The 56,591-nt window shown below is 70.0% G+C and carries 49 protein-coding genes, 1 tRNA gene and 6 pseudogenes (2 of these 56 cut by a window edge); 23 read left to right on the top strand and 33 right to left on the bottom strand.

Annotated features, from left to right (window positions below):
• The 3 genes from StrepF001_RS22525 to StrepF001_RS22510 form a co-directional block, all read right to left on the bottom strand.
• On the bottom strand, positions 1-185 hold the beginning of the coding sequence (locus StrepF001_RS22525; RefSeq protein ID WP_129800009.1) for an SLATT domain-containing protein. It extends 337 nt beyond the left edge of the window; only the first 185 of its 522 coding nucleotides appear in the window; the start codon lies at positions 183-185; its stop codon lies off the left edge, out of view.
• Positions 186-523: 338 nt separating this feature from the next.
• Positions 524-1,054, bottom strand: a complete 531-nt coding sequence (locus StrepF001_RS22515; RefSeq protein ID WP_129800007.1) for a GNAT family N-acetyltransferase — start codon at positions 1,052-1,054, stop codon at positions 524-526.
• Positions 1,039-2,292, bottom strand: a complete 1,254-nt coding sequence (locus StrepF001_RS22510; protein WP_129800006.1) for a helix-turn-helix transcriptional regulator — start codon at positions 2,290-2,292, stop codon at positions 1,039-1,041. The genes StrepF001_RS22515 and StrepF001_RS22510 overlap by 16 nt, the downstream gene beginning before the upstream one ends.
• A gap of 249 nt (positions 2,293-2,541) precedes the next feature.
• Here StrepF001_RS22510 and StrepF001_RS22505 point away from each other — a divergent pair, with 249 nt between their 5' ends.
• The 5 genes from StrepF001_RS22505 to tgmC all read left to right on the top strand — a co-directional run bounded on the left by StrepF001_RS22505 (position 2,542) and on the right by tgmC (position 5,895).
• On the top strand, positions 2,542-2,958 hold the full coding sequence (locus tag StrepF001_RS22505) for an ATP-binding protein (RefSeq protein ID WP_206306906.1): 417 nt from the start codon (positions 2,542-2,544) through the stop codon (positions 2,956-2,958).
• A gap of 23 nt (positions 2,959-2,981) precedes the next feature.
• The gene (locus tag StrepF001_RS22500; RefSeq protein WP_240797611.1) at positions 2,982-3,317 is read left to right on the top strand and encodes a hypothetical protein; all 336 of its coding nucleotides are present in this window, start codon (positions 2,982-2,984) and stop codon (positions 3,315-3,317) included.
• Between the two features lie 118 nt (positions 3,318-3,435).
• Positions 3,436-3,738 (top strand): putative ATP-grasp-modified RiPP, encoded by a 303-nt coding sequence (gene tgmA, locus StrepF001_RS22495; RefSeq protein WP_129800003.1) that lies wholly within the window; start codon positions 3,436-3,438, stop codon positions 3,736-3,738.
• 14 nt (positions 3,739-3,752) lie between these two features.
• A complete protein-coding gene (gene tgmB / locus StrepF001_RS22490) occupies positions 3,753-4,715 on the top strand; it encodes an ATP-grasp ribosomal peptide maturase (protein WP_129800002.1) in 963 nt (320 codons plus the stop codon).
• Complete coding sequence (gene tgmC / locus StrepF001_RS22485; protein ID WP_129800001.1) at positions 4,705-5,895, top strand: ATP-grasp peptide maturase system methyltransferase; 1,191 nt, start codon at positions 4,705-4,707, stop codon at positions 5,893-5,895. The genes tgmB and tgmC overlap by 11 nt, the downstream gene beginning before the upstream one ends.
• On the opposite strand, the gene StrepF001_RS22480 is transcribed toward tgmC, so the two are convergent.
• The 4 genes from StrepF001_RS22480 to StrepF001_RS22465 all read right to left on the bottom strand — a co-directional run bounded on the left by StrepF001_RS22480 (position 5,896) and on the right by StrepF001_RS22465 (position 10,478).
• Positions 5,896-7,572 carry a relaxase/mobilization nuclease domain-containing protein gene (locus tag StrepF001_RS22480; RefSeq protein WP_129800000.1) on the bottom strand — a complete coding sequence of 559 codons (1,677 nt, stop codon included), beginning with the start codon at positions 7,570-7,572 and terminating at the stop codon, positions 5,896-5,898.
• A 4-nt stretch (positions 7,573-7,576) separates the two neighbouring features.
• A complete protein-coding gene (gene mobC, locus StrepF001_RS22475; RefSeq protein ID WP_240797641.1) occupies positions 7,577-7,948 on the bottom strand; it encodes a plasmid mobilization relaxosome protein MobC in 372 nt (123 codons plus the stop codon).
• Between the two features lie 425 nt (positions 7,949-8,373).
• Positions 8,374-9,534: a DUF3631 domain-containing protein gene (locus tag StrepF001_RS22470; RefSeq protein ID WP_129799999.1), complete on the bottom strand. Its 1,161-nt coding sequence runs from the start codon at positions 9,532-9,534 to the stop codon at positions 8,374-8,376.
• A 701-nt stretch (positions 9,535-10,235) separates the two neighbouring features.
• Positions 10,236-10,478, bottom strand: a complete 243-nt coding sequence (locus tag StrepF001_RS22465; protein WP_129799998.1) for a helix-turn-helix domain-containing protein — start codon at positions 10,476-10,478, stop codon at positions 10,236-10,238.
• A gap of 466 nt (positions 10,479-10,944) precedes the next feature.
• On the opposite strand from StrepF001_RS22465, the gene StrepF001_RS22460 reads away from it, so the two are divergent.
• Positions 10,945-11,226 (top strand): helix-turn-helix transcriptional regulator, encoded by a 282-nt coding sequence (locus tag StrepF001_RS22460; protein WP_129799997.1) that lies wholly within the window; start codon positions 10,945-10,947, stop codon positions 11,224-11,226.
• Positions 11,227-11,253: 27 nt separating this feature from the next.
• Positions 11,254-12,465: a site-specific integrase gene (locus tag StrepF001_RS22455; protein WP_240797609.1), complete on the top strand. Its 1,212-nt coding sequence runs from the start codon at positions 11,254-11,256 to the stop codon at positions 12,463-12,465.
• A gap of 95 nt (positions 12,466-12,560) precedes the next feature.
• Here StrepF001_RS22455 and StrepF001_RS22450 read toward each other — a convergent pair whose 3' ends face one another.
• The 6 genes and pseudogenes from StrepF001_RS22450 to StrepF001_RS22425 all read right to left on the bottom strand — a co-directional run bounded on the left by StrepF001_RS22450 (position 12,561) and on the right by StrepF001_RS22425 (position 17,916).
• The gene (locus tag StrepF001_RS22450; protein WP_129799996.1) at positions 12,561-12,902 is read right to left on the bottom strand and encodes a hypothetical protein; all 342 of its coding nucleotides are present in this window, start codon (positions 12,900-12,902) and stop codon (positions 12,561-12,563) included.
• Positions 12,903-13,015: 113 nt separating this feature from the next.
• A tRNA-Arg gene (locus StrepF001_RS22445) sits at positions 13,016-13,088 on the bottom strand.
• A gap of 130 nt (positions 13,089-13,218) precedes the next feature.
• Positions 13,219-14,442 (bottom strand): beta-ketoacyl-[acyl-carrier-protein] synthase family protein, encoded by a 1,224-nt coding sequence (locus tag StrepF001_RS22440; protein ID WP_129799995.1) that lies wholly within the window; start codon positions 14,440-14,442, stop codon positions 13,219-13,221.
• Positions 14,432-14,728, bottom strand: coding sequence for an acyl carrier protein (locus StrepF001_RS22435; RefSeq protein WP_129799994.1), 297 nt, complete (start codon positions 14,726-14,728; stop codon positions 14,432-14,434). Before StrepF001_RS22435 ends, StrepF001_RS22440 begins: the two co-directional genes overlap by 11 nt.
• Before the next feature lie 119 nt (positions 14,729-14,847).
• Complete coding sequence (locus tag StrepF001_RS22430) at positions 14,848-16,527, bottom strand: IclR family transcriptional regulator C-terminal domain-containing protein (protein WP_129799993.1); 1,680 nt, start codon at positions 16,525-16,527, stop codon at positions 14,848-14,850.
• 100 nt (positions 16,528-16,627) lie between these two features.
• Positions 16,628-17,916 (bottom strand): annotated as a pseudogene (locus StrepF001_RS22425) (M6 family metalloprotease domain-containing protein).
• 311 nt (positions 17,917-18,227) lie between these two features.
• On the opposite strand from StrepF001_RS22425, the gene StrepF001_RS22420 reads away from it, so the two are divergent.
• The 3 genes from StrepF001_RS22420 (at position 18,228) to StrepF001_RS46470 (ending at position 22,423) form a co-directional block, all read left to right on the top strand.
• Positions 18,228-18,872 (top strand): TetR/AcrR family transcriptional regulator, encoded by a 645-nt coding sequence (locus StrepF001_RS22420; protein WP_129799992.1) that lies wholly within the window; start codon positions 18,228-18,230, stop codon positions 18,870-18,872.
• A gap of 146 nt (positions 18,873-19,018) precedes the next feature.
• The gene (locus tag StrepF001_RS22415; RefSeq protein WP_129799991.1) at positions 19,019-20,566 is read left to right on the top strand and encodes an MFS transporter; all 1,548 of its coding nucleotides are present in this window, start codon (positions 19,019-19,021) and stop codon (positions 20,564-20,566) included.
• A 237-nt stretch (positions 20,567-20,803) separates the two neighbouring features.
• Positions 20,804-22,423, top strand: a complete 1,620-nt coding sequence (locus StrepF001_RS46470) for an IS1634 family transposase (RefSeq protein ID WP_206306827.1) — start codon at positions 20,804-20,806, stop codon at positions 22,421-22,423.
• A gap of 24 nt (positions 22,424-22,447) precedes the next feature.
• Here StrepF001_RS46470 and StrepF001_RS22405 read toward each other — a convergent pair whose 3' ends face one another.
• Positions 22,448-22,957: a MarR family transcriptional regulator gene (locus StrepF001_RS22405; protein ID WP_129799990.1), complete on the bottom strand. Its 510-nt coding sequence runs from the start codon at positions 22,955-22,957 to the stop codon at positions 22,448-22,450.
• Between the two features lie 103 nt (positions 22,958-23,060).
• Here StrepF001_RS22405 and StrepF001_RS22400 point away from each other — a divergent pair, with 103 nt between their 5' ends.
• Positions 23,061-23,855 (top strand): dioxygenase, encoded by a 795-nt coding sequence (locus StrepF001_RS22400; protein WP_240797608.1) that lies wholly within the window; start codon positions 23,061-23,063, stop codon positions 23,853-23,855.
• A gap of 16 nt (positions 23,856-23,871) precedes the next feature.
• On the opposite strand, the gene StrepF001_RS22395 is transcribed toward StrepF001_RS22400, so the two are convergent.
• Positions 23,872-24,390 (bottom strand): GNAT family N-acetyltransferase, encoded by a 519-nt coding sequence (locus tag StrepF001_RS22395; RefSeq protein WP_129799989.1) that lies wholly within the window; start codon positions 24,388-24,390, stop codon positions 23,872-23,874.
• Between the two features lie 188 nt (positions 24,391-24,578).
• Here StrepF001_RS22395 and StrepF001_RS22390 point away from each other — a divergent pair, with 188 nt between their 5' ends.
• Both StrepF001_RS22390 and StrepF001_RS22385 read left to right on the top strand, forming a co-directional pair.
• Complete coding sequence (locus StrepF001_RS22390) at positions 24,579-25,577, top strand: sigma-70 family RNA polymerase sigma factor (protein WP_129799988.1); 999 nt, start codon at positions 24,579-24,581, stop codon at positions 25,575-25,577.
• 490 nt (positions 25,578-26,067) lie between these two features.
• The gene (locus tag StrepF001_RS22385) at positions 26,068-26,694 is read left to right on the top strand and encodes a TetR family transcriptional regulator (protein WP_129800100.1); all 627 of its coding nucleotides are present in this window, start codon (positions 26,068-26,070) and stop codon (positions 26,692-26,694) included.
• Here StrepF001_RS22385 and StrepF001_RS48155 read toward each other — a convergent pair.
• A complete protein-coding gene (locus StrepF001_RS48155; RefSeq protein ID WP_240797607.1) occupies positions 26,688-27,083 on the bottom strand; it encodes a transposase family protein in 396 nt (131 codons plus the stop codon). The genes StrepF001_RS22385 and StrepF001_RS48155 overlap by 7 nt on opposite strands.
• 5 nt (positions 27,084-27,088) lie before the next feature.
• Positions 27,089-27,511 (bottom strand): annotated as a pseudogene (locus StrepF001_RS48150) (ISAzo13 family transposase); the annotation flags it as partial.
• A 711-nt stretch (positions 27,512-28,222) separates the two neighbouring features.
• Between StrepF001_RS48150 and StrepF001_RS22375 the strand changes: the two are divergent.
• The 4 genes from StrepF001_RS22375 to StrepF001_RS22360 all read left to right on the top strand — a co-directional run bounded on the left by StrepF001_RS22375 (position 28,223) and on the right by StrepF001_RS22360 (position 32,654).
• Positions 28,223-29,449 carry a hypothetical protein gene (locus StrepF001_RS22375; protein ID WP_129799987.1) on the top strand — a complete coding sequence of 409 codons (1,227 nt, stop codon included), beginning with the start codon at positions 28,223-28,225 and terminating at the stop codon, positions 29,447-29,449.
• Positions 29,450-29,693: 244 nt separating this feature from the next.
• A complete protein-coding gene (locus StrepF001_RS22370; protein WP_165396328.1) occupies positions 29,694-31,733 on the top strand; it encodes a tetratricopeptide repeat protein in 2,040 nt (679 codons plus the stop codon).
• A gap of 20 nt (positions 31,734-31,753) precedes the next feature.
• Entirely contained in the window at positions 31,754-32,359 is a 606-nt protein-coding gene (locus StrepF001_RS22365) for a flavin reductase family protein (protein WP_129799985.1), read from the top strand.
• 64 nt (positions 32,360-32,423) lie between these two features.
• The gene (locus tag StrepF001_RS22360; RefSeq protein WP_129799984.1) at positions 32,424-32,654 is read left to right on the top strand and encodes a hypothetical protein; all 231 of its coding nucleotides are present in this window, start codon (positions 32,424-32,426) and stop codon (positions 32,652-32,654) included.
• A 91-nt stretch (positions 32,655-32,745) separates the two neighbouring features.
• Here StrepF001_RS22360 and StrepF001_RS22355 read toward each other — a convergent pair.
• Positions 32,746-33,709 (bottom strand): annotated as a pseudogene (locus StrepF001_RS22355) (YafY family protein).
• 63 nt (positions 33,710-33,772) lie between these two features.
• On the opposite strand from StrepF001_RS22355, the gene StrepF001_RS22350 reads away from it, so the two are divergent.
• On the top strand, positions 33,773-35,293 hold the full coding sequence (locus StrepF001_RS22350) for an MFS transporter (protein ID WP_129799983.1): 1,521 nt from the start codon (positions 33,773-33,775) through the stop codon (positions 35,291-35,293).
• Between the two features lie 392 nt (positions 35,294-35,685).
• Positions 35,686-37,476 carry an HEXXH motif domain-containing protein gene (locus StrepF001_RS22345; protein ID WP_129799982.1) on the top strand — a complete coding sequence of 597 codons (1,791 nt, stop codon included), beginning with the start codon at positions 35,686-35,688 and terminating at the stop codon, positions 37,474-37,476.
• Between the two features lie 66 nt (positions 37,477-37,542).
• On the opposite strand, the gene fxsT is transcribed toward StrepF001_RS22345, so the two are convergent.
• The 7 genes and pseudogenes from fxsT to StrepF001_RS49555 form a co-directional block, all read right to left on the bottom strand.
• A complete protein-coding gene (fxsT, locus tag StrepF001_RS22340) occupies positions 37,543-41,286 on the bottom strand; it encodes an FxSxx-COOH system tetratricopeptide repeat protein (protein ID WP_240797606.1) in 3,744 nt (1,247 codons plus the stop codon).
• 191 nt (positions 41,287-41,477) lie between these two features.
• Positions 41,478-41,996, bottom strand: a complete 519-nt coding sequence (locus StrepF001_RS22335) for a hypothetical protein (RefSeq protein ID WP_129799981.1) — start codon at positions 41,994-41,996, stop codon at positions 41,478-41,480.
• A complete protein-coding gene (locus StrepF001_RS22330) occupies positions 41,987-42,445 on the bottom strand; it encodes a hypothetical protein (RefSeq protein ID WP_129799980.1) in 459 nt (152 codons plus the stop codon). Before StrepF001_RS22330 ends, StrepF001_RS22335 begins: the two co-directional genes overlap by 10 nt.
• Before the next feature lie 73 nt (positions 42,446-42,518).
• Positions 42,519-44,027, bottom strand: coding sequence for a hypothetical protein (locus StrepF001_RS22325; protein WP_129799979.1), 1,509 nt, complete (start codon positions 44,025-44,027; stop codon positions 42,519-42,521).
• Positions 44,024-44,440, bottom strand: a pseudogene (locus StrepF001_RS48145) (toll/interleukin-1 receptor domain-containing protein); the annotation flags it as partial. The gene StrepF001_RS22325 and the pseudogene StrepF001_RS48145, both read right to left, overlap by 4 nt.
• 30 nt (positions 44,441-44,470) lie before the next feature.
• Positions 44,471-44,599 (bottom strand): annotated as a pseudogene (locus tag StrepF001_RS48140) (DUF2510 domain-containing protein); the annotation flags it as partial.
• A gap of 54 nt (positions 44,600-44,653) precedes the next feature.
• A pseudogene (locus StrepF001_RS49555) lies at positions 44,654-44,893 on the bottom strand (hypothetical protein); the annotation flags it as partial.
• Positions 44,894-45,169: 276 nt separating this feature from the next.
• Here StrepF001_RS49555 and StrepF001_RS22315 point away from each other — a divergent pair.
• The 3 genes from StrepF001_RS22315 (at position 45,170) to StrepF001_RS22305 (ending at position 49,169) form a co-directional block, all read left to right on the top strand.
• Entirely contained in the window at positions 45,170-45,931 is a 762-nt protein-coding gene (locus tag StrepF001_RS22315; protein WP_129799978.1) for a DeoR/GlpR family DNA-binding transcription regulator, read from the top strand.
• Complete coding sequence (pfkB, locus tag StrepF001_RS22310) at positions 45,928-46,875, top strand: 1-phosphofructokinase (protein ID WP_129799977.1); 948 nt, start codon at positions 45,928-45,930, stop codon at positions 46,873-46,875. Before StrepF001_RS22315 ends, pfkB begins: the two co-directional genes overlap by 4 nt.
• Positions 46,876-47,102: 227 nt before the next feature.
• Positions 47,103-49,169 (top strand): fructose-specific PTS transporter subunit EIIC, encoded by a 2,067-nt coding sequence (locus StrepF001_RS22305; RefSeq protein WP_129799976.1) that lies wholly within the window; start codon positions 47,103-47,105, stop codon positions 49,167-49,169.
• A 75-nt stretch (positions 49,170-49,244) separates the two neighbouring features.
• Here StrepF001_RS22305 and StrepF001_RS22300 read toward each other — a convergent pair whose 3' ends face one another.
• The 4 genes from StrepF001_RS22300 to StrepF001_RS22285 all read right to left on the bottom strand — a co-directional run bounded on the left by StrepF001_RS22300 (position 49,245) and on the right by StrepF001_RS22285 (position 53,913).
• On the bottom strand, positions 49,245-49,991 hold the full coding sequence (locus tag StrepF001_RS22300; RefSeq protein WP_129799975.1) for a DUF6227 family protein: 747 nt from the start codon (positions 49,989-49,991) through the stop codon (positions 49,245-49,247).
• A gap of 194 nt (positions 49,992-50,185) precedes the next feature.
• Positions 50,186-51,412, bottom strand: coding sequence for an Ig-like domain-containing protein (locus tag StrepF001_RS22295; RefSeq protein WP_129799974.1), 1,227 nt, complete (start codon positions 51,410-51,412; stop codon positions 50,186-50,188).
• 151 nt (positions 51,413-51,563) lie between these two features.
• Positions 51,564-52,604 carry a P1 family peptidase gene (locus StrepF001_RS22290; protein WP_129799973.1) on the bottom strand — a complete coding sequence of 347 codons (1,041 nt, stop codon included), beginning with the start codon at positions 52,602-52,604 and terminating at the stop codon, positions 51,564-51,566.
• A 67-nt stretch (positions 52,605-52,671) separates the two neighbouring features.
• Positions 52,672-53,913, bottom strand: a complete 1,242-nt coding sequence (locus StrepF001_RS22285) for a low temperature requirement protein A (RefSeq protein WP_129799972.1) — start codon at positions 53,911-53,913, stop codon at positions 52,672-52,674.
• A gap of 82 nt (positions 53,914-53,995) precedes the next feature.
• Between StrepF001_RS22285 and StrepF001_RS22280 the strand changes: the two genes are divergently transcribed.
• Complete coding sequence (locus tag StrepF001_RS22280; RefSeq protein WP_129799971.1) at positions 53,996-54,178, top strand: hypothetical protein; 183 nt, start codon at positions 53,996-53,998, stop codon at positions 54,176-54,178.
• Positions 54,179-54,227: 49 nt separating this feature from the next.
• Here StrepF001_RS22280 and mscL read toward each other — a convergent pair whose 3' ends face one another.
• The 4 genes from mscL to StrepF001_RS22260 form a co-directional block, all read right to left on the bottom strand.
• Positions 54,228-54,704 (bottom strand): large conductance mechanosensitive channel protein MscL, encoded by a 477-nt coding sequence (gene mscL / locus StrepF001_RS22275; protein ID WP_129799970.1) that lies wholly within the window; start codon positions 54,702-54,704, stop codon positions 54,228-54,230.
• 141 nt (positions 54,705-54,845) lie between these two features.
• Complete coding sequence (locus StrepF001_RS22270) at positions 54,846-55,346, bottom strand: hypothetical protein (protein ID WP_129799969.1); 501 nt, start codon at positions 55,344-55,346, stop codon at positions 54,846-54,848.
• Positions 55,347-55,634: 288 nt separating this feature from the next.
• Positions 55,635-56,468 carry an S-methyl-5'-thioadenosine phosphorylase gene (locus tag StrepF001_RS22265; RefSeq protein WP_129799968.1) on the bottom strand — a complete coding sequence of 278 codons (834 nt, stop codon included), beginning with the start codon at positions 56,466-56,468 and terminating at the stop codon, positions 55,635-55,637.
• A gap of 99 nt (positions 56,469-56,567) precedes the next feature.
• Positions 56,568-56,591, bottom strand: partial view of an FmdB family zinc ribbon protein gene (locus StrepF001_RS22260; RefSeq protein ID WP_129799967.1) — the end only. Its footprint extends 279 nt past the window's final position; 24 of the gene's 303 nt are visible here — the last part of the coding sequence; its start codon lies beyond the right edge, outside the window; the stop codon is at positions 56,568-56,570.

Raw genomic sequence — 56,591 nt, 5'->3', positions numbered from 1 at the left:
GCAGTGCCGCCGGACACAGCAGCCAAGGCGGCAGCTGGAACGCCGAGAATCAAGTTGATGAGGCGCCACAACTTGGCTTGCTCGAATTGGCCTTGTGCGCTCCAGAGGGCGCTCTCATGGATGCGGTCGGCTTCTTGGGCGATGGATCGATGCGCCTCAGGGAGACCGTCAGGGATCAGAGACAAGCGCACCTCATCTACCGCAGTCGGGTATGTAGGACGGACCGTGACAGGTGGGGGACAAGTAGCGTAGACGGGTTACCCCTCTTACCGCCATCCGCTTGCAGTAGCGCAGCACGGTGGTCACATGCTCGCTCGGTACGAGAGGCACGCGAACTGGATGAGCGGGCTCCTGTCGGCACCGTGCGCATTCCCACAGACGGATGGTCGGTTCAGGACATCGCCGTGGATTGCTGCAGGCAGCCGCTTGGTAGACGCGTATCCGTGATCACGCAGCCGCACGTCGCGTGACGCTGGGCCTGGAGTGCCTTGAGTGGGCCGACTCGCCGCTCTCTGATGGCGGTTCAGTCTCGAAGGTCTTGGACCATCACTGCGTACACCGGTGAGTCGGCGAACGGTTGCTGCTCGCCGACTTTGGCGTACCCCCACGACTCATAGAGTTCCTGCACCTTGGGGTGGGTGACGTCGACCAGGAGCACGGCGAGGTCTTCCGTACGTTCCTTGAGGAGCGCCTCGTGCAATCGTTCGGAGATGCCCTGCTTGCGCCAGCCAGGGCGCACCATCACCTCGGACACGGCATACGTAGAGGTGTAGCCACTCTTCGGCTCGTAGCCTGTGGAGCGCCACCATTCGCGGCCGGGAGCGAGCGGGGCGCCGTAGGCGAAGCCGGCGGGCTCCTCTCCGTCGTAAGCCACGACGCAGGAGAAGCCCTCCATACCGGTCCAGTGATCGACGAACCAGGCGAAGCGCTGGTGGAAGGGGTCGTCCATCTGGTCGGCGTAGGCGTCGGCGTGTACGTCGATGAGCATCTGCCGGAAGCCCCCGGGGAGGTTCCCGTGCTGGAAGTGACGTAGGTCGGTCACGCTCGACTCCATTCGGTGCGCATGCGGTCTGCCCAGTCTCGTGCGTAGGAGGCTGAGGGGGACAGGGCGAACAGGCCCCGGTGGAAGTCGCCGATGAGCGTGCGCATACGGCCGGGCAGGGGATCGCCGTCCATGATTGTGAAGACATCGGCGGCTGTCACTGTGGCTTGTTCGGCGTCGCCCTGGTGCAGTTGCGCGAGGGCGAGCTGGGCCGTTGCGAGGGCCCTGTTGCGCCGGAAGGGCTCCGGGATCTTGGCCAGGGCCCGGTGTGCCATGGCTTCGGCGTGGGTGTGGTGTCCGCTGTTGTAGTGGACGATGGCGGCGAGGTGATCGAGTTCGGCCTGGCCGTAGAAGGCTGTCCAGCGTGGGCGCTCGCGTTCCGGAGTCTTGGTGAAGGCGTCCTGAGCCGATCCGAGGGACCGCCCGGCGATGCGGCCATCACCGAGTGCCGCGTAGGCGAGGGCGGCGCGGACGCGACCCAGGGAGTCGAAGAACGGGTCACGTCGTGCGGCCGGAGAGGCTTGTGCGGCCTGCGCTGCCGCGAGCGCTTCCGGCCAGTTCTGGCGCTGGTAGGCGAGCATGGACAGGTTGACCCACACCCGCATTTCGGTGGGGCCGTCCTGGGAGAGGCCGGCGTACGTCGCGGATTCGTTCAGGTGCCGTTGCGCCTGATCGAGGTTGCGGGCGTCGATGCAGGACCAGGCCGCGATGGTGGAGTACTCGGCGGCCAGCGCGTACAGGGCTCGGCGGACGCGTTCGCTGGCGTTGCGCTGCTGCAACTCCAGTACGCCGTCACGGCCCTTCGTCGCCGCCTTCTCCAACTCCAGGTGTCCACCCTGGCGGTCGTCGGCTTCTACGAGCGCGTTCATCCCGGCGGCGGCCCGAGCCACATCTGACATGCCGACCGTGCGGCGCTGGGCGACCAGTGGAACCGCGGCGGCTGCGGTCCCGGTGGCCGAGGCGATGAAGGTGCGACGCCGCACAGGGTCCTCCTGCGGGTGGTGCATGGTGCGTGGTGCGCTGAACCCTAAGTCCTCGACGGGGCAGCCGAACACCCGCTCCAGCGCCGCGCATGTACGGCCGATGGGGCGGCGGGAGGTTCCGTTCAGCAGGTTGCGGACGGTGCGTGCGGAGACGTCGCCGGGCCTGCCGGTGATCTCTGCCAGCGCAGTGTTCATCCGACCAGCCAATTCATCCTGGGTGAGCCCGAGTTCATCCATCCGGCTCTTGAGGATGGCGTTCGCTCCCATGCCACTGACCGTAGACCGGCGGTCACCGACCGATCCAGACCCCAGGTCACGGGAACGCAAAGTCTTCCGGGTCGGGGCGGCCAGCGCGGGCACGACTTTCCTGTTCCTCACGGGCCACAGGCCGTTGACTCGGTAGCAGCCCGTCGAGGTCCTGATTCCCCTTTCCTCGACGGCATGGAGGAGAGCCCGCCCCGGCGCCACCCCGTCGCGGGGGCGGGCGTCCACCCCCGGAGGGATGTTCCTGTGACCATGACCGCAGCCCGACCTACTGCGACCGGCACCCCCGGTTACACCGAGACGATGCCGCGCGAGCCGGAATCCGCTCGCCGGGCCCGCATGCTCGTCTCCGCCGCACTGAGCACTTGGGGCATAGGCGAGTTGGCTGAGGCCGGGGTGCAGATCGTGGCTGAGCTGGTCAACAACGCAATCGACCACACCCGGTGCCGGAACGTTCGTGTCCTGGTCACGCGTCCCAGCCAGGGCGTGGTGCGTATCGGCGTCGCCGACACCTGCAGGGAAGGCCCCGAGCTGGGCAGCCCCGACGATCATGCGGAGGAGGGGCGTGGCCTGCTCCTGGTCGAGGCCCTTAGCTGGAGATGGGGATACGACCGGAAGCGCTGGGGCAAGGTCGTGTGGGCCGAGCTGGAAGTGCCGGCCAAGTGCTGAGACCTCGCGTGCTGTTACGGCTGATGCCTGCTGACGAGCTGGTGGACGATCCCAGCGCGGAAGCGTGCGTGGAGCTCATCATCCTCGGCCCCCTCCGCCCGACAAGTGACCCCGGCACCGAGATGTTCGCCGAGCCCTTGCGCATCACGCCCGTGGATCTCGTCCGGCTGCACATGGAGTCGGCCCATGCACTTGGGGAAATCCGAGCCGAAGCCACGGGGGCGGAGATCGAGTACAAGCGGCGTCTCAACCGGTGGCATGAGGACGGCCGAGTCGCGGTCGAGTCCATGGAACCGGAGGTAGTGCTCCTTGCGCGCGTGCTTGAGGCACTGCGTCGGGAAGCTCTCGCGCCGGGCTGACCCGGTTCCAAGGGTCGACCGGCGCTCCACGACTTCCGCTTGGCGACTCGATGTCCGAGGCGCTGGGCGGACGAACAAGGCAGGCCAAAGTTCAGAACTTCCCGGAGAAAGGAAGACCGTGTTCAACTACATGGACCGATTCCCCACCGGCAGCCCGCTGCCACAGGGACACCTGACCGCCGCTCCTTGGGGCCTGCGCCGCATCGCCCCATACCCGCCCGTAGCGGCGCCGGACTACGTGACGGTGGAACTGGACCCGGCGACGCAGACCGCCCGGTACCTGGACGCGTCCGGAGCCCCCACCATGTCTCCGGGGCACGGCACATCGTCCGGTACCAATCCGTCTACTGGCACCACGGGCCAGGGCGACCGCAACAGTGACTCCCCGGACAGCGACACGGGGAACGACACCGACCAGTGACTCCAGTGACTCCAGTGACGAACGACGATCGTCCGGTCCTGGTCGTCACGAACCTCGACGACCCGACCGCGGACATTGTGATCACCGAGCTGCACGACCGGGGTGTCCCGGTCGTGCGGTTCGACTCCGGTGACTTCCCGGCCACCCTGTCGTGCTCTGCCTCCATCGGCGACACCAACAGGTGGCGAGGAAGCGTGCAGACTCCGAGTCGGCGAGCCGACCTGGGCGCCGTGAGGTCCATGTACTACCGGCGCCCCTCTGGGTTCGCCTTCCCCTACCTCGACAGGCAGGAAGAGCGGTTCGCCATCGCGCACGCGCGCTACGGGCTGGGTGGCATCCTCACCTCGCTGCCCGGCTGCCTGTACGTAAATCACCCCAACCGCATCGGTGACGCCGAGTACAAACCGGCCGGGCTCGCGACCGCGGTGGCGGCCGGCTTCACCCTGCCGCCCACGCTGATTACCAATGTGCCTGACGATGCGCGGGCGTTCATCGAGGAGCACGGCCCGGCCATCTTCAAACCCATCTCGGTTCCGCTCTACCTGGTCGACGGCAAGGCCCAGACTGTGCCCGTAACCGAAGTGACCACCGACGAGATCGACGACGCGGTGGCCGGCACCATGCACCTGTTCCAGAAGTGCGTGGACAAGGTCGCGGACGTCCGGGTGACGGTCATCGGCGAGCAGGTCTTCGCGGTGCGAATCGACTCCGGCCTCCTCGACTGGCGCACCGACTACGGCACCCACACATACACGCCCGTCACCCCGCCGCCCGAGGTGGAGCATGCCATGCGTGCCTACCTGAAGCACTTCGGGCTTGTCTTCGGGGCATTCGACTTCGCCTTGACCGACTCCGGCGAGTGGGTCTTCATCGAGTGCAATCCTTCGGGGCAGTGGGCATGGATGGAGCCGCCGACCGGGCTGCCCATGACCGCGGCACTCGCCGATCTCCTGGAAGGAGGACTCCGTGGCCAGTGAGCCTGATGCCGAGACAACGGCAGCCGACCTCCGACGGCAGCTGGCGGCCGGACTGGAGAAGGACGGATGGCTGCGGTCGCCTCAGTGGCGGGCTGCCGTTGAGGCAGTACCCCGCCACGTGTTCATTCCGCGCTTCTACCGCGAGAGCCACGGCCCAGGTGTCACCGCCTGGGAGCCGGTCACCGAGGCGGACGCCGGCCAGGAAGAGTGGCTCCGGCTCGTCTACTCCGACGAGACCTGGATGACCCAGTTCGACGGCCGGGACATCGACTGGGCCGATCCGAAGCCGATCACCAACGCGGCCCCGAGCTCATCGTCCACTCTGCCGAGCCTCGTGGTCCGGATGCTCGAAGACCTGGACGTACACGAAGGCATGAACGTACTGGAAATCGGGACAGGCACCGGCTACTCGACTGCACTGATGTGCCACCGGCTTGGCAGCGAGGCCGTGACCTCGATCGAGACGGACGAAGGTGTGGCACGGCGAGCCCGCGAGGCTCTCGCGAGGTCCGGCTATACCCCTGACCTGGTGGTGGGCGACGGCCGCGTCGGCCACCTCGACGGAGCCCCCTACGACCGGCTGATCGCCACGTGTGGCTTCCGCAACATCCCCCCTGCCTGGCTGGAGCAAGTGCCGCCCGGCGGCGTCATCCTGACCACTCTGCGCGGCTGGATGCGCTCCCTCGGCCTGGTCAAGCTCATCGTCACCGGAGACAGCGCGAGCGGCTGGTTCAGCGAGGACGACCCGAGCTTCATGATCGCCCGTCAGCAGGACGCGCCGGAGAGCCTCGGCATGGTGCCGGGGCCCGACGACGGCACGAAGCGGAAGGTCACGTACGGGCCGGAAGTCCTCACCAGTTCGGGGCCCGGCTTCATGGCACAGCTCGCGGCACCAGATGCCCGCTTCTTCTCCATGTCGCTCGACGCCGGGCCAGTGAGCACGTTCGTGCTGGACAGCGGCACTGATTCGTTCGCCGTCCTCGCTCCTACGGACAATGGCTGGGAGGTCCGCCAGGGCGGCCCGCGCCGCCTCTGGGACGCGGTCGAGTCTGCGGTGGCCACCTGGGAGGAGTACGGCTCACCGAGCACTGCCGCATTCGGGGTGACGGCATCCCGCGATGCGCAGGTGGTATGGCTCGGGAACCCGAACGGCCCTCAATGGCTGCTTCCCCCCTCGTGATCAACGCCGCCGAGCTTGATGCTCCTGCGCAGGCGGTACGGCTGGGTGCTCTGGCACATGGCGGGCATTTGCTGCCTGCGCTCTCGGTCCCGGCGCGTGGCGTTCGCCGAGGCGGCGGACGCGCCAAGTAAGGGCGCGGGCGGGGCTGAGGGCGTCGTCCAGGGTGCGCTGGCTGACTGCGCGGTCGAGGATCGTGGCCGCGTTGTGCCCGGCTGCTTCCGCCTCGGCGAGCACGGTGGCCAGTGCGTCCCAGGCGGGGTCGTCCAGGATGCGTTCGGCGTGTTCGGGGGCCGCCCGTTGGAGGTGGTGGGCGTAGCGGCGTTTGGTCTGCGGGCCGGGTGCCCGGCTGGCGAATCCGGCCAGGACCGGTCCGGCGATCTGCGCGTACGCGGCCTGCAGGTGGATGAGAGTCTGCTCGGCTGCCGCCTGCTGCTGGGCGTGCTGGCGGGTGCGGTGCCAGTGCATCGCGTAGGCGACCGCGGTGAGCGCGACGTCCAGCAGCATCGCCAGCCCGGCACCGTCTCCATGTCGTGCGGGGTCCTTCCAGATCGCCTGGACACTGCGGCGCAGGGCGCAGGCACTGGCGTCGTCGGCAGCGATGCGGGAGCGGGTGGCGCGCTCGAAGGCGACAGCGGCGCGTTCGAGTTCGGCCCGCACCGCGGCGGGGGCGGTGAGCGGGAGCAGATCGAACGCTGCGCCGAGCGCGGCCAGCTGGCCCTGAGCCACTTCGTCGCTGCTGCGGGTGAGGTGGTGGGGGATGCGTTCGGTGGCGGCGGTGGCCTGGTGCCAGGGGTTGCCCGGCCGGACGGCCTTCGGTTCGGGGGTCGTGGTGGTGAGGCGTTGGCGGATCTTGGGCAGGGAGAGGTCGCCGGCGAGGGTGGAACCGGCGTAGAACACGGGCTCGCCCTTGTCGTTGATGTCACCGGGCAGGGCGAAGTTGCAGCCGAGCGCGTCGCCGGAGGGGCCGCGCTTGAGGCGCACGGTCACGCCAGTGGCCTCCAGCAGGGCGAAGAACTCGGCCTCGTCCGTTGCTGCGGCGACGGCACGGCGGACCCGCAGGCGCAGTACATCGCGGGTTGCCGCTTCCTGACCCAGGCGCTTGGCCTTGAAGTGCTCCTTGCTGGTGGGGCGCTTGGCGGCGGTGCCGTCGCCCGGCTTCAACCGCCTCAGCCGGTAGTCGACTTCGATCTGGCGGGCTTCGCGCTGAACGGCACGCTGGTCGTAGTCGCGCTGGGGGCGCCGGCCGTCCTGGCGGACGAGGGTGGCGGCGATGTGGATGTGGTCGTCGGCGTGGCGGACGGCGACCCAGCGACACGCTTCGGCGTCGCCTTCGGGGGCGATGCCGACGGCGGCCACGATCCGGCGGGCGATGTCGGCCCACTGGGCGTCGGTGAGGATCGGGTCTTCGGGTGCGGCACGGACGGGGCAGTGCCACACGGTGTACTTGGGGGCCTTGTCGCCCAGCATCTTCACGGGCTGGTCGAGCTGCGCGGCGAGCTGGGCCTCTACCTCCTTTGGGTCGCGGTGGGGGCTGCGGCCGGGGTCGGGGGCGAAGTCGTTCCAGGAGGCCACCAGGTGTGGGTCGATGTGCTCGTTGGCCCGGCCCTTGCCGAAGAGGTAGCCGATCGTGCGGCGGGTGGCGTGTGGCCCCTTGCCGAGGATGATCTTCGGGATCAATGGTTCACCGCGCCTCTGTGATCTGGGCGACGGCGGTGTCCACCGCGGCGACGGACGCCTCGACGCGGTCCAGGAGCCGTTGGACGGTGTCGGGGTGGGGCCAGGAGCCCTCCTTGTTGAGGTGCCAGGTGAGCTGGTTGAGGTTGTTGCCTATGCCGCCGAGCTGCCGGTTGGCGGCCATCAGGGTCTTCACCATGGTGCGGTAGTCGGCGACGGCTGCGGTGGGGTCGTCGGCGCGGGCGGCGGCGAGCGCGCACTCGGCGACGTAGCCGCCGGGCTTCATGCGGCTCAGGGCAGCAGCCTGCTGGACGAGCTCGAACTCGTCGTCGTTGTAGCGGGGATGAACGCGGCGCTCACGCAGCTGCTTGTCACGCAGACGACGACGCGGCGCGGAAGTCTGCGGCGCGTTCGACGACGGCTCGACGGCCCCTCCCTCGGTCGGCTCCCCCGGGCCGGCCGACTCCGGTGCCGCCTCGGCGCCGGATGCCTCCGTCTCCCCTGGGGCGGGGGCCGGATAAGGACTCCTTATCCGACAACTTGCTGCGCTGTCTGGGGCTGAGGTGGCGTGCATCTGCTGCTGAGCTGTGGGGAGTTCGTGGTGATGTTCGTGCATGGTGGTGCTCCGGTGGTGAGGGGGCGGGAGGCGTGTCACGTGCGTCGCATCCGTCCCAAGCCTGGTCAGCACAGGTACGGACGCTCGGGCAGGTACGGAGATGTCCGTCCCGGTGAGGACATCCGTCCCCGCGCTGACCTGCGCGGGGACGGATGCGACGCAGCGATACGGACCCAGCGGGAAGCGGGTCAGCGGGCGCGTTTGGGGCTGGCGGGGCCGCCGGGCGGGCCGATGGGCAGCTGACCCGCCGGGGCGGCGGGCGGCTTGCCCTGAGCTTGGCGCGCGGTTGTGGCGTCGTGCGCGCGCGTCGTCTCGGTGAGGTCGGGGCAGTGGCGGGCCCAGCTGTCGAGGAACCGGTTGCGGGCGTACCCCTTGGCTTGCCTGCCCTTGTCGAAGCGGTAGTTGGCCGGGCGGATGTCGAAGTCCCGGAGCATTCTGCCCAGGTGGTAGGCGTTGAGCCCGTTGGTGCCGTGCTCTGCCCAGGGGGCGTCGGGGTCTTGGAGCAGGGCGGTGACCAGATCCAGGGAGGACAGGGCTTCGGGGTTGCCGTGTGCCTCGAAGACGCGGTGGATGTCGCGCAGCAGCCGTGTCTTCAGGTTGGTCTGCTCGTCCTGGACGGCCTCGTACCGGGTCATCGCGACACAGGCCGCACGGGCGCTGGCGGGCCAGTGGCCGCCGGCCAGGTCGGCGATGATGACCAGCGGTTCCCAGGTGTCCGCCGCCCGGTCCTCCACCGGCATCGTCGGCGCCATGCGGCCGGCTGTGCCGCGCAGCGGTCCCAGCCATGCGGCCAGTTTGTCCCGCAGTGCGTTCAGTTCCGGTGTGGCGTAGCGCGAGCGGAACGGGGTCACCTTCTCGCCCGGCTTGCGCTTTTGCATGCGGAGCACGACCGCTCGGTCGGTGATTGTGTCGGGTAGGTCGCCGATCGAGGCCAGCGCGGCCATGGCGAAGGTCGGATACGGGGTCGGCTTGTGCTCCGGACCCGAGATGCGCCAGGCGGGCCGGTTGCGCTGGTGTCCGGCGTTCAGCAGGCCGCGCAGTTCCTCGTTGTCGCCGGCCTTGCTGAAGACGGTGTCGGCCTCGTCCACCAGGATCGTGCGCGGGTTCTTGCCGATGATGCGGAAGAGGACCGCCGTGGACATGTTCACCGTCATGATCGGCTGGTGGACGGTCTCGTGGAGCACGTCCAGAACCCGGGACTTGCCGCAGCCCTTCGTCGGGCCTACGACCGCCAGACGCGGCGCGTGCTGCAGAACGGTCTGGATGTGCGTGGCCGCCACCCACAGGGTGACCGCTGTCAGCGCCTCGTCACTGGGCAGCACGACGTACTTGCCGATCGCCGCCCGCAACTCATCCAGCAGTTCCGCACCCTCACCGGAACCCCTTTCCCCAGGGTCTGCCGGTCCCCGAGGAGGCCGGGAGCCGGTCCCGTGATCCGGTCCCCGTGTGTCGACGGGACCGGTCCCCTCCTGCTGGGCGGCTCCCGCCACGGGGTTGTCAGACCCTGGCGACCGGCGGGGACCGTGATCACGGTCCCCATTGCGGTCCCCTGGTGCAACTGCAGCCTCTTGGGGACCGGTCCCCGATTTCCCGCCGCTGACCTGCGAGTTTGCACTGGATGCCGATACGGGGACCGGGACGTGCGGGGAACGAGTACCGGGCACTTCGTGGGGACGGTCCCCAAGCACGTCGCGGGGACGGTCCCCAACAACCGCATTGGCAGGCGGCTGGGGACGGTCCCCGTGTGCTTCCGCCTCCGCCGGGTGTTCGGCGGTCCCCGACGCGGGGGACCGTGTGTCCTGCTGATCCTGGCGGCGCCAGGGGATGCCTTCGCCGGGGACGGCGGGAGTGGGCCAGGCGGTGGGGGAGGTGTTGGTGGTGCTGGGGGACGTAGAGTCCTCCATAGGCGTTCCTCTCCGGGGAGGCAGGACGGGTAAGGTCCCACCCCTCACCAGCTCATTCGTTCAGGGATGGGCGATCAGTTGGGAAGTCTTCGGCCCTCGGCGTTGGCGCGCCGGGGGCCGCCACGTCGTCCGCGTCAGATGCGGGGTCAGGCCGTGAGGTCGTACGACGTCTGGGCGTCCAGCCACGCGTCCACCTCCCGCCAGTGGTAGCGCAGGTGACGGCCGACCTTGTGGACGCTGGGGCCGATGCCCCGGTACTTCCACTGGTAGAGGGTCTTCACCGGCACCCCGAGATAGGCGGCGACCTCTGCCGGGGTGGCAAGCGGGCCACGCTGGGCAGCCGCAGCGGTGGCAGGGGCGTTGGTGCTACGGGGAGGGGTCTTCGGCATAGGGCTCCTTTTCGGTCTTGAACAACGGGCTGGACAACGCAGCCACACCGCCCGGAGAAAAGTCCAGAGTTGGTTCTGAAACTCCTCACTACTTCTTTCGGTGTGGCCGGGGAGAGGGAAACAGTAAGGGTGGATCCCCGGTTGCCGAAATCGCCCCCGCCGGGGCTGAAATTTTTTGCGGCGAAGCAACCGGTCGAGGTGCCGGAATCCGGCACCTCCGCAGCTCAGAGGTGACACCTGGCGGTCAGGGGCGACGTGAATGACTCGCCGGGCATCATGGCTGATGTGTGTTTAAATCGCCCATCTCGAAAACGGAGAGGGAAGGTAACACGGCACCTCGGTCGAAACGCCTCGCGATGTGCCGGAATTCGACGAGACGAACGCCACTTCGCCCCTGAGCGACTTTTGGAGAGTTTTAGAGCTAACTCTTGCCATGGCGCCCGGATGCAAGTTACAGCTATCTGTCATGTCCAACCGACCTGTTGAAATAGGCCCCGCCGGCCTCCACGCCGCCCGCGCCATCGAGTACCTACGTCTCGTGCGCGGCCTGACCCAACACCAGCTCGCCGCCCGCTGCACCGCGCTGGGCCGTCCGATGGCCAACACCGCTCTCAGCCGCACCGAACGCGCCCGCCGCCGCTGCGACGTAGACGACCTCGTTGCCCTCGCCACCGCGCTCGGTGTTTCTCCCACGACCCTGCTCCTGCCGCTCCCGTCGGTGTCCGGTGATGACTGGAGGGGGTGCTAGTTGGCGCGGGTCTGGATTGAGGACCGCATGGGGCACGCGGCGTATGTACGGGCCGTGGCGGACGCCAAGCGGGCGGGGCGTACGCCACCGGGGCGGTACCGCGTGCGCTGGTACGACCCCGACGGCAAGCCGAAGATGAAGACCTTCGCCCGCAAGGTCGACGCCGAGGCGGAGCGGATAAGGATGGAGTCGCGTCTCAACGACGGCTCCTATCGCGATCCCGCAGCCGCGCGGGTGAAGTTCGCAGAGGTGGCGGAGTCCTGGCTGGCGGCGCAGCTCCACCTCAAGCGCTCAACCCGGGCTCGCTACCGCGGTGTTCTCGACGTCCACGTGATCCCCAAGTGGGGCACCACCCCGCTGGACCGCATCCACTTCGAGGACATCGCCGAGTGGCTCGCGGATCTGCTGTCCGGCGAGGCGACCGGCGGCAGGAAGCTCAGCCCCCGGTCGGTCCGCAAGGCGTACGTCGTCCTCAGCCGCGTTCTCGGCTACGCGGTCAAGGCCCGTCGTCTGGCGGCCAACCCGGCTGTCGGCGTGCCTCTGCCGAAGGCGATGCCCGCTGATCACGTGTACCTCGACGACATGCAGGTCGACGCGCTGGCTAACGCGTCAGGCGCCTACCGGGTGTTCATCCTGCTGCTGGCCTACACCGGACTGCGCTGGGGCGAGGCATCCGCGCTCAAGGTGGGCCGCGTCGACCTGGACGCCTGTCGGGCCCACATCGTGGAGGCGTACGCCGAGGACAACGGCAAGCTCTACCTCGACACCCCCAAGAACCACGAGCGCCGGTCCGTACCGATCCCGCGGTTCCTGGCCGACGAGCTGAAGCCCCACGTCAAGGGGAGAGGAGATGACGACTTGCTCTTCACCGCCCCGCAGGGCGGGCCGCTGCGGGCCCGGAACTTCCGTCAGCGGTTCTTCGCGCCGGCGGTCGTAAAGGCCGGGCTGGGGCATCTCAAGGTCACCCCGCACAAGCTGCGCCACACGGCGGCCTCGCTCGCCATCGCCAGCGGCGCGGACGTCAACGTCGTACAGACGATGCTGGGCCACAAGTCCGCGACGCTGACCCTGGACACCTACGGGCACCTCTTTCCCGACCGCCTGGACGAGGTCTCGAAGAAGATGCACAAGCGCCGCTCCAAGCAACTGGCCAAGGCGAAGGCCAAGCTGGAGAAAGCGGAGCGGAAGGCCCGTGAGGCCGCCGAGACCGTGGCCGCCCTGGAGGAAGACGCCGCGTGATGTGTGCCTAACCCGTGCCGGGGCGCCGTAACCGAAGGGGGCACCCCACCGCGCTGATGCGGTGGGGTGCCCCCTTGCGTCTTCCTCGGATCAGGTCAGTCGCGGCGACGGCTTTCCTCCCAGAACCGGTCCATCGCAGCAGCGGCCGCATCCCCAGCCAACCGCTCGATCCTCTCGGGCACCTCGCGCTCGTCGAGGACGAAGAGCCTCCCGCCGACGAGGTGGGTGGTCGTCTTCCAGCCGAGACGCCGTCCCGCTTCCCTGGCGGCACGCCGGACGTCCTTGAGCTCGCCCATCTCCGCAAGATCGTCAGCGCCAAGGATCAGCTGCCCGTAGTACCCCTCGTACTCCGGCTTCAGCGCGGCCCGCATCAGCGACTCAAGCCGGGCGACCAGCCTCTCGTGCCGGCGCCGGGCCAGTTCGTCTTTCGCAGGCATCTCGCACAGCTCCCCACCTCTGCCCGCAGCCGCATGTGTGCCATATGTGTGCTGCGAGGACGAAGGCCCTCCCGTCCGATGGACGGAAGGGCCTCTGACCTGGTGCTTTGCTGTGCCCCCGGCAGGATTCGAACCTGCGACACCCGCTTTAGGAGAGCGGTGCTCTATCCCCTGAGCTACGAAGGCGGGGATCTCGGTGAGATCCGGCGACTAGCCTAGCGGATAAGGGATCGGCAGTGGCAAGGTTCCCGTTTGCGCAGGTCAGAAGTCACTCGAGGGGGTCAGTGGCGGGACCGTCGAGGACGGTCGGCCCCCGTTACGGAGCGGTGAACAGCAGGACGGCGTTCTGGCCGCCGAAGCCGAAGGAGCAGGTGATGCCCGTGTCCGCTCCGGTCGGGCGTGGGTGGCCGGTCACGATGTCGAGCTTGTGGTCGCCGTCCTGGCCCTCGAAGTTCGCCACCGGCGGGACGCTGCCGTGGCGCAGGGCGAGGACCGTGTACGCGGCCTGGATCGCGCCGGCCGCGCCGAGGGCGTGGCCGATCACGCCCTTGGAAGCGGTGACCGGGGGGACCTTTCCGCCGAAGAGCCGGGTGAGGGCCGCCGCTTCCGCCGCGTCGTTGAGCGGGGTGGACGTGCCGTGCGCGTTGACGTGACCGATGTCGCGGGGGTGGCAGCCCGCGTCGGCCAGGGCCGCGGCGAGGGCCCGGACCGCGCCGTCGCCGTCGGGGTGCGGGGCGACGGGGTGGTGGGCGTCGGCGGTGGCGCCGTATCCGCGCAGCAGCGCCAGGACGGGTGCCCGGCGGGCCCGTGCGGTGGACAGCCGCTCCAGGACGAGTACGGCGGCGCCCTCGCCGAGGACGAAACCGTCCCGTGCCGCGTCGAACGGCCTGCTGGCGAGGGCCGGGTCCGTCCGGCGCCGGGACAGCGCCCGCATCCGGGTGAAGCAGGTGGCGGTCATCCGGGAGCGTGCGGACTCGCTGCCGCCGGCCAGCACGATGTCGCACGTCCCCGACCGCAGCAGGTCCCGTGCGACACCGATCGCGGTTGCGCCCGAGGCACAGGCGCTGGAGGTGGTGAAGCTGGGGCCGCGCGCCCCGAGGTCGATCGCGACCTCGCCCGCGGCCATGCTCGGCACACTGCGCGGCAGCGCGAGCGGCGACACCCGCTCCGGTCTGCCCGCGGCCAGATGGCAGAACTCGGTGACGTAGGTGCTCAGGCTGTTGGATCCGACGCCCAGGACGACCCCGACCCGGTCCCCGTGCCACGTACGGTGATCGAGGCCCGCGTCGGCGACGGCCCGGCGCGCGGCGACCAGGGCGAACTGGATGAAGCGGTCCAGGCGCCGCGCGGGTGACCGGCCGAGCTGCGACCCGGCGTCGAAGTCCCGCACCCGGCAGGAGAAGTCGACGGGCAGCCCGGCGAGTTCGGGGTCGGGGGCGGCCGACGAGCGGCCCCGGCACAGGGCCGCCCAGTTCTCCTCCGCGCTGTGGCCCGCCGGGGTCACCAGGCCCAGCCCGGTGACCGCGACCTCAGGCCGCATCCCGGAACGCCCGGGCCGCGTCACCGAGGGTCGAGCCGGGGGAGAGGTCCAGGGAGTCCTCGGGCAGGACGATCCCGTACTCCTCTTCCGCCGCCACCACAAGCTCCATCAGCGACAGCGAGTCCATGCCGAGGCTCTCGAACGTCGTCGTCGTGTACAGCTCGCCGGGGTCGGCCGCCACGTCCAGATGGCCGGTCAGCAGGGCGATGAGCCGCTCGGGAAGCACGGGCTGTGCCGCCCGCCGCGTCCGTTCGGTCCGTTCCGCCTGCTGCGCTGACTGGGTCATGCCGAGGTCTCCTGTTCCATGGCCGCGAACCTCATACCTGTGCGCACGGTGTGAACGCCTGCACGGCAGCCAGGAAACGCTTCGGCACCCGTTCGAGCGAGCGAGACCGGCGCCGACGGTCAGGTCAGGGGCACGTGGGTGAAGCGGGCGGACACATGGAGGTCGGACTCGATGTGAGCGGCCGTCGTGCGCAGGGCGGGGACGAGGTGCTCGACGCATTCCTGGAGGGTGTGGCGGGAGCTGTGCATCGCCGTGTTGAGGGCGGCGACCGCCTGGCCCGTACGGTCGCGGACGGGCACCGCGATCGAGCGCAGCCCTTCCTCCAACTCCTCGTCGACCAGGGCGTGTCCCTGTGTTCCGACCTCCTCCAGGGCGCGGGCCAGGGCCTGCGGGTCCGTGATCGTGCGGGGCGTCAGCGGGCGCAGCGGGCCGGTGCCCAGGTGGCGTTCGGCGGGCGGGAGGTCCGCGAGCAGGACGCGGCCCATCGACGTCGCGTAGGCCGGCAGGCGGGTGCCGACCGTGAGGTTCACGCTCATCACGCGGCTGGTGGCCACCCGTGCCGTGTACTGGATCTCGTCGCCCGCCGCCGTCAGGACCGCCAGCGACGTCGACTCGTGGATGCGGTCCGCGAGGGCGGCCAGATGCGGTGCCGCGATCTGCGGGAGGGACGTACGGGACAGGGGCGGGTAGCCGAGGGAGAGGACCTGCGGGGTGAGGCGGAAGGCGCCCGCGCGTGACTGGGTGACCATGCCCAGGTGCTCGTAGGTGATCAGCGCCCGGCGGGCGGTCGCGCGGGCCAGGCCGGTCGCCTTGGCCACCTCCGTCAGCGTCAGCTCCGTGCGGCCCTCGCCGAAGGCCGTCAGTACGGTCAGGCCCCGGGCCAGCGACTCGACGAACTCCCGGCCCAGCTCCTGCTTCGACGCACCCGTCCAGGTCGCGAGCCCCGAGGGGGCCGGCGCGGGCTCCGGCGGGGGCGCCGTGCGCAGGTCCTCCTCCATTGCCGCCACCGCCTCCCGCAGCCGTGGCAGCAGCGTGTCGCGCAGGCCGGCCGCCGTGTGCCGGCTGGTGTGGCTGACCACGCTCGCCACACAGGTGATCCGGCCGGTGACGGGATCTCGAACGGGCACCGCCACCGCCACCAGCCCCGGCTCGATCAACTGGTCGTCCAGTGCCCAGCCGTCCTGCCGGGCCTGCGCCGCCCGCCGCGCGAACTCCTCGGCCGGAGGGGGGTTCTCCCTCGGCGGTACGGCCGGGAAGCCGTGGTTCTCCGGGTCCGCCGCCCGGCGGGTGCGCCAGCGCTGCCAGTCCTCGGAGGTCCACTCCGTCGCGAACAGGGGGCCCGGCGCGGTGCGTTCGGCGGGCAGCAGGTCGCCGATGCGGAAGCTCAGCGACATCGCGCGGCGGCGGGTCGCCTGGTGGATGAAGCGGATGCCGTCGCCGTCGCGGACCGCCAGCGACACCGACTCGTCCAGCGCGTCGGCGAGGGCGTCGGCGCGCGCGTCCAGCAGGGCGGGGAGGCGCAGGGCGGCCAAATAGGCGTTGCCGAGTTCCATCAGCCGGGGGGTGAGGACCGCGTCCCGGCCGTCGAGGCGGACGTATCCCATCCGGGCGAGCGTGGCCGTGATCCGGTCGACCGTGGAACGCGCGAGGCCGGTGGTCCGTTCCAGGGCGCTCAGGCTCAGGGTTCCGCCCGCCTCGGTCAGCTGCCGCAGGACGGCGATCCCACGGATCAACGGCGTGACCGCCTCGGCCGGTACGGCGGGGGCGGCGGCCTCGTCGAGCGTGGGATGGGCGGGCATCTGTTCTCCGGTACGGCGATTGTTCTCCGGTGCGGCGATCGCGGCAGGCCTACGGTAACCGCGGATCCGCCGACGGCGTTCCCGGTGAGCCGCCCATCGGCTACCTCCGGGTCACCCGCACCGTGTGGTTGCCCTCCAGATCCGCGCTCGCCACCGCGATCCGTATGCCCCGCCGCGGGTCCACGAAGTTCTCGCCGGGGGTGAAGGGGGCGTCGGAGAGTTCGGCGTGGACGTTCGGGCTGCGGGTGCAGCCGCCGCTGTCGCGCTGGGAGTCGAACACCTTCACCGGACCGAGACCGGTGTCCACTTCCGCGTCCACCTTGTAGATCAGCACGCCCGCCCGGCACACCGCCTCGTCGTTGCCGTCGCGGGTGCGCAGTTCGACGGCGTAGCCCGTGCGCTTGTCGAGGGGTACGAAGACGAGCTTCGGGCCGCCCTCGTCGGCCAGCGGGGTCAGCGTGTGCTCGGTCGTGCCGTGGGCGGCGGCGCAGCTCACCTGCTTCGCGTCCAGCCAGCCGAGCTTCCACTTGTGCCAGCCGAGGAGGTCGTTGTTGGCGCCCCAGTCCTCGCTCATGATGTCCCAGTGGCCGACCGCGCCCCCGCCCTCCTGGGTGTAGAGGTCGGGCAGCCCGAAGACATGGCCGTTCTCGTGCGGCAGGACGCGGAAGCCGGTCTTGCCGTAGGAGCCGGAGCCGTCGTCCTGGCGGGAGTAGACGAAGGACGCGTTCGCGAGGGGTATGCCGTCCGCCGTGGGTGCGTCGCCGTTGCCCGCGAAGGTGACGGACAGGACGGTGTCGAGCGCCGACGGGCCCGCGTTCGGCGTCACCAGCACGTTCAGCAGGTCGTACGCGCGGAAGTCGATCTTGGTGTCGGTCTCCGCCACGATGTCCTGGACCAGCCGGCGGTAGCCGGGTTCGAAGGGCGCGCCGCGCTCTATGCCGTACGCCTTGAACGACTTCGGCATGCGCAGCCAGCCGCGGACCGGGGTCTCGGGCCGGTAGTCGAGGCGGCCGTAGGAGCTGGTGCGGAACCATTCCCGGGTCTGTGGGAAGAACTCGTGGAAGCGGTCCATCGCCTTGCCCTGACCGGGCGCGTCCGAGAAGTCGATCATCAGGGTGAGCGCGCGGACGGTGCCGGTGGAACGGGAGTAGCCGCCGGATGTCGGTATGCCCTCCGACATCTGGATGTCCAGGTCGCTGCGGATCATGCAGGGGGTGAGGGGGAGGGGTGGGCCGGGAGGGTGAGCGGACGCGCCCCCGCCGACATCGAGCCCGCCGTGTGCCGGCCCGTTCCGGCCGAGGTGCTGAGCGCGAAGGTCAGCGCGGTCACCGCCGCGAGGGCGGCCGCACGCCGCCTGCGTATCCGATGGCTGGACGACTGCGGCTGCATGCTTGGACCTTTCGCTCCAGGCAGCCACCGGCCTCCGGCTGCACCCTCTCGCTCACCCTGTGCCGGGTGGGGCGCGGGCGCGCGCTGGAGGCGACCGATCGTGGGAATTTCCGGTGCGTAAGCGCCGGTCAGCGGGCCCTTACGGCCATATGGCCGACCTTGTGACGCGGGTCACAAGAAATCTCTGCCGGAGCGGGAAATAACCGGGGATCGAATCCCCGTTTAACCATGCGTCCGAGCGAAACGGGGATTCGCTCCCCGGATCGTCAGCCCACTGAGCTCATCCGTCTCACCAGTCCCAGGAGCACACCGTGCAGACCGCCACTCCCGAACGTCGCAAGGCAAGCCGGCCGCGCGCCGACGCCCTGCGCAACCGGGAACGGATCGTCACCGCCGCCCGGGAGATGTTCGTCGAACACGGCCCCGATGTGCCGCTCGACGAGATCGCCCGCCGGGCCGGCGTCGGCAACGCCACGGTGTACCGCAACTTCCCGGACCGCGACGCCCTCGTCCGCGAGGTCGTCTGCTCGGTCATGGACCGTACGGCCCGGGCGGCCGAGCACGCCCTCACGGAGAGCGGCGACGCCTTCGAGGCACTGGAGCACTTCGTGCACACCGCAGCCGACGAGCGGATCAGCGCGCTGTGCCCGATGATCGCCAGCACCTTCGACAAGCAACACCCCGACCTGGAGGCCGCGCGCGTGCGGGTCGAGCAGCTCGTCGCGGACCTCATGGGCCGCGCCCAGGCGGCCGGGCAACTGCGCACCGACATCGGCGTCGGTGACCTGATGATCGTCGTCGCCCAGCTCAGCCGGCCCCCGGCCGGGTCGCCGTGCATGAGCGTCGACCAGTTCGTACACCGTCATCTCCAGCTGTTCCTGGACGGACTGCGGGCGCCCGCCCCCTCCGCCCTGCCGGGCAGGGCGGTGACCGTGGAGGACCTGCGCCTGGCATAGACGCCGACCGATCCGCACGTTCCGAAATCCCGAAGCAAGTCCCGAATTTCCGTACCGACGTACCGAGTTCACCGTTCCGACGTACTGAGTTTCCGTCCCGACGTTCCGACGTCTTGAAGTCCCGAAGTCCTGAAGTGGGTACCTCCATGTCTGAAACAGCCCGAAGCGTCCCCGACGCCTTTGCACCCGCCCCTGATCCGGGCCGCTGGAAAGCGCTCGTCTTCATCGCGCTCGCCCAGCTGATGGTCGTCCTCGATGCGACCATCGTGAACATCGCCCTGCCCTCCGCCCAGCAGGACCTGGGCATCTCCGACGGCAACCGGCAGTGGGTCGTCACGGCCTACGCCCTCGCCTTCGGTGGTCTGCTGCTCTTCGGCGGCCGCATAGCCGACCTGTGGGGCCGCAAGCGCACCTTCGTCCTCGGTCTGGCCGGCTTCGCCGCCGCCTCCGCGCTGGGCGGCGCCGCCACCAACGAGGCGATGATGTTCGGCTCCCGCGCCCTGCAGGGCGTCTTCGGCGCCCTCCTCGCGCCGGCCGCGCTGTCCCTGCTCGCCGTGATGTTCACGGACGCCAAGGAGCGCGCCAAGGCCTTCGGTATCTACGGTGCGATCGCCGGTGGTGGCGGCGCCGTCGGTCTGATCCTCGGCGGTTTCCTCACCGAGTACCTGGACTGGCGCTGGACGTTCTTCGTCAACATCCCGTTCGCGGTGGTCGCCGCGGCCGGTGCCTGGTTCGTCATCCGTGAGCCCGAGGGCAGCCGCAACCGTTCCCCGCTCGACATCCCCGGCGTGATCCTGTCCACCCTCGGTCTGGTCGCGCTCGTCTACGGCTTCACCCGCGCCGAGTCCGAGGGCTGGAGCGACTCCGTGACGATCGGCATGTTCGTCGGATCCGCCGTGCTGCTCGCCGCGTTCGTGTTCGTCGAGGCCCGCGTCAAGGCCCCGCTGCTGCCGCTGCGCGTGCTCACCGAGCGCAACCGCGGAGGTGTCTATCTCTCGCTGGGCCTGGCGATCATCGGGATGTTCGGCCTGTTCCTCTTCCTGACCTACTACCTCCAGATCGTGAAGGTCTACTCGCCGGTCAAGACCGGTTTCGCCTTCCTGCCGATGATCGTCGGCATGATCGTGGGCTCGACCCAGATCGGCACCCGCCTGATGACCCGGGTCGCGCCGCGCCTGCTGATGGGCCCCGGCTTCCTGGTCGCGGCCGTCGGCATGCTGCTGCTGACCCAGCTGGAGATCGACTCCTCGTACGCGGCCCTGCTGCTGCCGGCGATGCTCCTGCTCGGCCTCGGCATGGGTACGGCCTTCATGCCGGCGATGTCCCTGGCCACCCAGGGCGTCGAACCGCGGGACTCCGGTGTCGCCTCCGCGATGGTCAACACCTCGCAGCAGGTGGGCGGCGCGATCGGTACCGCCCTGCTGAACACGATCGCCGCCTCGGCGACGACCTCGTACATCGCCGACCGCATCCGCTCGGCCACGTCCCCCACCCAGCAGCAGGTCGTGCAGCTGGAGGGCATGGTGCAGGGCTACACCAGCGCCATCTGGGTCGCCGTCGGCATCCTGGTCCTCGCCGCGGTGATCGCCGTGACCTTCATCAACGCCGGCCGCCCGGACACCGCCGCGGTGACCGGTTCCGGTTCCGGTGAGGGTGCCGAGGACGAGGTGGCGGTGCCGGTGATCGCACACTGACGCCGACGCCGGCTCGTACCCCTTCGGGCCATCCGTACGGACGAGGAGGGGACGCCTCGTCCGTACGACCCCCAGGACCTGCCCTGGTTCCCTGAGCTCGCTCTAGCTCCGTACTTCGCGGGTCGGTGATTCGTATGGTGTGACCGGTCCGGGGGTGTCCTGGGCCGGTGGTGTGGCGTTGGGTGGGGTGTGACGAAGTCTTCCCGGTCCCCGCGGCCACGGACGGTGCGGCCACGCATGAACTGCGTGGTCAGCGCCGTGGTGGAGAAGCGTCTGGGCGCTCTGCCTGTCGCTGCCGAGTTTCTGCGCCGGCTGGACCTGGCCGGGACCGTCGACCGGTTGTGCCCGGGCCGCGACATCGCTCATGTGACGCATGGCGCGGTCATCGAGACGCTGGTGGCCAACCGGCTGACCGCGCCCGCCCCGCTGTGGCGGGTGGACGACTGGGCCCGCGAGTGGGCGGTGGAGGACGTCTTCGGCATCGAGCCGGAGCTGCTCAACGACGACCGCCTGGGCCGGGCGCTGGACGCCGTCGCCCCGCACCTTCAGGAGATCACCGACAGCGTCGGCGCCCGCGCGATCGGCGAGTTCGGCATCGATGTGTCCACGTTCCACTGGGACATGACGTCCATGTCCCTGCACGGCGCCTACCCGGCCGATGACCAGGACGAGGACTATCCCCAGGTCAGGCACGGGCATCCCAAGGACCGCAGGTACGACCTCAAGCAGATCCAGACCGGCCTGGCGGTGACCGGCGACGGCGGTATCCCGCTGCTGTCGCGCGTCATCGACGGCGGAGCCGCGGAGATCTCCCAGATCACCTCCACCATGAACAGCCTGCGGGCGATAGCAGGGCCCAAGGAGTTCTTGCTGATCGCCGACTCCAAACTCGTCTCCTACCACAACGTCACCGCGCTGATCGCGGCCAGAACGGCGTTCATCGCCCCGGCCCCGGCCTCCATGGTCGACGACGCGGTCTATGCGGCCCTCGACCTCGATGCGGCCACCGTCGTGGACTACGTCCCGGCCCGGGACGAGAACACCCCGGACGACCGGCGGGAGACCTACCGCGTGCTGGAGGACACCCACGTCCTGACGGGACCACGCAAGCGTGACCCCAAGGCAGAAGTCCGCCGGATCCTGGTGCACTCCACCGGCAATGCCAAAGGCCAGCAGCGGGCCCGCGAGAAACGCCTGGCCAAAGCACGCGAAGACCTCGAAAAACTCCAACGAGGCGCCGGCGGGCGCTACTACAACACAGCGGAGAAGGTCACCGCACGCATCGGCGTGATCGCCAAGACCCGGCGGGTGACCGACTGCCTGCGCACGACCGTCACCACCGACACCGCCGGCCGACCCGCCCTGCACTGGCACTTCGACCAGGCCGTGCTCGATGCCGAGGCGGCAGTCGACGGCTGGTACGCGTTGCTGACCACCCTCACCCCCGAACAGGCCGATGCCGCCGAGGTCCTGCGGCGCCACAAAGGCCAGGGTGCCGTCGAGCGCCGCTACGGAAACTTCAAAGGCCCCCTGGCCGTCACCCCGATCTTCGTCCAGGACAACAAGCGCCTCGCCGCACTGGTCACCGTGATCTGCCTGGCCCTGCTGGTGTTCTGCCTGATCGAGCGCCAGGTCCGCCGGGCCCTGGGGGGCGATCAGAAGATGCAGGGCCTGTATCCGGGAAACCAGAGAGTCCGTCCCACGGGACGGATGATCCTCTACCACCTCTCCGGCCTGCGGCTGCGGGTCGGCCATGCCACCGACCCGCCCACCATCGTCATCAGCCGAGGAGTCCAGCTTCATCTCCTCGACCTCCTTGGCCTGGAACCCACACATCCCCGCTGGCCAGAGACCTGAACGAGCTACCCGCGAAGTACGGATCTAGCGGAGCCAGGGCAGGTCCGCTCCCGCGTCATCGGGCTGGAGTCCCTCGGCGACGATCTGCATGATCTCGCCGAGGGACTTCTGCTGTTCCGGGGTCAGCCGCTCGAACAGCGCCTGGCGTACGGCGGCCACATGGCCCGGCGCGGACCGCTTCAGCACCTCCATGCCCGCGTCCGTCAGCACCGCGAGCTGGCCCCGCTTGTCCGAGGGGCAGTCCTCGCGGCGCACCCAGCCGCTCTTCTCCAGACGGGCGATCGCGTGCGAGAGGCGGGAGCGGGTGATCTTCGCCTTCATGGCCAGTTCGGTCATCCGCAGCCGGCGGTGCGGGGCCTCGGCGAGTCCGACGAGGAGCCCGTAGTAGACGTGCGGCATGCCCGCGTCGCGCTGGAGCTGGCGGTCGAGGTGGTCCTCGAGGAGGGTGGTGGCATGCAGGTAGGAGCGCCAGATGCGCTGCTCCTCCCCGGTCAGCCAGCGGGGTGCGTCAGCGGATGCGGGTGCCGTGTTCATGGGATCCACTGTACGAGCCCTCTTCTTGAATTTTGAACAAACACGGCGTAGTCTCTTGAGCGACAGCTTGAGACTTCAAGTAATCCGTCAGGGAGCCGCCGTCATGTCCGCCGCAGCCGCCCAGGAGCGCATGCCCGCCCTCTACCTCAGCCACGGCGCGCCACCCCTCGCGGACGACCCGGTCTGGCCCGGCCAGCTCGCCGCCTGGTCCGCCGCCCTGCCCCGCCCCAAGGCGATCCTCGTCGTCTCCGCCCACTGGGAGGAGGCCCCCCTCGCCCTCGGCGCCACCCGGACGATCCCCCTCGTCTACGACTTCTGGGGCTTCCCCGAGCACTACTACCAGGTGCGCTACGAGGCCCCCGGCGCCCCCGAACTCGCCGAGTCCGTACGCAAGCTGCTGCGCGCCCCGGGCATGCCGGTGCAGGACATCCCCGACCGGGGGCTCGACCACGGGGCGTACGTCCCGCTGGTGGAGATGTTCCCCGAGGCCGACCTCCCGGTCCTGCAGATCTCCATGCCGACCCTCGACCCCGTGCAGCTGATGGACATCGGCCGCCGGCTGGCCCCGCTGCGCGACGAGGGCGTGCTCATCGTCGGCTCCGGCTTCTTCACCCACAACCTCGCCGCGTTGCGCCACACCGGCGGGGGAGTGCCGAGCTGGTCCTCCGAGTTCGACGACTGGGGCCGGCGTGCGCTGGAGACCCGTGACGTGGACGCCCTGCTGGACTTCCTCCACAAGGCGCCGGCGGGCCGCTACGCCCACCCCCGCACCGAGCACTTCGCGCCGCTGTTCGTGACCATGGGCGCGGCGGAGGTGGCCGGCGAGCTGGACGCGCAGAAGTCGGTGATCGACGGGTTCTGGATGGGGATGGCGAAGCGGTCGGTGCAGTTCGGGTGAACCCCGCAGGGAGGGGCTACAGCTCCTTCTCGTACCAGGCGACGTCCCAGTACCGCCCGAACTTGCGGCCCACCTCCCGGTACGTCCCGACGTGCCGGAACCCGAAGCGCTCGTGCAGCCGCGTGGACGCCTCGTTGGGCTGTGCGATGCCGGCGTAGGCGCGGTGCAGGTCCTCGCCGGCCAGGGCCTCGAAGAGGGCCTTGTAGAGCAGTGTGCCGACGCCGCGGCGCCCGGCGTGCGGGGCGACGTAGACCGTGACCTCCACGGAGGTGTCGTAGGCGGGCTTCGCGCGATAAGGGCTGGATGTGGCGTACCCCAGAATTTCCTGTGAGTCCGCGTCCGTGGCAACCATCAGCCGGTGCGGTCCGTCTTCAGGGTGGGAGAGCAGCCAAGGGCGGCGCTCTTCCGGAGTGAAGACCGCGGTATCGAATGTGATGGGCGTCTCACGTACGTAGTGGTTGTAGAGGTCGGTGAGGGCCTCGAGGTCACTCTCGGCTCCTGGCCTGACCTGCACCTCTGTACGTCCCGGCCGCATCGCGCCTCCCTGCTCGGCGGGACAGGGTACTGCATGATCAGAAAAATCGAGGGTGGGTTGGGAATTCTGTCCGGATTCCAGTCGTTGTTTCCATCGGATGCAGGGCACCCGAAGAGCCGCAGAAAGCGCCGAGAGTGCTGAGCGTCCGCAGGACCACCCGCTGACCTCATCATCGCAAGGGAGCACGCATGGCAACCCGTGCCGTCGCCCGTCGTACGTCCGCCGCGGGCGAGACCGTCGACGCGACCAGCAGTGTCCGCGCCCATGGCGGCGAGATCGCGGACCGCGATCTGGTCGGCATGTACCTCGACGAAATCGCGCGTACACCGCTGCTCGACGCCGCAAAGGAGGTCGAGCTGTCCCAGACGATCGAAGCGGGTGTGTTCGCGCGACAGGTCCTCGAGGGATACGAGGAGACCCAGACCGACGCCACCCGCGCCGAACTGGAGGCCCTGGTCGCCGAGGGCGAGCGGGCCAAGGACGTCTTCATCCGCTCCAACCTCCGCCTGGTCGTCGCCGTGGCCCGCCGCTATCCCCGGAGCGGTCTGCCGCTGCTCGACCTGATCCAGGAGGGCAACGCGGGCCTGGTGCGCGCGGTCGAGAAGTTCGACTACCGCAAGGGCTTCAAGTTCTCCACGTACGCCACCTGGTGGATCCGCCAGGCGATCACCCGCTCCATAGCCGACCAGTCGCGCACCATCCGCCTGCCCGTCCACCTGGTGGAGGAGCTGGGCCGGATCCGGCGCGTGCAGCGCGAGTTCAACCGTGAGCACGGCCGGGACCCGGAGCCCACCGAGGTCGCCGCCGAGCTCGGCTCGTCGCCGGAGCGTGTCATCGACGTGCTCGACTGGGCCCGCGACCCGGTCTCCCTGAACATGTCGGTGGACGACGAGGGCGAGACCCAGTTCGGCGACCTGCTCGAGGACACCTCCGCGGTGTCGCCGGAGCAGTCGGTGCTGACGCTGCTGCGCAGCGAGGAGCTGGACGACCTGATCGGCCGCCTCGACCAGCGCACGGCCTCGATCATCAAGATGCGGTACGGCATCGAGGACGGCCGGGAGCGCACGCTGACCGAGGTCGGCAAGGAGCACGGCCTGACCCGCGAGCGCATCCGCCAGATCGAGAAGCATGCGCTGCTGGAGCTGAAGAAGCTGGCGCGGTCCACCGGGTTCGACGCGGCGGCGTGACCGCCCGTCGGACCGGCGGTCGCCACCCGACGGGCGTGCGACCCGTGCGGGCGCGTACGCGGGGTGGCGAAAGGCCGCGCAAACATGGCGATGTAACGCCGCTTCAAGCGGCGCGGGCCAGGGAACAAGACCTCCGGGCACGGGAGTTCGGGGGCCCGGCCCCGGTCGCAGCCGGACCGCATCCGCAACCAGAGCCACGTCCCGACGCACTCCCCCCGGCGCCGGGACCTTCCCCAGCCGGGCTTCGGCGCCTTCCCCCGGGCGTCGGGGCCCGGCTGTTGCTCTTCCGGGCGCGGGCACGACTGGGCGGCGGGGCACCCCGTACCTGAACACCGGGGTGGCCCGCCGGATGGCAGATTGTGTCACATGGGCATAGCCTGCCGACGTGAGCAACACCACCTCCGCGCAGAACCCGCGCCGTTCTTCGTCCCATACCTCCCGGTCCTCCGCTTCGTCCTCGCTGACGGAGCGGCGTAAGGCGGCAACGCGGATGGAGATCGCCCGGGCGGCGGCGGGACTCTTCGTACGACGCGGCCTGCGTGCCACCCGCGCCGAGGACATCGCCCAGGCCGCGGGCATCGCCCCGCGCACCTTCTACCGCTACTTCGCCACCAAGGAGGAGGCGGTCGCCCCGCTCTACGCGGCCGGCGCCCAACGCTGGGCCGAGGCCGTCCGCGAGGCCCCCGCCGGTCTCTCCGTACCCGAGGCCCTGGAACACGCGATACGCCACACCCTGACCCCGGGCGTGGGCGTCTCGGCCGCCTCCTGGGAATGGGTCCGCACCCTCATCCACCTGGCCAACACGAGCCCGGCCATCGGAAAGGTGTGGGCAGAGGTGTGCCGGGCGTCGGAGGACATGCTGGCGGAGGTCCTGGCGGAAAGGGCGCGGGCTGGGACGTCTTCGGTCACAGAGCGTCAGGACAACGTTGCCGACCGGATCACCGTGACCCCGGAACTCCGCTTCACCGCAGCGGTCGCGAGCGCATCGGTCCGCGTCGCCGTCGAATCCTGGGCCTCGGGCCCGGCCCCGGCCTCGGGCCCGAACGGCCCAGCGGAGCTGGCCTTGCGAAACCTTGGGGCACTGCGGGGGTTTCGGTGGGAGGGGAGCGCTCACTGAGGGCTTGCCGGGAACCACACGTCGGTTTGATCTTGGTTTTTGTCCGGGGCGAGGAATCTGGCGACGTCGTCCGGCGTGCGGAGACAGGCTGTTGAGGCGGGGAGACAGACACCGTGGGCTTCCAGGAGCGGGCGGACATCTTTCACTGCACGGCTGATGGTCATGGCGGTGGTGTTGAAGAGCTGACCGAGAAGCTCCTGAAGAGCGATTTTCCGCAGGTAGAGGATGGTGACCAGGATCTGGTCGGCGGGAGTGAGTGTGGCTTTGCGGCCGGTGCCGCGGGCGACGCGGCGTGGTCCGCCGCGGGCTGCGTGACGGAGCTGCTCGCGACGCTCTTCCAGGCCGGGGATCAAGGTGTCGGTCAGGTCGCTGAGTTGCTTGCGGGACATGCCGGTCAGCTCGGAGTGCTGCAGGTCGTGGAGAGTGAGGGGGCGGGCGCCGCTGGTTGACCGCCCGCCTTGCCGGGGAAGGTGCGGAGACGTTCGGTGATCTTGGGGGAAGCTGTGTAGTTCCAGTCTCCGTGGAAACGGTGGCGTGTGATCGGGAGGGCGATGGCTTCGTCGCTGATGCGGATGCCGGTGGGGTACTCGCGGCTGTCGAGTTCGGCATGCACCGTCAGACCAGTGCGGCTGGTCGTCGCGGCGATGATCCGGAGCATGACTTCATGGCTGGTCAGGGGCCTGCCATGCCAGTTCATGGTGATGTGGGAGAACAGCCGGTGCTCGATCTTGTTCCCCTTCGATGTGCCAGGCGGCAGATGACATACGGTGATCTCCAGGCCGGTTTCGGCAGCGAGGTCGGCCAGATGGATCTTCCAGTCTTCCGGCCGCCGCCTGCCCGGCGGACCCGACCCAACGGGGCCTGGCCGGACTCGAGTTCAGCCACTCCGCGCGAGACCGTACCTTCCTGGACCCCGGCTGCAGCAGCAACGAGCCTGATCCCGCCGTGCCCCAGCGACCGCGCCTCCGCTCCTATGGCCGGCCGACGCTGACGCTCGTCCAGATGCGGCAACAGCGCCTGGAACTTCGCAGCCCTTACTCGACACAGAGCCTCACCGGGCACAAGTCCAGAAGAAGCCGCTAACGCCTTCGGCTCACCCCTGTCAAGGTACGAATGTTCGTAACTGTTGCGCTCTCCTTGCCGCGATAACCATAAAGATTCCCGATTGCGGGACCATCATTGATACGCCGGGGTCAGGGAATCACCCCGTTCTGTAGGGAATGCCGGGTGCAGAACCGGATATTTAGCGCCGTTTCCTTTTCCTTGGGCCAGGCGGCTAACGGCACGATGAATCGAGGAGGTGACAATCATGAAAAAGATCATGGTGCGCAAGCCCGGAGCCATCCGCCTGACTGCGCGTGGATGCTACGCGTACGGCATGTGTTGCTGCGGATCAGTGCGCTTGAGGTGATGCCGGGCACGGTGGCCGGAGGATTTTTGGTAGTTGAGCCAGACCCTCCGGCCCACCGCCTCTGTTTCTGTGTCCGTTTCCATGTCCATTCATCGATGCCGAAGAGAAGTTTAACCGATGTCAGTGCGCCTGGATTCACCGCCTCTGCATTTGCACAGGCTGACCTACCTGGATGACGGCGACGAGACCGTCGTCGGACGGCTGGACGTCGACTCCTATGCCGTGTTCCCCCCCGACGGGGTCGCGTTGCTGCGCGAACTGGAATCCGGCCGCACGCCATCGGACGCGGCTGCCTGGTATGCGGAGCGGTATGGTGAGCCCGTCGACATGGCTGAGTTCCTGACGACGTTGCGCGAGCTGGGCTTCGTGCGCCAAGAGGGGGATCTCCTCGACAATGCGGATGAACTCGGCGGTCGCGAAGCCGTACGGTGGCAGCGGCTGGGGCGGGCGCTGTTCTCACCGTTTGCCTGGATCTGCTACATCGCGCTGGTCGCCGCTGCCGTGGCTGTCTGTCTCGTCGACCCGCGCATGGTGCCGCACCAGCAGAATGTGTTCTTCACCGATTATCTGACAGTCGTCGGGCTCACGATCCTTTTTGGGCAGATCCCGTTGACATTGCTCCACGAGCTGTTTCATGTGCTGGCCGGCCGCCGTCTTGGGATTCGGTCAGGCGTACGACTGGGGCGGCGGTTTTATTTCGTCGTGTTCGAAACTGCGCTTGATGGACTGGTGGCCGTGCCGCGGCGCAAGCGGTACCTGCCGATGCTCGCGGGGCTTCTCGCCGACGTGCTGGTCATAGCCGGCCTCATCGTCGTGGCATACGTCACTCGGTATTCGAACGATGGGATCTCCATGCTCGGGGGGATCTGCCTGGCACTGGCGTTCACGACTCTGCCGCGAATGGTATGGCAGTTTTATTTCTTCCTGCGCACCGACGTGTATTACCTGATCAGCACCGTGCTGGGGTGCGTAGATCTGCAGACCGTCACCCGTGAGCTGCTGGGCAACCGGGTGAACGCCCTGCTCGGCCGCCGCGACCGGCTCGTAGACGAATCCCGTTGGCATCCACGTGACCAGCGCGTGGCTCGCTGGTATGCCCCATTCCAAGTCATGGGCTACGCGTTCGCGATCGCGACACTGCTCTTCGTCGTCGTCCCGCTGGCCTGGCAGTTCTTCGGGACCGCACTGCGCACCATCGCCAGCGGCGGCGCGTTGCCTACCTCCCGGTTCTGGGATGCGGCGGCCGTGCTCGGTTTCAGCCTGTTCGAGCCCGCCATAGCGGCAGTTCTGTTCCTGCGTGAACGTTTTCGCCGGGCAGCCGGACACCAAGGAACCACAACCTGACCCGCTGCCCTCGCCTCTAAGGAAGATCACTATGAGTACCGACTCTGTACGTCACCTATGGATTACCGCTTCGACCCGGGCAGGCTGCGAACGGCTCCTTGCCTCTCTGGATCTCCCTCCACTGCTGGCCCACGTGGACGCGCATCGTCGCCTGCGTGGCCCCTACACCGCGGCCGGGACACTGGTGCGCCAGCTGGTTCCCGCGACGCGATCCACTCGCCCTGGGCTGGCTGAGCAACACGACGTGGAGATCCTGGCCGTGGCCCCGGAGTTGCGGACGATCGTTCCGTGCAGCCGGGAGACCCTTACTGCGCTGGCCGGTCCAGACGAGCGCACGCGCTTCTACCCCAAGGCGCGCACCACCCAGCTGGCACACGGCCTCACGGAGTTCCTTTTCGAATACCTCAGCCATCCCGGTGTCCAGTCACGGACTCTTGTGGTGGCGAACGCACACCACGCCGACGGTACCGATGCCGAGTTGCTCGCGATCCTCTTGCGGCGGGCAGACCCTGGCCTGCTGCGGCTGGTGGTGTGCGGCCTGGAGGGCGAACTTCCGGGCGAGTTGGCCACGTCCCTCGAGCGCCATGCGCTGCGCGTAGTGCCTGACGTTGCCGCGTCGCCGGCCGAGCTGAGGCCAGACAAGCAGAGCCGCTACGAGAGGGCCGCGTGGTACGTCACCACCGAGTGCACCAGCGACGACCCGTGGCTACGCGAGGCATACGCATCGCTTCCGCTCGCCGAGCGAGCCGCGCTGCACGACGCTCGGGCCACCGAACTCGAGTCGCGTGGCGAGGTCTCGTTGCGGTTGGGCGCCATCCCATTCCACCGGGAGCGCGGCAGCGACCCCAGGGGAGCCGGCGTCGACGCCCTGCGTGACGCGCTCGACCACTGCATGATGATGGGGTTCTACGACACGTTGCTCGATCTCGGCCGTCGCAGTCATGCCCTTCTGGACTGGAAGACGCAGCCGGAACGCTGCTGGCTGGTGACCACGAAGATGTGCACGGCACTGACCGTTCTCGGACGGCCGGACGAGGCGGCAGCGTTGTACGACGAGGCCTGTGCGTCAAGCACCCTGCCCAGCGTCCACTTGCAGGCCGCGTACGGCAGGGCCATGTTGTATACCCGCTTTTATGACAACGGGCGCCTCGACCATCGCCAAGCCAAGGCCTGGATCAACACGGCGATCGCCCTTTCTTCCTTGCTGCCCGATCGGGAACGGCGCGCATTCAGTCTGACCTTCAACGAGAACGGGCTCGCCCTCATCGAGATGCACCTGGGCGACCTACACGAGTCGCTGCGGCTGGTCACCGAGGGACTGCGCCGACTCGACGAGGAGGTCAGCCCCGAGCGTAAAAGGCTCCACCGCTCGGTGCTCCGCTACAACCGCGCGCAACTGCTCACTGCGATCGGCCCACCCGAAGCTGCCGTGCAGGCCTACACCGAGGTCATCGAGATCGACCCCAACCATTCGGAGTACTACTTCGAGCGGGCCGCGGTATATCGCCGGATGGGACGCCTGCCTGAAGCCCTCGCTGACTACGATGCTGCCACCAGGCTGAGCCCGCCGTACCCGGAGCCGTACTACAACCGCGCTGATCTTGCTGTGGAGATGGGCGATCTGCATGCGGCACTCGCCGATTTCGGTTACACACTAGAGCTCGATCCCACGTTCCTCGATGCCTATGTGAATCGGGCGAGCGTGCGTTATGAACTGGGTGACCGAGAAGGGGCCATGCGTGACGTGGCGGCAGGTCTCGCAGTGGATCCTGACCAGCCGCACTTGCATTGCCTGCGAGGCTTGATCGCCCAAGAGGACGGACACCTGGTCGAGGCGCGGGAGGCGTTCACGACCGCGCTGCACCACGACCCGACGCTGGTTGCTGCCTGGAGCAACCTGGGCGTGCTCTCCTTCGGCCAGGGTGAGGTGGACGCGGCCATCGAGTCTTTCAACGGCGCCCTGGAACTCGTCGACGATCCGGCCGTCCGCGGCAACCGGGCATACGCCTACGAGCACGCCGGGCGCTGGCGCGAGGCCATCGAGGACTACACGCGCATGCTCGACCGTGCCTCCCCCGACAGGGAGGACCCTGAACGTGGTGAGCTGTTTTACCGGCGTGGCCTGTGCCTCTTGAACTCCGGTGATCTGCGGGCCGCCCTCGCAGATTTCCAGGAATGCATAGCCCTCGGCGGCTCCAGTGCGGATGAAGCCCAGCATGAGCTTTCATCGCGGGGTTACGACCAACTTGACCGCCTTCGGACCGCAAGCCCGACAGCGGGGTGAGGGTAGTGACGCCATTCGCCATGACACGCAGGCTGCAGACTTCCGAGGAAACCGGCGGGCCTCGCAGCGGGCCCTTGCACTTCCGCCAGGTGGCCGGATGCTTCCCGACCGGGATCACTCTCGTCTCCACGCTCGTCAACGGCGAGCCTCATGGCATGACGGCGAACGCGTTCACAACCGTATCGCTTGATCCGCTCTTGGTGCTGGTCTGTGTGAACCGGAACACCCGCATGCAGCGGTTCATCGAGGCCTCCCGGGTATTCGCCATCACCGTATTGGCAGCCGATCAACAGGACGTCTCCGGCCGCTTCGCTGACGCGACACGGCCGACCGGGTGGGCCGCTTTCGCGACGTTCACATACCTGGCCGCTCCCGCCACCGGCTGCCCGGTGCTCCGTCACGGCCTGGCCTTCTTCGACTGCGCGGTGACCGATATTCACCTCGCTGGGGACCACTGTCTCGTCGTCGGCGAAGCGCTTGCCTTCGACGAACTCGACAAGAGGCCCGCACTGGTATTCGTGGACGGCCGGTATGCGACCTTGCCCCGTTCCTGGGCCACCAGCGAAACTGCCGGCCACTCCCTGCGGACGGGTTGTTGCAGTGCCAGGTCGGCACCACAGACGTGATGCGTGCTCATCCTGTGAGACCGAGTTCGCGCAGGGCGTCGGCGGGGTGGTTGCGGTAGTGATCATGAGTGACGGCGTGGGAGCGGTGGATCCACCGCCGCACCGTGGCCGCGAGGGAAACGAGCGGCTCCCCCTGATCCGGCTGACTGTTCCCGCCCTGGCCGCGCTCCTCGCAGCCACCATGCTCAGCCCTCACCACGACGATGCTTACCGCCTCCAGCAGCACCACTGGCGGGCCCTCACCGAAACGCAACCAACCGATCACCGCCTCGCGACACCCCGGCAGGACGTCTGACTGGCCCGCCCAGCTGGTCACTTCGCGCGCAGTTCCTGAACCCTCTCGGGGGAAGGCACGACTGCCCCCGGACTGACAACCTGCGTCAGCCTCACCCTCCACCCGCCCGCCTCAACCGCCCACCCAACTCCCGTACACAATCCACAAGTTCCCCCGCCCTGCACACTGAACTCGTGCCCCACCATCGCCAGCCGCACCGCCAACCACTCCACAGGATCAGCGCTAGCGCCCGCCAACCGGCACCGCCCCGCCCCCACCGCCTCAGGCACCCCGAGCCACCGCGGCAGCCGAGCCCCCACCACCTCCGCCGACGCCTCGAACGTGACGGCGAACTCGTACGTCTCCTGCCGCCGTCCGATCGACCGCCGCAGATACTCCGCCGCACTCCCCGTCGGCAACTCCCGCGGAGCGAACCGCACCCCCGTGGCGAACGGCTCGCTCACCCGGTCGACCCGGAACGTCCGCCAGTCCGCACGATCGAGGTCGTACGCCACGAGGTACCACCGCCGCCCCGTCGACACCAGCCGGTACGGCTCCGTCAGCCGCCGCGACTCGCTGCCGTCCTTCGCCCGATACGCGAACCGCAGCCGCTCCCGACCGGCCACCGTGGACGCCATCGCGGTCAGCGTCTCGGGCGCGATACTCGGCCCGTCCCCGCTGGTCAGAGGCGTGGTCGCGGCCTGCAGCGTGGCCACCCGGCGCCGTAGCCGACCCGGCAGCACCTGTTCCAGCTTGGCCAGCGCCCGTACCGACGCCTCGTCCACGCCCTCCAGCGCGTGCCCCGCCCCGGCCCGCAGGCCGACGGCGATGGCCACCGCCTCCTCGTCGTCGAGCACGAGCGGCGGCATCGCCTTGCCCGCGACGAGCCGGTAGCCGCCGTCGGCCCCTTTGGTCGCCTGCACGGGATAGCCCAGCTCGCGCAGCCGGTCGATGTCCCGCCGGACCGTGCGCCGCGACACCCCGAGCCGCTCGGCGAGCTCGCCGCCGGGCCATTCGCGGGGCGTCTGGAGCAGGGAGAGGAGCTGGAGGATGCGTGCCGGAGTGTCCGTCGTCATGAGTTCGAGGATGCCGCAGCATTAGGACATGATCTGACCTAGTGCGCCCCTAGGTTTCGGGCCATGACCTCCACCGAGACCTCTTTGAGCACCTCAGCCGGGGCCGGAGCAACCGACCGCCGCCGCTGGTTCGCCCTCGCGATCGTGATGACCGCGGCCTTCATGGACCTCGTCGACGTCACGATCGTGAACATCGCGATCCCGTCGATCCAGCGGAACGAAGGCGCCTCCTTCAGCCAGATCCAGTGGATCACCGCCGGTTACGCACTCGCCTTCGCCGCCGGTCTGATCACCGGCGGCCGACTGGGCGACATCCACGGCCGCAAACGCGTCTTCCTCGTCGGCATCGGCGGCTTCACCCTCGCCTCCGCGCTGTGCGGCCTCGCCGCGAACCCGGAGATGCTCGTCGCCTCCCGCATCCTGCAGGGCGCGATGGCCGCGCTGATGGTGCCGCAGGTCCTGGCGATCGTGCACGCCACGTTCCCGGCGCACGAACGCGGCAAGGTCTTCGGGCTGTTCGGCGCGGTCGTCGGCCTCGGCGCGGTCTCCGGTCCGCTGCTCGGCGCCCTGCTGACCGAGTGGAACCTGTTCGGCCTCGAATGGCGCCCGATCTTCCTGATCAACCTTCCGGTGGGTGTCGCCGGCCTGATCCTGGGCCGCCGTTTCATCACCGAGTCCAGGGCCCCGTACGCCCTGAAACTGGACCTCGTCGGCGTCGCCCTGGTCACGCTGGGCCTGCTGATGCTGCTCTATCCGCTGACCCGCGGCCGCGAGCTGGGCTGGCCGCTGTGGGGATACGTCTCGATGGGCGGCGCCCTGGTGGTGCTCGCCGCGCTGGTGGCGTACGAGCGGCGCAAGGCGGCGCGGGACGGCTCCCCGCTGATCGAACTGTCCCTGTTCAGGGTCAAGAGCTTCGCCGCCGGTATCGCCGTGCAGACCGTCTTCGGGGTCGGGCTCGGCATCTTCTTCCTGGTCTGGACGCTGTACATGCAGATCGGCCTGGGCTGGAGCGCGCTGCGGGCGGGGCTGACCGGGGTGCCGTTCTCGATCGCGGTGTCGGTGGCGGCCGGGATGTCGGTGCAGAAGCTGGTGCCGCGCTTCGGGCGCGGGGTGCTGCAGGCGGGCGCGCTGGTGATGGCGGCCGGACTGGCCCTCTACGTCTGGGAGTCCGAGCGGTACGGTCTCGCCATCGCCTCCTGGCAGATGGCGCTGCCGCTGATCGTCATGGGTGCGGGCATGGGCCTGATCGTCGCTCCGCTCACGGACGCGATCCTGTCGGAGGTGCCGCGCGAGCACGCCGGTTCGGCGTCCGGGCTCATCAGCACCGTGCAGCAGATGGGCAACGCGCTCGGGCTCGGGCTGGTCTCGGTGGTGTTCTTCGGGGTCGTCGACGACCGGCCGGCTTCGGCGCAGCCGGGTCCGGCGTTCGTGGACGGCTTCCAGCATGCGGTCGGGTGGGTCGCCGTGGTGATGGTGGTGATCTTCCTGCTGATGTTCGCCCTGCCGAGGCGTCCGGCGCAGCATGTGGAGGGCGCGGGGGAGGACTCCCTTGCCTCCGACAGCGAGCCGGTGCTCGTGGGCTGAAGCCCTGGTGCCGTGCCCGTCCTCCGGCGTTGGAGGACGGGCACACGACCATGCAGGGGTACCTTCCTTTCGCCCCGGAAGTGCACCTTGCTATACCGTGACGCCCTCTATAGCGTGACGCCATGTCATCGAGGGAACACGTAACCCCCCGTGGGACGGCGGGGTCCGGGGAGCCGCAGTCCTGGCTCCCGTCCTTGTCGGGTCTGTCGCTCGAGGAGGTCGCGGCCCTTGATGACACCGTTCTCCGGCCGTCGATCGAGCGTCTTCAGAATCAGGTCAGCCGTCCCTTGTCCACGATCGCGGGCAGCGACGGCGGTTAGGGCCCCTGTCGCGAACTGCCGCAGCGTGCCCCGGCCACCTCATGATTCGATGAACGAGGAAATGTCGCGCCGATGCGCCTTCACCACCTCACCGACGTCGTCCTGCAGTCGCTGACCTCCGTCATCGAAGAGAAGGAAGCCGTCGCCTTTCTGCTCGACGCGGAGTCGAGCCGACGGCTGCTGTTGCTCCGCGCGATTCTGGACGAGGTCAGTGGAGCCGATGCGCGACCGGGGGACGCCGACGAGGTGCGCCAGGCCTGGCGTCTGCTCGAATCCGCCGAGCGGTCGGCTCCGGCAGCCTTCCGCAGGGTGCTCCTCGATCCGCAGACGGGTGTGTGGGCGGCGAACCTGCTGCGCAGACTGTCGCGACAGAGCCCGGAGGCGACCGCGGGTGAGGTACCCCTGCGCGTGGAGCTGGGGTACCTCAGGCAATGGGCGGCAGCCGTGTTCGCCGCCGCCGGCGTCGACTTCCGCACCCGCGTTCCGCTGCGTGACGGCCGGGTGTTCCTGCCAGGGCTGGGCCGGGCGACCGTCGGCGGCGATCCCTGGGGCACCGCCGAGGTGTGGGGCCGCGACGGTGTGGTCCGGGTCGCGGCGGGCGGCGTGACCGTGACCCTGCCGGAGGAGACGGAGGGCGACGTACCCGGTTGGGAGGGACAGCGGCGGCTGCGTGCCGAGCATGCGGGAGTACACCTGACCCTCGCACTCGACGACCTCGGGCCGTACGTGCCGGTGCCGGAGCTGGGGGCGCCCAGGAGGCTCTCCGAAGCCCAGTTCGCTTCCTGGCAGCACTGGTTCGAGTGCATGTGGCGTGTGCTGGTGGACGACCACACCGACAGCGCCCGGGCTCTGACCACGGGGCTGCTGTCCCTCGTACCGTTGCCCCGAGGGGAGCGGCTGCGCGCGCGGGCGGCCTCGTCGAGCGACGCCTTCGGGTGCCTGCTGCTGTCCGAGCCGGACGACGACGGCGTTCTCCCGGTGCAGCTCGGGGTGGCCGTCCTGCACGAGTTCCGGCACACCCTGCTCAACGGACTCCTCTTTCTGTCGCCGCTGTTCGAGGAGTGCGACGAGGCCTTCTACGCGCCCTGGCGGGATGATCCGCGCCCGCTCGGCGGGCTCGCTCACGGGGCGTACGCCTTTTCGGGAGTGGCGCACTACTGGCGCGCACGCGGTATGGAGGGGCTTGCGGGCTTCGAGTTCGCGCTGTGGCGCAACGCCGTACGTACCGCGTTCGAGACCCTGCGCGACCATTCCGCCCTCACTCCGCTGGGACAAGCGCTGATCGGCAGCCTGGACGAGCAGACCGCGGGGTGGTACGCCGAGCCGGTGGGCGCGCGGGAACAGCGCCTCGCGCACCTCTCGGCCGTACACCACCGTGCGACCTGGCGCGCACACCATCTCCGGGTACCGTCCGCGCACGCCCGGGAGTTGGCGGATGCCTGGCGCGCGGGGCGGCCCGCGGACTCGGCATCCCGCCCCGAACCCACGCTGCACGCCGACCCGCACGCCTGCCGGCTGGACACGTTGGCGCTGCTGGCGCGGCTCAGACTTGTCGCGCCCGGCGAGTTCGACGCCCTGCACGCGATGACGGACCCCGGGAGCGAGGTTCCCGGTGTGGTTCCGGCCGATCTGGCCCTGGTGGACGGCGACGCCGCGACCGCGGCCAAGCTGTACGCCGACGAGCTCACCTCACCCGGCGCCAGACCGGCAGCCTGGGCGGGGCTCGGCCTGGCCCTGACCGAGTGCGGAGAGCGGGGCGCCGGGACCGCCCTCACGGAGCGTCCCGAACTCGCCCTGGCCGTTGGCCACTCGTTGCCCTTCCCGCCGGATCCGGTGGCGTTGGCCCACTGGCTCGCGGGGTAGCGGCATGCGCGGCTGCGCCGGGGCGCGGGCGGCGCACCGGGCGCCGTGCCGGCCCGCCCCGGGCTGTCAGAGGGGCATCGGGTCGATGTCGCAGTCAGCGCGGTGGCCCCAGTCGGCGACCTGGGCGACCGCAGGGTGATCGCCGCCCAGCTTGCGACTCAGACGCTCGCGGGTGTCGTTGCGCATCACCTCCGCCTCCTCGACGCGGTTCACCGCACGCAGGTCCATCGCGAGGTTCGCGGCACAGGCCAGGGTCGAGGGGTGGTCGTCGTCGAAGACCTCCCGGGACCGACGCAGCGTCTCGGTGTCGAGGCCCAGCGCGCCGGCGGCGTCACCGAGGGCGTAGTGGTCGCTGGCGAGATTCGTGCGGCACACCAGCGTGGACGGGTGCGTCGGGCCCAGCTGCTCGGTGAGCTGTTCCAGGGCCACGGTGTCGATGTACTGCGCGGCCGCCGCGTTGCCCAGCAGACGATAGGTGATGGCCAGGTTCACGGCCGCCGACAGGGCGTGGGGGTGGTGCTTGCCGTACGTCTCCTCGTACCGATGGCAGATTTCCGCACCCAGCCGCAGCGCCTCCTCCAGGTTTCCCCGGTGCCGCAGGTGGATGGTCAGCTCCAGAGTGGCGGCCATGGACTCGGGATTGCGGTCGCCGTACCGGCGTAGGAGCTCGGCGTGGATCTGTTCGGCCGTCGCCGCAGCCTCCTCGTGCTCGCCGGCCTTGCGCAGGGCGACGGCCAGAAGGCGGACACAGTGCAGGGTGAACGGATTGCTGCTGCCGAGCAGCGTGGTGGCCTGCTCGGTTATCTCGTGGTGGTACATCAACGCCGTGTGGTAGTCGCCGAGTTCACGAAGATCGACGATCAGGCTCAGCCAGGTGCGCAGCGAGTGGATGTGGTCCTGGCCGAAGACCTCCGTGCGGCTGCGCCACGTCTGCTCGTCCAGTTCCAGGGCACGGTCGAACTTTCCCACCAGACGTAGGCTCACCCCGAGGTTGTGCGCGGCGCGGAGCGTCTCCGGGTCGTCCGGACCGATGAGTTCCACATACTGCTGGTGCACGGATTCGGCGAGTTCGAGTGCCTCTGAGAACGCGCCGCGTACCCGGCGGTCTATGGCGACGTGCTGGATCGCGGCGAACGTGTCCTGATGGTGGGGGCCCATCGACCTGAGATACGCCTCCAGGGTCGCCGCGTTGAGTTCGGCGGCCTCCTTGTAGCGGCCCATGCTGAACTGGAGGAATCCCAGCAGTCGGGCGATCTCCAGCGTTTGCGGGTGCTCTTCGCCCAGCCGGCCGGACCATTCGCCGTGTGCGGAGCGGGCCAGTTCCAGGCAGGACTCGTAGTCGCCCCAGCGCAGCAGGTACCCGACCTCGTTCACGACCAGCCGGCGAACCCAGGTCTCGTCGGACCGCATCGCCTCGGAGACGACCACGTGGGGATAAAGGGTGCCGTAACGGTCCCAGCGCAGCGCGTTGGTGGGGTCGTTGGGATCGCTCGCCACCAGCAGCATGTGGGCGCCGTGGCGCATGGTGGCCCGGTCCTCCTCGGTCATCCGGAACTGCAGGGCCGCCTGCACCAGCCGGTGCATCTGCAGGGAATTGGTGCGGTGGTTGAAGCGGGCCAGCGAGTAGCGGCCGATGTCGCGTATGGCCTGGCCGAGGCGGATCGGATCCTCCAGGGCGGCGTCCAGCTCGGGGGTGAGCGGGCTGAGCGGCATCCGCATGAACATGCTCCGGTCGATCGGCTCGGGAGCAAAGAAGGAGCACACCTGGAGCAGCTGGTACGCGGCCGGGTTCTTGACCTCCAGCTGGTCCAGCGAGATGTTCCAGGCGGCTATGACGGGATGCTGGTTGTCGAGCGGTGCCGTGCCCCGCAGCAGGTCCACGCGCTTCTCGTCGAGCAGGCGCAGGTACTCGTCCACGGGCATGCCGGTCTCGGCGTGCCAGGCGGCGGCCTGCTCGATGGCCAGCGGCAGGTCACCAAGGGCCTGGGCGAGCCGGTCGGCGTCCTCGTCACTGATTTCGGGACCACGTACCCGCAGCAGTTCCTTGCTCTCCTCCCGCATGAAGACGTCGACCTCCAACGGCCGGGCGAGGGAGGCCCATTGGGGATTGCGTGAGGTGACGAGGATGTTCCCGGGCCCGCCCGGCGGGAAGAACTGCCCTACGGCTTCCGGGCTTTCCGCGTTGTCGAAGACAAGGATCCAGTTGGCGTAGGGCACGCCGACGCGCAGGGCCTCCAGCACCGCGGCCACGGTCGACGAAGCGTCGGAACCGGTCGGCACGCCCAGCCGCGGGGCCAGTTCCACCAAGGACAGGGAGATCTGCGCCGTGCGTTCGGCGGAGATCCACCAGACCAGGTCGTAGTCGGTCATATGGCGGTAGAGATACTCGACCGCCAGCAGGCTCTTGCCGACGCCGCCCATTCCGTGCAGCGTGTGGGGCAGCACAGCGGTCGCCTTCTCCCGCAGCAGCCGCTGGTGCAGCTCCTCGAGGAGTGCCTCGCGGCCGGTGAAGTTCGGATTTCTCGGCGGGATGTTTCCCCATACCGTGGGGGTGCTCCTGGTGCGTCCGTTGCCCACCGCGCTCGCCGGGGCCTGCTGCGGCATCACCGGCCTCCTCTCCCCGTGATCGGTCGGTCGGTCGGCGTCACCCGGCTGCCGGGCGACGGCATTGCTGAATGCTGTGGGTGTGGTGGTGCCGTTCTGCTGTGCGTGCTGCGGGCCTTGCCGACCGGCCGTGGCGGCTGCGAGGGCCTCATCGACCTCCCTCGCCGGCTTCAGGAACGGTCCGGACAAAGCGTGGAGCACCGCGCTCTCCGCCACGAGCCACGGCCCGGACTCCTCGTCGACCGGCGGAAGCCGGTGCACGGCGGCACCGCTCAGCAGCCGGGGCAGTCGCCACAAGTGTTCCCCGCTGGATCCCCGGCGATCCCCCATCAGCTCGACGACCCGCACGACGTCGGCGCGCCGCCCGGTGGCCAGCAACTCCTCACGGACACCGGGCAGGAAGGCGAATGCCGTGCCCCCGCAGGCCGTGGGAACGAGCAGGCCGTACACCAGCAGGTGTGCGAAGTCGGCGACCGAGCTGCCCGGGACCAGCGCGCGCTGCACCTCGTCGATCAGCTCGGCGGTGAGGGGGACGGCGGCGAGCATGGTGGCGAGCGTGAACACGTCGCCGGGCACGGACGAGCGGAAACGCGCGACCCTGGCCGCCGGCGAGGGAACGGGCTCCTCCTCGGCCTCTGCGGAGCCGGCAGGCACGCGCGCGCGGGGGAACATCACCGTCATCGGCAGCCATGCCGGTGGTGCCCCGCCCAGCAGCCTGGACCAGGCTTCCAGCCAGCGGGGGGTGAGTTCGAGCACCGGAACCGCCAGGTCAGGACGGTGGCCGGGCGGCGTGCCGTCCTGGACGTCGGGGCCCAGTCCGCGGGGCCGCCAGCGCATCCGGTGGCCGGCCGCGCCCGGGGCGGGGGAGCGCAGCAGCACCTGCCAGCCGCGCAGCCCCGTCGCGTGCCACACCGAGTGGGGCAGCAGGTGGATGAGCGCGGTCGGTCCGGACTGTCCCCAGCGGCGCAGTAGCGGTTCCACCTCACGGGTCCGCCAGCGCGGGCCCACGCCGTCGGTGAGGAGCAGCGTCAGCCGGGTGCCGGCGCCATGACGCGGCAGTGTCGCCGGATCGGTGCTGTGGGCGAGCGGCAGCCGGTGTGTGGTGATCCGCCCGAAGGAACCGTCCCGGTGCAGTTCCCTGGCGAGGTCGTGCGTCGTCTGCTGCCACAGGCCCATCGTCGGACCCGAGTCGACCACCAGCGCCACGTCCCTGATACGGCCCCGTCCGAGCGCGGTGCCGATGCGCCGCAGTGCTGTCGGAAGCCCTGGTGGGAGGGCGGCGGGAAACGGGCCAGGGGGAGAGAGCCGCGCCCGCTGGGATTCCGGGGTCCGCCCGGGCGGCCGTGGTCCGCAAGGGGCGCCCGGTTCGACCGGGAGCGGCTGTCGGCGGGGTCGGTTCACGGCTCCTCCGGTGCGGTCCACCGCCACAGGGTCTCGACGGCCTCCTGCCAGTCGCCGTCCGCGGCCATGGCCTGCAGGACGCCGTCGGCGGCGAGCCGGAGGGCGTCCAGGAACCGTTCCACGACAGGCCCGTCGGCAGCGCAGGCCCGCTCGACGAAGGCGTCGACCACGTCCTCGGCCGGGCGGGGACCTCCCGGCCCCGGCGGGAAGCGGTTTGCGGCGAGGGCACGCAGCAGCTCCGGGCCGGGCCGGTGCGTCCGCAGGGTCACACAGCGGCGTACGAGATCCAGCGGCAGGTCCCGCTCGCCGGTGGTGGTGATCACGACGACGGGGAAGGCATGGCAGCGCACGGACCCGTCCGGCAGCTGCACCGCCGCCGACGGATCGTCGTCCGTCGACACCCGCAGGTCGGCGGGGACGGAGCAGGGCAGGACGAACCCCCCGCCTCCCAGCACCGTGCACAGGTCTTCGGGCAGCGCGATCTCGGCCCGGTCCAGCCGGTCGATCAGCAGCACGCGCGGCCTGCGGTACGGCAGGAATGCGGTCCCCAGCGGCCCGAGCCGGATCCCACCCCGTACCCGCCCTCGTGCCCGCCCCCGTACAACCCCTCGCGAAGTGTGCTCAGGGACGTGATCCGCCAGTGCAGGACGCGGCCCAGGCCGAGTTCCCGGCTGATGCGGTACGCGAGGGACGACTTGCCGGTGCCGGGCTCGCCGGTGAGGAGCAGCGGGCGACGCAGGTGCAGCGCCGCGTTCACGCGGGCCACCTCGTCCGGAGGGGACGGCAGGGGCTGTCGTACGGCGCCCAGCACCACGGGGGCATACGGGTCGTCGACGGGCGGCGGGGGAAGGTCGGGGCCGCCTCCGAAGCTGCGCCAGGCCGGTGCGTCGGGCCACTCCTTCTCGGTTGCCCCGGGCAGCCCCGTGCCTCGGTACGGTCCCCACGACTCGCTGTTCGACGGCATCTACGGCGTCCCTCCGGATGACGGCTGGGGTGTGATGGGCGGACCGGACACGGCCGGACACGCCGACAGGTGGTCACGGCGGCTCGGGAAAGACGGGTTTGCGGTCGGGGTCGTCCCACAGGACCGTGAGATGGCGGCCGATGTGTGCCGCGCTCTTGTCGTCGGCGGAGTCGATGGCCGCCCGGCGGCGATAGGCGGCCATCCTGGCCGGGAACCGCGGCAGACCGTCGGCGAGAAGCCCGTCGAGAACGTCCCGGAACTGCTTCGTGGAGCGGCCCGCACGGTGCCAGATCACCACGGGCAGCCCGCTGCGCAGCGCCGCCTGCAACTCGCGGCGCCCGTGTTCGTGGCCGGGCAGCGGCGGCTCGCTCAGCACCAGGGCGACGCAGCTCTCGTTGTCGCTGAGGCGGGCCTCCAGACCGCGCAGATGGTTGCCGTTCCTGCGTGCGACGTTGACATACACCGACTGCGACGTGTCCTCGTCCCGCTGCAGCTGCTGCCAGCGGGTGCGCCAGAACCGGTACCAGTCGGGGTTCTGCAGCCGGTCCAGGCTGCGGACGACGACCGGGTAGTCCACCGCGAGCGGCACATGCGGCACTTCGGCGGTGTCCCGGGGCCACCAGTCCACCGGCAGGTTGAGCAGTTCGAAGGGCAGGACGAACTCCAGCCACACGTCGGCCAGCCGGTCGCCGCCGACTCCCTCGACCGTCTTGATGACGTGGCTCACGGCCTGCTGGAGCCCGTCGGTGGGCACCCGGGGGATCGGCTCGCCGTGCTTCCAGCTCGGGCCGTGGGCGTCGGACATGAGGGAGTGCGAGACGGTGTAGTGCCCGTTCTCCAGCGGGTCGGGCGCGATGTGGATCGCCAGGTACTCCTGGTTCGGCCGGACCGCCGGGGGGACCGGAGACCTGGCCCGGTCGAGATCGAGCAGCTCGGCCAGGCCGCAGCTCAGGGCCCACTGACGGTTGCGCGCGAGCAGCTCGCCCGCGAGCGGCCGGTCCATCACATCGGCGATGCGGTCCAGATAGACCATCCACGGCGGCAACCCACCTCGCGGAGCGCCCTGTCCTGCCATGTGCAGGAAGTCGTGCCAGCACGTCTCGGCCTGTGGCGGTGGCGCGGAGACCCTGGTGTCGGTGGCCACCCGGACGAGTGCGGTCCGCATGCCGTACGACAGCGTCAGCGCCCCGAGGGCGTCGCCGAGGAAATCCCAGGAACCCGTGACGTCGGGCAGGCCGTGCAGCGCGTCCACGGCCGTCCACTCGTCGGCGAGCCGTTGCACGACCTGCGCCTGCGCGCACCCCGGCTCCAGCAACGACAGCTTCCGTGCCAGGGCCGGCAGCCCGTCCTGATGCCGAGTGCAGAAACGGAACAGCTCCAGCAACTGCAGCGGCACAGTGGTGTGCTCCCGCAGGTCGGCCCGGCGACCCACGGCCTCGCCGACCAGCTCGATCAGCAGGGCTCGCGCCGGCCGGTCCTGGAGGGAGGGGACCTCGAGCAGCGCGGCCAGCGTCTCCTCCCCGATCCGGTCCCGTATCCGTATCACCGGATTGCCGCGGTCCGCGCCGCCTTGTCCCGTCAACGTCGCCCCGCCGGGTCGGGGAAGGAAGGCGGGGAGGCGGCCGGTCCGGCGCGGCCTGTGGGGGTGGCGCCGACGGCGTGGAGCAGCCGGGCCCGGGCCTCGTCCTCGCCCAGCCCGGTGAGGTCGGTGTACGGCACCTGGGACAGGGGCCACTCGGGTCGGCAGGGCTGCACCACGACCGGCACGAGTGTGTCCGCGAGGCCTTCCGGATCCTCTTGGTGCACGACCCACCAGGGCCGGAGCACCTGTACGGATTCGATGTAGGCCGGGGACAGCAAGGCGATCACGCGTTCGCCCTGTTCCGGCTCGGTCCGCGGGCCGATGCTCGCGTTGCCCTCCAGGACGAGTACGCGCAGTCCCGCGTTCTCCAGCTGCCAGGCGGTCCAGTCGGCCCAGGATCGGTCGGCCACGACGCAGGACACGAGGAAGCGGACCGGTGCGCCGGCGGCGGCCGATCCCACGGGGCGGATCTGGTCCGTCCATGCCCTGCCGTCCCACCAGCGCTCGGTGGCGGGACCGTCACTCGTCCGCCCGGGGTCGGGGTACCACCCGGGAAGAACTGCCTGCTGCAACGGGGCACCCGCCGGGGCGGGAGTGGTTCTGGTGGCGAACTCCCGCACCAGACGACTGACGGTCTCGGCGGTCCGGCTGTGGCCTTCCAGCAGCGACACGGCGTGGGACAACGCAGACAGCCCGTCGTTCCCCGCGCGGATGCAGAACCGCACCAGCTCGAGCATGTGCAGCTGCAGGGTGGCCTGCTCCCGCACCACCACCGGCCGCCCCAGCTCCTCGCCGATCAGCTCGGCCAGCATCGCCCTGGCGTTGCGGTCGTAGAGGATCGGCGAGTCGCACAGCGTGTGGACCACGGCTTGCTGCCAGTCATGGTCCGGGCGGGCACGGAGACCGTCCCTGTCCACAACACCCCCCGAGAAGCTGTGTCCCGGAATCCAGGATACGGACGCGGTGACACGGCGTCAGGGCTTCTGCAGTGCCGTCCGGCTTGATCCGGAGGTCCTGCTGCTCGGGCAGAAACCAAAGCCCGTTTGTGCCCGACTGGGTCTGAACCTGTTTACTTCCTGGAAATCCAGGCGTAGTCTCCGAGTGAAACCACACGTTCGGGCATGGTTCGGAGGCGATCGGGCATGTACGCACCGGAGCGGCAACAGGAGATCGTCCGTCTCGCCCGTGACGGCGGCCGGGTGGACGTGGTGTCGCTGGCCGAGGAGTTCCAGGTCACGGCGGAGACGATCCGCCGCGACCTGAAGGCCCTCGACCGCGCGGGCCTCCTCCGCCGGGTGCACGGCGGTGCCATCCCGGCCGGCCGGCTCGACTTCGAGCCGGACCTCGCCGAGCGCGAGTCCACCGCGGCCGACGAGAAGGACCGCATCGCGAAGGCGGCCCTGGCCGAACTGCCCACCGAGGGCACGATGATCCTCGACGCCGGTACGACCGTGGCGCGGCTGGCGGCCGCCATCCCGCCGGAGTCCTCGCTCACCGTCGTCACGCACAGCCTGCCGATCGCGGCCCGCCTCGCGGACCACCCCGGCATCCAGCTCCACCTCGTCGGCGGACGCGTACGGCATCGCACGCGCGCCGCCGTGGACGCCTGGGCGCTGCGCGCATACGGCGAGATCCGGGCGGACGTCCTCTTCGTGGCCGCCAACGGCTTCTCCGCCGAGCACGGCCTGACCACTCCTGACCTCGCCGAGGCCGCGGTCAAGCGGACGGCCCTCGCCGCCGCCCGCCGCGTGGTGCTGCTCGCCGACTCCTCCAAGCACGGCCAGGAGCACTTCGCCCGCTTCGGTGACCTGAGCGATGTGGACCTGCTGATCACCGACACCGAGCTGAGCCCCGAAGACGCCACCGCCATCGAACGCGGCGGCACGGAAGTAGTGCGCGCATGATCCTCACCGTCACCCCGAACCCGTCCCTCGACCGCACCTACGAGGTCCAGGCCCTGAGGCACGGTGAGGTCATCCGTGCCGAGACCGAGCGCGTGGACCCCGGTGGCAAGGGCGTGAACGTCTCGCGCGCCGTCGCGGCCGCCGGGCGGCGCACGGTGGCGGTGCTGCCCCTGGGTGGTGCGCCGGGGGCGCTCGTCGCCGACCTGCTCGACGCGCAGGGCATCGAGGTCGCGCCGGTCCCCGTCGCCGGCGCCACCCGCTCCAACATCGCGCTCGCCGAGGCCGACGGCGTCCTCACGAAGATCAACGCGCCCGGCCCGGAGCTGTCGGCCGACGAGCAGGAGCTGCTCTTCGAGACCGTACGCCGGCAGGCGCGCGACGCCGACTGGATCGCCTGCTGCGGCAGTCTGCCCCGGGGCCTCGCGCCGTCCTGGTACGCCGACCTGGTCGCGCGGGCGCACGCCGACGGTGCGCGCATCGCACTGGACACCTCCGGCCCCGCGCTGCTCGAAGCGCTGCGCGAGCGGCCCGACGTGGTGAAGCCGAACGCGGAGGAGCTCGCGCAGGCCGTCGGGCGCCCGCTGGCGACTGTGGGTGACGCCGTGAAGGCGGCCGAGGAGTTGCGCGAGCGGGGGGCGCGCGCCGTGCTGGCGAGCCTGGGCGCCGACGGGCAGCTGCTCGTGGACGGTGCGGGCATCTGGTTCGGCAGCGCGCGCGTCGACGTCGTGCGCTCCAACGTGGGCGCCGGCGACTCCTCGCTCGCCGGCTTCCTGATCGCCGGCGGCAACGGCCCGGAGGCGCTCGCCTCCGCGATCGCGCACGGCGCGGCCGCCGTCCAGCTGCCCGGCAGCGTGATGCCGGCGCCCGGCGACCTGGACCCGGCCGCGGTGACGGTGACGGCCGAGGTCCCGGTGGACCGTGAACTGACGGAGCCGGCGTCATGACCGTACGGACGACGTCCTCCACGCCACCCCCCGAACCGGCCACGCAGCGGCGACACTCCCCGTTACTCGCCGCGGCCGCCGGACGGCAGGGCACCCTGAGCCGCCCTGCCGTCCGGTGGAGGCGGGGTCTCCCCGGCCCCGCCTCCACCCACCCCCGACCCCACTGCACCCCGCCCCTCTTCCGCCCACCCCACTGACCGGGCGATACGCGAGCGAAGGAGCCCGCGATGAGTGACATGATCACCGCAGACCTGGTCGATCTCGACCTGTCCGCCGAGACCAAGGAAGCGGCGGCACGTGCCCTCGCCGAACGCATGGTGGCCCTGGGCCGGGTGACCGACCTGGAGGGCTTCCTCGCCGACGTGGCCGCCCGCGAGGCGCAGATGCCGACCGGCCTCGACGGCGGTATCGGCATCCCGCACTGCCGCAGCGAACACGTCACCGAGCCGACGCTCGGCTTCGGGCGCAGCGCCGCCGGCATCGACTTCGGTGCCGCGGACGGGCCCGCCGACCTGATCTTTCTGATCGCCGCGCCCGCCGGCGCCGACGACGCCCACCTGACGATCCTGTCGTCGCTGGCCCGGCAGCTGATGAACACCGAGTTCACCGACGCGCTGCGCTCGGTGGGCGACGCGGGGGCCGCGGCGGCGCTCATCCGCGGGGAGGAGCCGCAGGCGGCCTCGGCCGAGGGCACCACCGAAGGCGCCGAGGGCGCCACCGAAGACTCCGTGGCGGCGTCGGGGGCGGCCTCCGCCGACGCCGCCGCGGGTGACACCGCCGACGACTCCGCCGGCGATCGCCCCTTCCGTATCGTCGCCGTCACCTCCTGCCCCACCGGCATCGCCCACACCTACATGGCGGCCGAGTCGCTGGAGAACGCGGGCCGCGAGGCGGGCATCGAGGTGGTCGTCGAGACGCAGGGCTCGGCCGGATTCACCCGGCTCGACCCGAACGTCATCGCGGCGGCGGACGGCGTGATCTTCGCCCACGACCTGCCCGTACGCGAGAAGGACCGCTTCGCCGGGAAGCCGACCGTCGACGTCGGTGTGAAGGCGGGCATCAACCGTGCCGCCGAGCTGATCACCGAGGTGCGCGGCAAGGCGGAGCGCGGCGAGGTCACGGCCGCCGCCCGCCCCGGCACACCGGTGGAACGCGCCGGTGAGCCGGGCGAGGGCTACGGCACCAAGCTGCGCAAGTGGCTGATGTCCGGCGTCAGTTACATGGTCCCGTTCGTCGCGGCCGGCGGTCTGCTGATCGCCCTCGGGTTCGCGATCGGCGGCTACCAGATCAACGAGGCCAAGTCGGTCACCGAGCACTTCGACTGGGGCCAGGTCGACAGCTGGGGCGCGCTGCTGTTCCAGATCGGCGCGGCGGCCTTCGGCTTCCTCGTCCCGGTCCTCGCCGGATACATCGCCTACGGCATGGCCGACCGGCCAGGACTCGTGCCCGGCTTCGTCGGCGGCGCGATCTCCCTGACGATCGGCGCCGGGTTCCTCGGCGGTCTGGTCGCCGGTCTCATCGCCGGTGCTGTCGTGCTCGGCATCCAGCGCATCGACATCCCACCGGTGCTGCGCGGCATCATGCCGGTGGTGGTGATCCCGCTGATCTCCACGGCGGTCGTCGGATTCCTGATGTTCGTGGTCATCGGCAAGCCGATCGCCGAGGCGCAGCAGGCCCTGACCGACTGGCTGAACGGCCTGTCCGGCGCCAACGCCATCCTGCTCGGTGTGCTGCTCGGCCTGATGATGTGCTTCGACCTCGGCGGACCGGTCAACAAGGTCGCGTACACGTTCGCCACCGCGGGCATCTCCGTCGCGGCGCCCAGCGACTCCGCGATGAAGATCATGGCCGCGGTGATGGCCGCCGGCATGGTCCCGCCGCTGGGCATGGCCCTCGCCACCACCCTGCGCAAGAAGCTGTTCACCAGCGCCGAGCGCGAGAACGGCAAGGCGGCCTGGGTCCTCGGCGCCTCCTTCATCTCCGAGGGCGCCATCCCGTTCGCGGCGGCCGACCCGCTGCGGGTCATCCCGGCCTCCATGGCGGGTGGCGCGGTGACCGGCGCGCTGACCATGGCGTTCGGCTCGACCCTGCGCGCCCCGCACGGCGGTATCTGGGTCACCTTCCTGATCGGCAAGCCGTTCCTGTACCTGCTGGCCATCGCGGCCGGTACGGCGGTGACGGCCGGCCTGGTGATCCTCCTCAAGGGCCTGCGCAAGCCGGCGCCCGGCGCCGAGGCGTCCGAACCGGCGGGCGGCCCGGCCGCGGCGGAGGTGAAGCAGCCGGTGGCGGCGTAAGGCTCACACGCACCATCCGGCGGCGGGTGCAAGGGAGTTCATGGTCCCGGGACTTCGGTCCCGGGACCATGGCGTCTACGACATCTGCGCGGCCCTGCGCTCCATCGCGTCCCGCGCCGCGTCCTCCGTCGTGTACACCTCGCACATGTGCCGGCCGTCCGGTGTGGCTGTGTGCTCCACCTCCCAGAGGGAGATCTCCTGCCCGTCGTGCAGCAGGAACGCATGCTCGTAGAGCGAGAAGCACAGCCCGGCGCGTCCCGCGCGGCAGGGGCGCCCGAAGGCCTGTGTGATCTGGTGCGCGCACGCCGTGGCCAGCAGCGCGGCCGTCTTTGCACCGGGCCGGTCCGGGTTCTCCGCCCGGCGCAGCAGCCGACGCGCGTGGTCCGCCGAGTCGTCGGGCACGTACACATGCCGCGGTTCGAGGACCGGCGACAGCTGCATCACCATCGGCAGCTCGAACTCCGGTGGGTCCGGCGGCAGCGGCAGCCGGGCGCCGGCGGCGCGCAGTTCCTCCGCGTCGACATACACCTCGTGCTGCGGGGCGCCGCCCGGCGTGGTGTTGTGCACGAGCTCCCAGAGCGTGAGCGCCGAGCCGTCGGCGAGCAGCCAGGTGTGCCGGTACGTCTCGCGGTGCAGGCCCGCGCTGTGGTGCGCGGAGTGCAGCGAACTGTCATGCGCGAGCGCACCCTCGAGCCGCCCTATCGTCTCGTCGGGCAGCTCGAACGAGTTCAGGGCACGGCCGAGCAGTCGCGTGAGGTGCTCCTCCGGAGACTCGGGCGACTCGGGTGGTTCGTACGCTGCCGTCTCGTACGGAACGCTCAAGGTTTCTCCCGGCGTTGCTGCATGTCACCTTGTGGGTGCATACCGTAGCCCCTCGGTCGGACATCATGTCCGGGAACCGAGAAAACGTACGCCCGGAAAACGGGCGGGCCGCGGACGAGGTTCCCACGCGACCCGACGTCTCATCAAAGGTGGCTGGTGAGAGGCCACTTGCGGCGAACCGTCGAGCCTGGCGGTCAGGTGGCGCTGCCGGCGATCCACTCGCTCCACGCCATGTTCCAGCCGTTGAGGCCGTTGTCCGGCGCCACGGTCGTGTCGGGAGAGTTCTTGACGATCACGACGTCCCCGACGAGCGAGTTGTCGTAGAACCACTTGCCGGGAGTGTCACCCTGCGCGCCCTGCACGTCCTCAAGCCCGACGCAGCCGTGGCTGGTGCCCTGGCGGCCGAAGGGCGGACTGCCCTTGCTGTACCAGTAGTTGCCGTGGATGAACGTGCCGGACCTGGTCAGTCGCATCGCGTGCGGCACGTCCGGGATGTCGTACTCCCCGCCGAAGCCGACCGTCGAGCCGTTCATCCGGGTCTGCTCGAACTTCTCGGAGATCACCATCCGGCCGTTGTACGTGCTGTTCTGCGGGCTGCCCGCCGAGATCGGCACCGTGCGGACGGTGCTGCCGTCCCGCACGACCGTCATGGTCTGTGTGCCGGCGTCGACCGTGGAGACCTGCGAACGTCCGATGGTGAAGGTGACGGTCTTCTTCTGCACCCCGTAGACGTCGTTCGCGCCCTCCACGCCGTCCAGGTCGATCTTCATCGTGACCTTGGAGCCGGCCTTCCAGTACTCCTCGGGCCGGAAGTCCAGCCGCTGCGACCCGAACCAGTGCCCGACCACCTTCTGTCCGCTGCTGGATGTGACCGTGATGTGCGACTGCACGGCCTTCTTGTCGCTGATCGCCTTGTCGAACTCGAACGACACCGGCATCCCCACCCCGACCGTCGTGCCGTCGTCCGGGGTGTACGTCCCGATGAAGCTGTTGGCCGAAGTGACGGTGGTGAAGACGGAGTCGGCGGCGCTGGTCCTCCCGTCCGCGTCCTTCGCGGTCGCCGCGATCTCGTACTTCGTCCCCCGCTCCAGCTGCTCCTTCGGCTTCCAGCTCCTGCCGTCGGAGGACAACGACCCCGGTACGGACTGCCCGGTCTCCGCCACCGTCATCTTCACGTCGGTCAGCCGCCCGTCGCTGACCTTCACGCCCGTCGTGTTGATCGACGCGCCCGCCGAACCGTCCTTGGCCGAAATGGCGATCCGCGCTGCTGAGGTCTTCGCGTCGTCCTTGCCGCCGTCGCCACCCTTGCCGTCGCTGCTGGCCTTGGCGCTGCCGCCACAGGCGGTGAGGGTGAGGGCGCCGACCATCAGGGCGGCACTGGCCACCAGCGCGCGCCGCTTTGCCATGTCCGGCGTTGTCACGGGCTGCTCCCCATTCGTGTGATGTGCGTGATCCGCTCCAAGCGTCGAGAAAGAGGGGATCGGCGACCGGTGGGGTTCCCTCCGGTCGCGCTGAACGCCATCACGTGACAGAACCGGGACAAACGGGCCGGCCGGGTGGGCGCAGCACCGATCAGCGCCGGACCGCGTCACTCCCGTACAGCTCGGTGTACGACGGCCACACCCCACCCGGCCCGTCCACCGACTCCGCGGCGCGCACCGCGCGTACGATCGCGCGCGTCACCACATCCGCGCCGGCGGCGAGGATCTCGTTCAGCGCGAGGGGCTGCCCGGCGTCGAGCCCGCGCGCCCCCGTCGCCAGCGCGAACACCGTGTCGCCGTCGTTGAGCAGATGCACCGGCCGCACCGCGCGCGCGATCCCGTCGTGCGCCGTGCCCGCCAGCTTCTGTGCCTGTGCCTTCGACAGTGCCGCGTCGGTGGCGACCACCGCGAGCGTGGTGTTCAGCGGAGGCGGCGCGTTCCTGGCCGCGCACTCGACGAGGCGCCGGCGTGCCGCGTCATGGACGTGCGCCTCCGGGTAGTCGACCCGCCCCTGGATCAACTCCCCGTACAGGACGCCCGTCTCGGGATCCGTCGCCGACCCCGCCGCGTTGGCCACCACCAGCGCCGCCACCGTGATCCCGGAGCCGAGCACCGTGCTCGCGGTGCCGACCCCGCCCTTGACCGGCCCGACCGTGGCACCCGTACCGGCCCCGACGCAGCCCTCCGCCACGGCCGCGCCGACCTCGCTCACCGCGGCCGCCTCCACCGCGGCCCGCCCGAGGGCGGCGTCCGGCCGGGCGCGGAACTCCCCGCCCCGCCCCAGATCGAAGACGCAGGCGGCGGGCACCACCGGCACGACATGTGCCGGATCCGCCCCCACACGCACGCCCCGCCCCTGCTCCTCCAGCCAGGCCATCACACCGGACGCCGCGTCCAGCCCGTAGGCGCTGCCGCCGGTCAGCACGATCGCCTCGACCTTCTGCACCAGGTTGCGCGGGTCGAGAGCGTCGGTCTCCTTGGTGCCGGGACCTCCGCCGCGTACGTCCACGGCGGCGATGGCCCCGCCGACGGGGGCGAGTACCACCGTGGTGCCGGTGAGCCAACCGGCGCCGGTGCGGTTCGCATGCCCCACCCGCAGGCCTGTCACGTCCGTCAGAGCGTCAACTGTCATGGGAATCAGTCTCGCTTCAGGGCCCGCCCCCAGCCGCGCGCCCCCCCGCACCCCCCACAGCACGGCGTCAGCCCGCCGGCGCCGTGTCCCTCGCCTTGAGCCGTCCGAACGCCATACGTGCCGTCAACGTCTCCCCCGTCGCCACGGTCAGCGCCGAAACGATGCCGGCCGCGAGGACCGCCCAGTCTCCCAGGAAGGTGCAGCAGATCACCAGCAAGGCCCCGGTCGGCAGCACCAGTTGCTCGGCGATGCCCACCTTGAAGTGGCGCGAGTGCAGTGCCCAGACGGTGAGCAGGTAGAGCGCCGTCGGCAGGGTCACCGCGGCAGAGGCGGACAGGGTGGAGATGTGTGCCTTGCCGACCGCCTGCTCGACCGCCACCTCCAGGCCGGCGCCGATCGCGGCCCCCGAGGCAAAGATCAGATAGTGGCCGTAACCCCACACGAACGCCTGTCTGCTGGAGCGCAGATGCCCGTGAATGGGCACTACGAAGTAGATCCACCAGGCGGAGAACACGATCAGCAGGCCGCCTGCCATGATCGGCAGCAGTTCGCCGAGCGCGTCGTTCTCGTCCACGCCCGACTTCACGGCGACCGTGGACGCGGCGATCGCCTCGCCGAGCACGATGATCGTGAACAGGCCGTACCGCTCGGCGATGTGGTGCGGATGCCAGGACGTCATCGAGGCCCGCTCCGCGTAGATCGGCACGCACAGCTCGGCGATCGCCATCACCAGGAACCACCAGGGGCGAGCGGGCTCGGGCAGGAGCACCAGCCCCGCCCAGCCGACCAGGCAGAGCATGACGCCGGCCGCGTACCGCAGTGCCGACGCTCTCGCCCTGCCCTCGGCGGATCTCGCGGCCCGCAGCCACTGGGCGGCCATCGCCAGCCGCATGACGACGTAGCCGAGCCAGACGAAGAGGAAGTCATGGTCCTCGAACGCCCGCGAGATCCCGGCGGCGAGTACGAGCACGCCGGCGATCTGCACCAGCGTCACGACGCGGTAGAGGGCGTCGTCGTTGTCGTACGCCGAGGCGAACCAGGTGAAGTTCATCCAGGCCCACCAGATGGCGAAGAAGACCATGGCGTAGTTGAGGATGCCCTCGCCCGCATGTCCCTCGGCTACGGCGTGCACCAGCTGGATGCCCGCTTGCGCGACGGCCACGACGAAACACAGGTCGAAGAAGAGTTCCAGCGGCGTGGCGGCGCGATGTGCCTCGTCGCGACCGCGGGCCGTGAGTCGGCGCAGTGGGCTGCGAGGGTGGCCCGGCGGGCCCGTCGGCGAGGACGATGGAGTGGGACTGGACGTCATGATGCACAGCACAGCAGATATCGGCCGGAAAGTCTTGATCGGATTCACAGGAGGAGAGTCCTCGGCCCCGTACCCTGGGGGCATGAGCACATCCCCCGCCCCCGAGCAGCGCGACCCCAAGGCCGCGCTGATTTTCGACGACCCGCTGACCGAGCAGTCCGCGGACGACACGGACCGTGGCTGGGGTGAGCGTCCGGGCACCGGCGGGGACGCGGCGGACGACCTGAGGCGCTTCCTCGACGAGAAGCCGCCCCACCACCTGTGAGCCGGCAGGGCCCGGCGGACAATCGCCCCCGGGGCCCTGTGAACCGGGCCTAATGCTCGGTGTGGCCCGAGCCGCGCTGCGCGACCAGCGAGTCGCGGATCTCCTTGAGCACCTCCAGCTCGGTCACCTCGATGACCTCGTGCGTGCCCTCCCTCGCCTTCCTGCGGGCCTCTACGCGGGCCAGGTACTTGGCCATCGGCAGGACCATCAGGAAGTAGACCACCGCCGCGGTGATCACGAAGCTGAGCGTGGCTCCCAGCACGGAGCCCCAGAGGATCATGACGCCGCGTGAGACCGAGCCGTCCGCCGCCAGCGTGCACGGGCCCTTCAGGCACGAGCTGTAGCTGTCGAGGTTCTTGGTGCCGATCGCTCCGACCAGCGGGTTGATGACGCCCTTCACCACCGAGTTGACGATGTTGGTGAAGGCGGCGCCGATGACCACCGCTACCGCCAGATCGACGACATTCCCGCGCATCAGGAAGGCCTTGAAGCCGTCCCAGACGCCCGGTTCCTTCTTCTCGCTCACCTCGTGGCCTCTCCTCGTCACACGCACAGGTTGTGGAACAAACAGCTCCGCAACCTACGTCAGGGCGAGGCGGCACTGTCCAATCCGGTAGCTGGAACGAGGGACTTGACGGTAAATGGCGCCCCCTTCGCAAGGTTCGGTTCAGCACAACGTCACCGCCAGTCGCGCCGTGGCGCTCGCCCCGGCGAGACGGGCCGCGGTGGAACGCGGTACCGAGAGCACCACCAGCGCACCGCTGTCGACCTCACCGTCCAGCGGCTCGGGCACCTTGGTCACCAGCGCCCCGCGCGCGATCACGCCGGCCTCTCCGCCGGTCGCCGTCTCCTCGGCGGCGACGACGTCGACCCGGTCGCCCGGCTGCAGCAGCCGCACCGTGGCTGCGTCGGCGATCCGTACCGGCGCGGAGACCCGCTCCACCGGTCGGCGCTCCGGCGACCGGTCCGCCACCGGATGACCGCGGGCCTGATCGTTGCGATGGGGGTCGGCCGGGCCCCGCGGGCCTGCCGCCACGAGCGCGGCAGCGGTCACCGCGAGCCCGGCCGCTAGGGCCCGCCGCCGGTGCCGTACGAGCCGGTGCAGCAGGAACCGCCCACCGCGCACGCGGACGGGAGCGAAGTGCGGCACCTCGCACGTTGCGGGCACGTCGCCACCCGGCGGATGCGGATGCGGATGCGGATGGGGAGCGGAAGGAGAGGGGGAGAGCTCCGCGTAGGACGGAGAGGGAGAAGGCGAGGGAGAGAGGGACACGTGGACCACCTCCTGCGATGCGGATTCGGCTTGCGAGCCCACGATGAGGCTTCGCGCCGCAGTCCGCTGAGACAGGTGGACTACCGACAGGTTGTGGAAAACTCCCTCACCCGAACGGGACGTTCCGCGCCACGGCAGCGCGAAGCCCGCACCGCGCTACGGCAGCGCGAAGCCCGCACCGCGCTACGGCAGCGCGAACCCCGGATCCATCCCGCCGAGCGCCGTCGTGCACAGGCAGTCCCGCTCGTCGTTCGCGGGCAGTGCGGCCACCGCGTCGAACAGCACGCCCCGCAGCCGGTCCACGTTCGCGGCGAACACCCGGAGCACCTCGTCGTGCGAGACGCCCTCTCCGGTCTCGGCGCCGGCATCCAGGTCGGTGACCAGGTTCAGCGACGTGTAGCAGAGCTCGAGTTCGCGGGCGAGCGCCGCCTCCGGGTGGCCCGTCATGCCCACTACCGCCCAGCCCTGCGCCCGGTGCCACAACGATTCGGCACGGGTGGAGAAGCGCGGCCCCTCGATCACGACCAGCGCGCCGCCGTCCACGGGCTCCCAGTCCCGCCCACGCGCCGCCTTCAGCGCGGCGGCCCGTCCGGCCGGGCAGTAGGGGTCGGCCAGCGAGACGTGCACCACGTTCGGCACGGTGCCGTCGGGCAGCGGCAACCCGTCGAAGTACGTCGACATCCGGGACTTCGTACGGTCGACCAGTTGGTCCGGGACGAGCAGCGTGCCCGGCCCGTATTCGGGCCGCAGCCCGCCCACCGCGCACGGGCCGAGCACCTGGCGAACCCCGAGCGACCGCAGCGCCCACAGGTTGGCCCGGTAGTTGATCCGGTGCGGCGGAAGATGGTGGCCGCGTCCGTGCCGCGGCAGGAAGGCGACCCGTCGGCCGGCGATCTCGCCGAGGAAGAGGGAGTCGCTGGGCGGCCCGTACGGCGTCTCCACCTGGAGCTCGGTCACCTCGTCGAGGAACGAGTAGAAGCCGGAGCCGCCGATTACACCGATCTCTGCGTTCGCCATGACCAGCACAGTAGCTGGCACCCGGCGACGCGTACGGGCCGGTGCCGAAAACACCGAAGACCCTGCCGCCGTACGACGGCAGGGTCCCGTGCGGGTGAATCAGGCGGCGGTGCTGCCGGCCGA

The organism is Streptomyces sp. F001 (genome assembly GCF_004187715.1).
GTDB lineage: Bacteria > Actinomycetota > Actinomycetes > Streptomycetales > Streptomycetaceae > Streptomyces > Streptomyces flavusporus.
Note: the sequence above shows the minus strand (reverse complement) of the source record. Positions and strands in the feature narration are given on the sequence as shown.

Coding starts and splice junctions, on each gene's coding strand:
- StrepF001_RS22515 (WP_129800007.1), bottom strand. CDS start 1,054: ATGGAGTCGAGCGTGACCGACCTACGTCACTTCCAGCACGGGAACCTC.
- StrepF001_RS22510 (WP_129800006.1), bottom strand. CDS start 2,292: ATGGGAGCGAACGCCATCCTCAAGAGCCGGATGGATGAACTCGGGCTC.
- StrepF001_RS22505 (WP_206306906.1), top strand. CDS start 2,542: ATGACCGCAGCCCGACCTACTGCGACCGGCACCCCCGGTTACACCGAG.
- StrepF001_RS22500 (WP_240797611.1), top strand. CDS start 2,982: ATGCCTGCTGACGAGCTGGTGGACGATCCCAGCGCGGAAGCGTGCGTG.
- StrepF001_RS22465 (WP_129799998.1), bottom strand. CDS start 10,478: ATGCCGAAGACCCCTCCCCGTAGCACCAACGCCCCTGCCACCGCTGCG.
- StrepF001_RS22460 (WP_129799997.1), top strand. CDS start 10,945: ATGTCCAACCGACCTGTTGAAATAGGCCCCGCCGGCCTCCACGCCGCC.
- StrepF001_RS22455 (WP_240797609.1), top strand. CDS start 11,254: ATGGGGCACGCGGCGTATGTACGGGCCGTGGCGGACGCCAAGCGGGCG.
- StrepF001_RS22450 (WP_129799996.1), bottom strand. CDS start 12,902: ATGCCTGCGAAAGACGAACTGGCCCGGCGCCGGCACGAGAGGCTGGTC.
- StrepF001_RS22440 (WP_129799995.1), bottom strand. CDS start 14,442: ATGCGGCCTGAGGTCGCGGTCACCGGGCTGGGCCTGGTGACCCCGGCG.
- StrepF001_RS22435 (WP_129799994.1), bottom strand. CDS start 14,728: ATGACCCAGTCAGCGCAGCAGGCGGAACGGACCGAACGGACGCGGCGG.
- StrepF001_RS22430 (WP_129799993.1), bottom strand. CDS start 16,527: ATGCCCGCCCATCCCACGCTCGACGAGGCCGCCGCCCCCGCCGTACCG.
- StrepF001_RS22415 (WP_129799991.1), top strand. CDS start 19,019: ATGTCTGAAACAGCCCGAAGCGTCCCCGACGCCTTTGCACCCGCCCCT.
- StrepF001_RS46470 (WP_206306827.1), top strand. CDS start 20,804: ATGAACTGCGTGGTCAGCGCCGTGGTGGAGAAGCGTCTGGGCGCTCTG.
- StrepF001_RS22405 (WP_129799990.1), bottom strand. CDS start 22,957: ATGAACACGGCACCCGCATCCGCTGACGCACCCCGCTGGCTGACCGGG.
- StrepF001_RS22400 (WP_240797608.1), top strand. CDS start 23,061: ATGTCCGCCGCAGCCGCCCAGGAGCGCATGCCCGCCCTCTACCTCAGC.
- StrepF001_RS22395 (WP_129799989.1), bottom strand. CDS start 24,390: ATGCGGCCGGGACGTACAGAGGTGCAGGTCAGGCCAGGAGCCGAGAGT.
- StrepF001_RS22390 (WP_129799988.1), top strand. CDS start 24,579: ATGGCAACCCGTGCCGTCGCCCGTCGTACGTCCGCCGCGGGCGAGACC.
- StrepF001_RS22385 (WP_129800100.1), top strand. CDS start 26,068: ATGGAGATCGCCCGGGCGGCGGCGGGACTCTTCGTACGACGCGGCCTG.
- StrepF001_RS48155 (WP_240797607.1), bottom strand. CDS start 27,083: ATGTCCCGCAAGCAACTCAGCGACCTGACCGACACCTTGATCCCCGGC.
- StrepF001_RS22375 (WP_129799987.1), top strand. CDS start 28,223: ATGTCAGTGCGCCTGGATTCACCGCCTCTGCATTTGCACAGGCTGACC.
- StrepF001_RS22365 (WP_129799985.1), top strand. CDS start 31,754: ATGACACGCAGGCTGCAGACTTCCGAGGAAACCGGCGGGCCTCGCAGC.
- StrepF001_RS22360 (WP_129799984.1), top strand. CDS start 32,424: ATGAGTGACGGCGTGGGAGCGGTGGATCCACCGCCGCACCGTGGCCGC.
- StrepF001_RS22350 (WP_129799983.1), top strand. CDS start 33,773: ATGACCTCCACCGAGACCTCTTTGAGCACCTCAGCCGGGGCCGGAGCA.
- StrepF001_RS22345 (WP_129799982.1), top strand. CDS start 35,686: ATGCGCCTTCACCACCTCACCGACGTCGTCCTGCAGTCGCTGACCTCC.
- StrepF001_RS22330 (WP_129799980.1), bottom strand. CDS start 42,445: ATGCCGTCGAACAGCGAGTCGTGGGGACCGTACCGAGGCACGGGGCTG.
- StrepF001_RS22315 (WP_129799978.1), top strand. CDS start 45,170: ATGTACGCACCGGAGCGGCAACAGGAGATCGTCCGTCTCGCCCGTGAC.
- pfkB (WP_129799977.1), top strand. CDS start 45,928: ATGATCCTCACCGTCACCCCGAACCCGTCCCTCGACCGCACCTACGAG.
- StrepF001_RS22305 (WP_129799976.1), top strand. CDS start 47,103: ATGAGTGACATGATCACCGCAGACCTGGTCGATCTCGACCTGTCCGCC.
- StrepF001_RS22290 (WP_129799973.1), bottom strand. CDS start 52,604: ATGACAGTTGACGCTCTGACGGACGTGACAGGCCTGCGGGTGGGGCAT.
- StrepF001_RS22285 (WP_129799972.1), bottom strand. CDS start 53,913: ATGACGTCCAGTCCCACTCCATCGTCCTCGCCGACGGGCCCGCCGGGC.
- StrepF001_RS22280 (WP_129799971.1), top strand. CDS start 53,996: ATGAGCACATCCCCCGCCCCCGAGCAGCGCGACCCCAAGGCCGCGCTG.
- StrepF001_RS22265 (WP_129799968.1), bottom strand. CDS start 56,468: ATGGCGAACGCAGAGATCGGTGTAATCGGCGGCTCCGGCTTCTACTCG.